Annotated in this window: 49 protein-coding genes and 2 tRNA genes (2 of these 51 cut by a window edge); 12 read left to right on the top strand and 39 right to left on the bottom strand. The window is 41.5% G+C overall.

What is annotated here, in order from left to right:
- A tRNA-Pro gene (locus HUS61_RS09265) sits at positions 1 to 63 on the bottom strand (it extends 14 nt beyond the left edge of the window).
- A gap of 341 nt (positions 64 to 404) precedes the next feature.
- Between HUS61_RS09265 and folD the strand changes: the two genes are divergently transcribed.
- Positions 405 to 1,259, top strand: a complete 855-nt coding sequence (folD, locus tag HUS61_RS09260; protein ID WP_054553151.1) for a bifunctional methylenetetrahydrofolate dehydrogenase/methenyltetrahydrofolate cyclohydrolase FolD — start codon at positions 405 to 407, stop codon at positions 1,257 to 1,259.
- 51 nt (positions 1,260 to 1,310) lie between these two features.
- On the opposite strand, the gene HUS61_RS09255 is transcribed toward folD, so the two are convergent.
- Positions 1,311 to 2,195: a DMT family transporter gene (locus tag HUS61_RS09255; protein ID WP_175082395.1), complete on the bottom strand. Its 885-nt coding sequence runs from the start codon at positions 2,193 to 2,195 to the stop codon at positions 1,311 to 1,313.
- 136 nt (positions 2,196 to 2,331) lie between these two features.
- Positions 2,332 to 3,711: a cysteine--tRNA ligase gene (gene cysS / locus HUS61_RS09250; protein WP_175078544.1), complete on the bottom strand. Its 1,380-nt coding sequence runs from the start codon at positions 3,709 to 3,711 to the stop codon at positions 2,332 to 2,334.
- 177 nt (positions 3,712 to 3,888) lie between these two features.
- On the opposite strand from cysS, the gene HUS61_RS09245 reads away from it, so the two are divergent.
- The 3 genes from HUS61_RS09245 to HUS61_RS09235 are packed head-to-tail and all read left to right on the top strand — an operon-like array spanning position 3,889 to position 6,017.
- Positions 3,889 to 4,380 carry a peptidylprolyl isomerase gene (locus tag HUS61_RS09245; RefSeq protein ID WP_175082394.1) on the top strand — a complete coding sequence of 164 codons (492 nt, stop codon included), beginning with the start codon at positions 3,889 to 3,891 and terminating at the stop codon, positions 4,378 to 4,380.
- 54 nt (positions 4,381 to 4,434) lie between these two features.
- Positions 4,435 to 5,169: a UDP-2,3-diacylglucosamine diphosphatase gene (locus HUS61_RS09240; RefSeq protein ID WP_175078546.1), complete on the top strand. Its 735-nt coding sequence runs from the start codon at positions 4,435 to 4,437 to the stop codon at positions 5,167 to 5,169.
- Positions 5,170 to 5,219: 50 nt separating this feature from the next.
- A complete protein-coding gene (locus HUS61_RS09235; RefSeq protein ID WP_175082393.1) occupies positions 5,220 to 6,017 on the top strand; it encodes a transporter substrate-binding domain-containing protein in 798 nt (265 codons plus the stop codon).
- Here HUS61_RS09235 and HUS61_RS09230 read toward each other — a convergent pair.
- From HUS61_RS09230 to miaE, 3 genes are all read right to left on the bottom strand, one after another.
- A complete protein-coding gene (locus HUS61_RS09230) occupies positions 6,010 to 7,911 on the bottom strand; it encodes a sensor histidine kinase (protein WP_175082392.1) in 1,902 nt (633 codons plus the stop codon). The genes HUS61_RS09235 and HUS61_RS09230 overlap by 8 nt on opposite strands.
- A gap of 5 nt (positions 7,912 to 7,916) precedes the next feature.
- Complete coding sequence (locus tag HUS61_RS09225; RefSeq protein ID WP_175082391.1) at positions 7,917 to 10,139, bottom strand: EAL domain-containing protein; 2,223 nt, start codon at positions 10,137 to 10,139, stop codon at positions 7,917 to 7,919.
- 219 nt (positions 10,140 to 10,358) lie between these two features.
- Positions 10,359 to 11,117, bottom strand: coding sequence for a tRNA isopentenyl-2-thiomethyl-A-37 hydroxylase MiaE (gene miaE, locus HUS61_RS09220; RefSeq protein WP_058586359.1), 759 nt, complete (start codon positions 11,115 to 11,117; stop codon positions 10,359 to 10,361).
- Between the two features lie 230 nt (positions 11,118 to 11,347).
- Here miaE and HUS61_RS09215 point away from each other — a divergent pair, with 230 nt between their 5' ends.
- A complete protein-coding gene (locus tag HUS61_RS09215; RefSeq protein ID WP_058586311.1) occupies positions 11,348 to 11,947 on the top strand; it encodes a Yip1 family protein in 600 nt (199 codons plus the stop codon).
- A gap of 82 nt (positions 11,948 to 12,029) precedes the next feature.
- Here HUS61_RS09215 and purF read toward each other — a convergent pair whose 3' ends face one another.
- The 22 genes from purF to HUS61_RS09105 form a co-directional block, all read right to left on the bottom strand.
- Complete coding sequence (gene purF / locus HUS61_RS09210; protein ID WP_054562087.1) at positions 12,030 to 13,556, bottom strand: amidophosphoribosyltransferase; 1,527 nt, start codon at positions 13,554 to 13,556, stop codon at positions 12,030 to 12,032.
- 18 nt (positions 13,557 to 13,574) lie between these two features.
- Positions 13,575 to 14,069, bottom strand: a complete 495-nt coding sequence (locus tag HUS61_RS09205) for a CvpA family protein (RefSeq protein ID WP_036969851.1) — start codon at positions 14,067 to 14,069, stop codon at positions 13,575 to 13,577.
- 313 nt (positions 14,070 to 14,382) lie between these two features.
- Positions 14,383 to 15,036 (bottom strand): SPOR domain-containing protein, encoded by a 654-nt coding sequence (locus HUS61_RS09200; protein WP_175082390.1) that lies wholly within the window; start codon positions 15,034 to 15,036, stop codon positions 14,383 to 14,385.
- A gap of 11 nt (positions 15,037 to 15,047) precedes the next feature.
- Positions 15,048 to 16,313, bottom strand: coding sequence for a bifunctional tetrahydrofolate synthase/dihydrofolate synthase (gene folC / locus HUS61_RS09195; protein ID WP_175082389.1), 1,266 nt, complete (start codon positions 16,311 to 16,313; stop codon positions 15,048 to 15,050).
- A gap of 25 nt (positions 16,314 to 16,338) precedes the next feature.
- Positions 16,339 to 17,214 carry an acetyl-CoA carboxylase, carboxyltransferase subunit beta gene (accD, locus tag HUS61_RS09190; RefSeq protein WP_055021719.1) on the bottom strand — a complete coding sequence of 292 codons (876 nt, stop codon included), beginning with the start codon at positions 17,212 to 17,214 and terminating at the stop codon, positions 16,339 to 16,341.
- A gap of 158 nt (positions 17,215 to 17,372) precedes the next feature.
- Positions 17,373 to 18,167, bottom strand: coding sequence for a tRNA pseudouridine(38-40) synthase TruA (gene truA, locus HUS61_RS09185; RefSeq protein ID WP_054553162.1), 795 nt, complete (start codon positions 18,165 to 18,167; stop codon positions 17,373 to 17,375).
- Between the two features lie 141 nt (positions 18,168 to 18,308).
- The gene (locus HUS61_RS09180; protein ID WP_175082388.1) at positions 18,309 to 18,641 is read right to left on the bottom strand and encodes a Na+/H+ antiporter subunit G; all 333 of its coding nucleotides are present in this window, start codon (positions 18,639 to 18,641) and stop codon (positions 18,309 to 18,311) included.
- Between the two features lie 8 nt (positions 18,642 to 18,649).
- Positions 18,650 to 18,919 (bottom strand): K+/H+ antiporter subunit F, encoded by a 270-nt coding sequence (locus tag HUS61_RS09175; RefSeq protein ID WP_054553164.1) that lies wholly within the window; start codon positions 18,917 to 18,919, stop codon positions 18,650 to 18,652.
- Positions 18,913 to 19,449 carry a Na+/H+ antiporter subunit E gene (locus HUS61_RS09170; protein WP_054553165.1) on the bottom strand — a complete coding sequence of 179 codons (537 nt, stop codon included), beginning with the start codon at positions 19,447 to 19,449 and terminating at the stop codon, positions 18,913 to 18,915. Before HUS61_RS09170 ends, HUS61_RS09175 begins: the two co-directional genes overlap by 7 nt.
- Positions 19,449 to 20,966, bottom strand: coding sequence for a monovalent cation/H+ antiporter subunit D (locus tag HUS61_RS09165; RefSeq protein ID WP_175082387.1), 1,518 nt, complete (start codon positions 20,964 to 20,966; stop codon positions 19,449 to 19,451). The genes HUS61_RS09170 and HUS61_RS09165 overlap by 1 nt, the downstream gene beginning before the upstream one ends.
- Positions 20,963 to 21,307, bottom strand: a complete 345-nt coding sequence (locus tag HUS61_RS09160; protein ID WP_054553167.1) for a Na+/H+ antiporter subunit C — start codon at positions 21,305 to 21,307, stop codon at positions 20,963 to 20,965. The genes HUS61_RS09165 and HUS61_RS09160 overlap by 4 nt, the downstream gene beginning before the upstream one ends.
- Positions 21,307 to 24,099: a monovalent cation/H+ antiporter subunit A gene (locus HUS61_RS09155; RefSeq protein ID WP_055021722.1), complete on the bottom strand. Its 2,793-nt coding sequence runs from the start codon at positions 24,097 to 24,099 to the stop codon at positions 21,307 to 21,309. Before HUS61_RS09155 ends, HUS61_RS09160 begins: the two co-directional genes overlap by 1 nt.
- A gap of 211 nt (positions 24,100 to 24,310) precedes the next feature.
- Positions 24,311 to 25,513: a hypothetical protein gene (locus HUS61_RS09150; protein ID WP_175082386.1), complete on the bottom strand. Its 1,203-nt coding sequence runs from the start codon at positions 25,511 to 25,513 to the stop codon at positions 24,311 to 24,313.
- Positions 25,497 to 26,375 carry a lipoprotein NlpI gene (nlpI, locus tag HUS61_RS09145; RefSeq protein WP_055021724.1) on the bottom strand — a complete coding sequence of 293 codons (879 nt, stop codon included), beginning with the start codon at positions 26,373 to 26,375 and terminating at the stop codon, positions 25,497 to 25,499. Before nlpI ends, HUS61_RS09150 begins: the two co-directional genes overlap by 17 nt.
- 128 nt (positions 26,376 to 26,503) lie before the next feature.
- Positions 26,504 to 28,633 (bottom strand): polyribonucleotide nucleotidyltransferase, encoded by a 2,130-nt coding sequence (gene pnp, locus HUS61_RS09140; RefSeq protein ID WP_175082385.1) that lies wholly within the window; start codon positions 28,631 to 28,633, stop codon positions 26,504 to 26,506.
- A 242-nt stretch (positions 28,634 to 28,875) separates the two neighbouring features.
- Entirely contained in the window at positions 28,876 to 29,145 is a 270-nt protein-coding gene (gene rpsO / locus HUS61_RS09135; protein WP_054553172.1) for a 30S ribosomal protein S15, read from the bottom strand.
- A gap of 110 nt (positions 29,146 to 29,255) precedes the next feature.
- Complete coding sequence (gene truB / locus HUS61_RS09130; protein ID WP_054553173.1) at positions 29,256 to 30,200, bottom strand: tRNA pseudouridine(55) synthase TruB; 945 nt, start codon at positions 30,198 to 30,200, stop codon at positions 29,256 to 29,258.
- Positions 30,200 to 30,604, bottom strand: a complete 405-nt coding sequence (gene rbfA / locus HUS61_RS09125) for a 30S ribosome-binding factor RbfA (RefSeq protein ID WP_054553174.1) — start codon at positions 30,602 to 30,604, stop codon at positions 30,200 to 30,202. The genes truB and rbfA overlap by 1 nt, the downstream gene beginning before the upstream one ends.
- 110 nt (positions 30,605 to 30,714) lie before the next feature.
- Positions 30,715 to 33,372 (bottom strand): translation initiation factor IF-2, encoded by a 2,658-nt coding sequence (gene infB, locus HUS61_RS09120; protein ID WP_130166697.1) that lies wholly within the window; start codon positions 33,370 to 33,372, stop codon positions 30,715 to 30,717.
- A gap of 25 nt (positions 33,373 to 33,397) precedes the next feature.
- Complete coding sequence (gene nusA, locus HUS61_RS09115) at positions 33,398 to 34,897, bottom strand: transcription termination factor NusA (protein WP_054553176.1); 1,500 nt, start codon at positions 34,895 to 34,897, stop codon at positions 33,398 to 33,400.
- A 38-nt stretch (positions 34,898 to 34,935) separates the two neighbouring features.
- Entirely contained in the window at positions 34,936 to 35,391 is a 456-nt protein-coding gene (gene rimP, locus HUS61_RS09110) for a ribosome maturation factor RimP (protein WP_054562099.1), read from the bottom strand.
- Between the two features lie 289 nt (positions 35,392 to 35,680).
- A tRNA-Met gene (locus HUS61_RS09105) sits at positions 35,681 to 35,757 on the bottom strand.
- A 243-nt stretch (positions 35,758 to 36,000) separates the two neighbouring features.
- Between HUS61_RS09105 and HUS61_RS09100 the strand changes: the two genes are divergently transcribed.
- A complete protein-coding gene (locus HUS61_RS09100; protein ID WP_058586320.1) occupies positions 36,001 to 36,462 on the top strand; it encodes a globin in 462 nt (153 codons plus the stop codon).
- On the opposite strand, the gene HUS61_RS09095 is transcribed toward HUS61_RS09100, so the two are convergent.
- Positions 36,457 to 37,230 (bottom strand): DUF4124 domain-containing protein, encoded by a 774-nt coding sequence (locus tag HUS61_RS09095; RefSeq protein WP_130166695.1) that lies wholly within the window; start codon positions 37,228 to 37,230, stop codon positions 36,457 to 36,459. The genes HUS61_RS09100 and HUS61_RS09095 overlap by 6 nt on opposite strands.
- Before the next feature lie 128 nt (positions 37,231 to 37,358).
- Between HUS61_RS09095 and HUS61_RS09090 the strand changes: the two genes are divergently transcribed.
- Entirely contained in the window at positions 37,359 to 38,909 is a 1,551-nt protein-coding gene (locus HUS61_RS09090) for a cryptochrome/photolyase family protein (RefSeq protein ID WP_282658869.1), read from the top strand.
- Between the two features lie 63 nt (positions 38,910 to 38,972).
- Here HUS61_RS09090 and HUS61_RS09085 read toward each other — a convergent pair whose 3' ends face one another.
- Positions 38,973 to 39,419, bottom strand: coding sequence for an Hsp20 family protein (locus tag HUS61_RS09085; protein WP_054562102.1), 447 nt, complete (start codon positions 39,417 to 39,419; stop codon positions 38,973 to 38,975).
- Positions 39,420 to 39,748: 329 nt separating this feature from the next.
- Here HUS61_RS09085 and HUS61_RS09080 point away from each other — a divergent pair, with 329 nt between their 5' ends.
- From HUS61_RS09080 to HUS61_RS09070, 3 genes are all read left to right on the top strand, one after another.
- Positions 39,749 to 40,207, top strand: coding sequence for a TlpA disulfide reductase family protein (locus HUS61_RS09080; RefSeq protein WP_248527758.1), 459 nt, complete (start codon positions 39,749 to 39,751; stop codon positions 40,205 to 40,207).
- Positions 40,208 to 40,317: 110 nt separating this feature from the next.
- Positions 40,318 to 40,581 carry a GrxA family glutaredoxin gene (locus tag HUS61_RS09075; RefSeq protein ID WP_054553185.1) on the top strand — a complete coding sequence of 88 codons (264 nt, stop codon included), beginning with the start codon at positions 40,318 to 40,320 and terminating at the stop codon, positions 40,579 to 40,581.
- Between the two features lie 147 nt (positions 40,582 to 40,728).
- Positions 40,729 to 42,534, top strand: a complete 1,806-nt coding sequence (locus HUS61_RS09070; protein ID WP_054562104.1) for a DEAD/DEAH box helicase — start codon at positions 40,729 to 40,731, stop codon at positions 42,532 to 42,534.
- A 164-nt stretch (positions 42,535 to 42,698) separates the two neighbouring features.
- On the opposite strand, the gene HUS61_RS09065 is transcribed toward HUS61_RS09070, so the two are convergent.
- The 8 genes from HUS61_RS09065 to HUS61_RS09030 form a co-directional block, all read right to left on the bottom strand.
- Positions 42,699 to 44,258 (bottom strand): AbgT family transporter, encoded by a 1,560-nt coding sequence (locus HUS61_RS09065; RefSeq protein WP_175082384.1) that lies wholly within the window; start codon positions 44,256 to 44,258, stop codon positions 42,699 to 42,701.
- Positions 44,259 to 44,406: 148 nt separating this feature from the next.
- The gene (locus HUS61_RS09060) at positions 44,407 to 44,685 is read right to left on the bottom strand and encodes a YfcL family protein (protein ID WP_054553188.1); all 279 of its coding nucleotides are present in this window, start codon (positions 44,683 to 44,685) and stop codon (positions 44,407 to 44,409) included.
- 2 nt (positions 44,686 to 44,687) lie between these two features.
- Complete coding sequence (locus HUS61_RS09055) at positions 44,688 to 45,830, bottom strand: ATP-NAD kinase family protein (RefSeq protein WP_175082383.1); 1,143 nt, start codon at positions 45,828 to 45,830, stop codon at positions 44,688 to 44,690.
- Positions 45,820 to 46,389, bottom strand: coding sequence for an elongation factor P hydroxylase (locus HUS61_RS09050; protein ID WP_282658884.1), 570 nt, complete (start codon positions 46,387 to 46,389; stop codon positions 45,820 to 45,822). Before HUS61_RS09050 ends, HUS61_RS09055 begins: the two co-directional genes overlap by 11 nt.
- Positions 46,390 to 46,479: 90 nt before the next feature.
- The gene (locus HUS61_RS09045) at positions 46,480 to 49,656 is read right to left on the bottom strand and encodes an HD domain-containing phosphohydrolase (protein ID WP_175082381.1); all 3,177 of its coding nucleotides are present in this window, start codon (positions 49,654 to 49,656) and stop codon (positions 46,480 to 46,482) included.
- A 122-nt stretch (positions 49,657 to 49,778) separates the two neighbouring features.
- A complete protein-coding gene (locus HUS61_RS09040) occupies positions 49,779 to 52,220 on the bottom strand; it encodes an HD-GYP domain-containing protein (RefSeq protein ID WP_175082380.1) in 2,442 nt (813 codons plus the stop codon).
- A gap of 95 nt (positions 52,221 to 52,315) precedes the next feature.
- Positions 52,316 to 53,479: a GGDEF domain-containing protein gene (locus HUS61_RS09035; protein ID WP_130166688.1), complete on the bottom strand. Its 1,164-nt coding sequence runs from the start codon at positions 53,477 to 53,479 to the stop codon at positions 52,316 to 52,318.
- 175 nt (positions 53,480 to 53,654) lie between these two features.
- Positions 53,655 to 54,305, bottom strand: coding sequence for a glutathione S-transferase family protein (locus HUS61_RS09030; protein ID WP_175082379.1), 651 nt, complete (start codon positions 54,303 to 54,305; stop codon positions 53,655 to 53,657).
- Between the two features lie 101 nt (positions 54,306 to 54,406).
- On the opposite strand from HUS61_RS09030, the gene HUS61_RS09025 reads away from it, so the two are divergent.
- Positions 54,407 to 55,246: a LysR family transcriptional regulator gene (locus HUS61_RS09025; protein WP_175082378.1), complete on the top strand. Its 840-nt coding sequence runs from the start codon at positions 54,407 to 54,409 to the stop codon at positions 55,244 to 55,246.
- Between the two features lie 13 nt (positions 55,247 to 55,259).
- On the opposite strand, the gene HUS61_RS09020 is transcribed toward HUS61_RS09025, so the two are convergent.
- The gene (locus HUS61_RS09020) at positions 55,260 to 57,260 is read right to left on the bottom strand and encodes a winged helix-turn-helix domain-containing protein (RefSeq protein ID WP_175082377.1); all 2,001 of its coding nucleotides are present in this window, start codon (positions 57,258 to 57,260) and stop codon (positions 55,260 to 55,262) included.
- Positions 57,261 to 57,389: 129 nt separating this feature from the next.
- Here HUS61_RS09020 and HUS61_RS09015 point away from each other — a divergent pair, with 129 nt between their 5' ends.
- Positions 57,390 to 57,671: the start of a fused MFS/spermidine synthase gene (locus HUS61_RS09015; protein WP_175082376.1), read on the top strand. It continues 1,725 nt past the right edge of the window; 282 of the gene's 2,007 nt are visible here — the first part of the coding sequence; it begins with the start codon at positions 57,390 to 57,392; the stop codon falls past the right edge of the window.

Genomic DNA, 57,671 nt, shown 5'->3' with positions numbered 1-57,671 from the left:
GGATTTGAACCTGCGACCCCTTGGACCCAAACCAAGTGCGCTACCAAACTGCGCTAATCGCCGATGCTTACCGTTGTTTGCGAGTGACCTCGTTAACAACGGGGTGCATAATAGTGATTTGACCGAGTCAGGTCAAACATTTTTTTAAGAAAATAATTCAATCGGTCACTTTTAGTTCATAATGGTTAAATATTGCAAATATAAGCTAAAATTTGAACTCTTTTTTATAAAGTAGCGCTTTATATAAGATTGCATCTTGGCGCTATGATGCTTTTCTGCGAAAATACGCAACATAAATAAATATGATCAAACAAACATGATTTGTGTATCCACGCCCCCTTTATTGGATAATCATATTTAGATGTATCAGTATCAAGTTAACTAACCCCAATTAAAGGTCACCCATGACGGCAAACATCATCGATGGTAAGGCAATAGCTAAACAAGTACGCAGCAATGTAGCAGAGCGAGTTGCAGAGCGTGTAGCGAATGGATTACGCGCTCCAGGACTAGCAGTTGTGTTAGTTGGTCAAGATCCAGCTAGCCAAGTGTATGTTGGTTCTAAACGTAAAGCATGTGAAGAAGTCGGCTTTGTATCTAAGTCTTACGATTTACCTGGCGACACAACTGAGCAAGATTTACTTGCATTAATAGATCAACTAAACGAAGACAAAGAAGTAGACGGAATTCTAGTACAGTTACCTTTACCTCAGGGTCTTGATGCTGAAAAAATTCTTGAACGCATCACACCACATAAAGATGTTGATGGTTTCCACCCTTATAACATTGGTCGTTTAGCTCAGCGTATGCCGGCACTTCGTCCTTGTACACCGAAGGGTATTATCACCCTACTCGACTCTACCGGTGTTCGCTACAAAGGTATGCACGCAGTTGTTGTTGGTGCGTCAAACATTGTTGGTCGTCCTATGTCACTTGAGCTTTTACTTGCAGGCTGTACAACAACGGTTTGTCATAAGTTTACTCAAGATTTAGAAACGCATGTTCGCCGCGCTGATTTATTAGTTGTTGCGGTTGGTAAACCTGAGTTTATTCCGGGTGATTGGGTTAAAGAAGGTGCTATCGTAATTGATGTAGGCATTAACCGCCTTGAATCTGGCAAGCTTGTTGGTGATGTTGAATACGATATCGCTGAACAAAAAGCACATTTCATTACACCAGTACCAGGTGGTGTTGGCCCAATGACTGTGGCAAGCTTAATCGAAAACACCCTTGAAGCTTGTGAAAAGTATCACAGCTAAGAAGAGCTAAATTATTGCAAAAGGCTGCCAATGGGCAGCCTTTTTTTGGTATTAAGAGCGCTGTAGTTTGAACTGCCTAAGCTTTAGCATCTGGGGGAGCACTGAAAACACAATCATCATAAACATTAATAGGTATTGCCAGTCTTGATATTGTTCGTTTATGAGTAAAACAGCGCATACGATTCCCGCGATTGGGTTAGCAATAGTGCCGAATGAAAACTCAGCCACAGTCATGCGTCCTAATAACCAAACATACAGAATATAGGCGATAGCGGTATTAGGCACGATTAACCAAAATAGCGCAGAATATTGCAGTGCTGAGATAGGCTTAAATATCACTTGGTATTGCTCTGGGTGAAGTAAACTGCCATCAATAAACGCAGCCAATAATAAAATAGTGCCGCCAATGATTAACTGCCAGGTAAGCACAACCCACCAATGAATATGCACCGACAAACTCTGTACTAAGGTGCTACCAATCACAATAGTCAGTAGGGCCCCAAATAAAGCAGTCACTCCCAATACATTTAATGACACGTGTGCTGGGTCAAACAACAACCACGCCAATACCACCAGCGCCATAGCACAGAATGCTTGAGTTTTTGCGGGGCGCTGCCCTTTAGTAAGCCAAGCATATAACAAAGCCACAACCGGCACAGACACCATCCCTACTCCTGCTATAGCTGCAGGAAGGTTTACCGCCATGATAAAAATAAAGGCAAAAAACAGCGCGATATTCACAGCACCTAGCGTTAACAAACTTGGCCACTGCGAACGGGTTGGCAAACTAGGTTTAATCAATAAAAGTAATAACCCTGCAGGTAATGCACGTAATGCGCCTAATAAAAGTGGCGGCCAATCAGGTGTGGCATATTTGGTCACTGCATAGGTGGTGCCCCATAAAAAGGCGGGGATCATGGCAAGTAAAATATTCAATGTCTGTCCTTGTTAATACGAAGAGATGGCAAGGTAAAAGCTCAAGTACAGTTGAGGTCAATAGCTATATTGATTAATAACAAAAAAGGTTGCCTCGTTGGCAACCTTTTTTAATGAATCATGATTCGATGAGTAGTTAGGCTTTACGCCATGTTGTTTTACCAGCCGAATCTTCAAGTACCACACCAAGCGCATTCAATGCATCGCGCGCTTCATCAGCTGCCGCCCAATCTTTACTTGCGCGGGCTTCGTTACGTTTTGCTATTAACGCTTCGATATGGGCTACTTCGTCGTCAGCTTGGCCACCTTGCAAAAAGGCTTCTGGGTCTTGTTGTGCAACGCCTAGTACCTCTGCAACACTGCGTAGTACATAAGCTAGCTTACCTGCTTGCTCTGTATCGCTGTCTTTAACACGGTTTAGCTCTTTTGCTAATTCAAATAATACTGGTAGTGCTTCAGGGGTGTTAAAGTCATCATCCATCGCTTTTCTGAATTTAGCCACATATTCATTGCTAGCTAAATCGCACTCGATTGGCGTTACGCCACGCAATGCAGTGTAAATACGTTCAAGTGACGAACGTGCTTGCTCAAGGTTTTCTTGCGAATAGTTAAGCTGGCTACGGTAGTGACCTGAAATTAAGAAATAACGAACTGATTCAGCATCATACTCTTTTAATACGTCACGTACGGTAAAGAAGTTGTTTAAAGACTTAGACATCTTCTCTTTATTAACCTGAACCATACCTGTGTGGATCCACGTATTAACGTACTTGCCGTTATTTGCACAGCATGACTGAGCAATTTCGTTTTCATGGTGCGGGAACTGTAAATCTGAACCACCACCGTGAATATCAAAGTGCTCACCTAAGTGCTTAGAACTCATTGCTGAACATTCAATATGCCAACCAGGGCGACCCTCACCCCATGGTGAAGACCATGACGGCTCTTCTGGCTTGGCTTTTTTCCAAAGCACGAAATCAAGTGGATCTTGCTTATCTTGTGCAACTTCAACACGAGAACCAGCCTGTAGCATGGTTAGGTCTTGTTGCGATAAAGCACCGTATTGCTCAAAGGTTGATACATCAAATAATACATCACCATCTGCAGCAACATACGCATGGCCTTTGGCAATTAAACGCTCAACCATAGCGATGATTTCATCCATGTGGTTTGTTACTGTAGGCTCAACATCAGGACGCAGCATATTTAAGCTGTCGAAATCTTCATGCATGGCTTTGGTCATACGAGTCGTTAGATCATTAATTGACTCACCATTTTCGTTAGCACGTTTAATGATTTTGTCGTCTACATCTGTGATGTTACGAACGTATTTTAAATCGTAACCGATGTGGCGTAGGTAACGAACAATGACGTCAAAACCAACAAAAGTACGAGCATGACCGATGTGACAGTAATCATAAATGGTGATACCACACACGTACATGTCGATTTTGCCATCAACAAGGGGTTTAAACTGCTCTTTTTGTCGCGTAAGTGTGTTGTAAATTTGTACCATTTATAAAATGTCCTTAACGGTGTTTCGAGATTCTCTATGGTAACACTTGCAAAGCCGCTGCTCTAGCGCTTTATCAATTGAATAAGCACTTTGTTAATCGTTTTAAACAAGCTCTTTGTTAATCAAAGACAACTACTATAAAATAGCCCCATTATTAAACCTGATATAGGAAACCTCATGGTTGTACTACACACAAACTTTGGTGACATCACTATCAAGATGCACGAAAGCGATGCACCAAACACAGTTAAAAACTTCTTAGAGTATGCGAATGCTGGCTTTTACAACGGTACTATCTTCCACCGTGTAATTGATGGTTTTATGGTACAAGGCGGTGGTTTTGAGCCGGGTATGGTTCAAAAAGAAGTAAACAACCCTATCGAAAACGAAGCAAATAATGGCCTTGCAAATAAAGTGGGCACATTAGCAATGGCACGTACGCCGGATCCACATTCAGCTACTGCGCAGTTCTTCATTAACGTTAACGACAATGACTTCTTAAACTTCAGCAGTGAAACATCACAAGGCTGGGGCTACTGCGTGTTCGCAGAAGTTGTTGAAGGTATGGACGTGGTAAACAAAATCAAAGGTGTTGCTACTGGCAGCGCTGGCTTCCACCAAGACGTACCTCTTGAAGATATAATCATCGAAAAAGTAACGGTTAGCTAATTTAATCGTTTAGTCTTTTTAAGCGGGCCTTTGCCCGCTTTTTTGCGAGTAACCATGAAACAAAGTTATTTTATTGCCGACCTCCATTTAACAGAAAACCGCCCAGACATCACTGCGGCATTTTTTGATTTTCTTGATAGCAAGATTATTAATGATGACGTTGATGCACTTTATATTTTGGGTGACTTTTTTGAAGTATGGGTAGGTGATGACTATCAAACTGACCTTTCAAAGAGTGTTGCCGCACGTTTAAGCCAAGTCAGTGAAAGTGGTACTGAGGTGTTTTTTATTCATGGTAATCGCGATTTCATTATGCGAGAAGACTATGCAAAAAGCGCAAGTATGACTTTACTACCTGAACAAGTTGTTATTGATTTATACGGTACTCCAACAGTTATCTTGCACGGTGATGAAATGTGCACTCAAGATATTGAATATCAAAAGTTTCGTAAAAAAAGTCGTGGTTGGTGGTGGCCAAAATTAATGCTTGCTATGCCGCTTTGGTATCGTAAAAAAATTGCCCGCAACGCCCGCGAAAAATCAAAACAAAGCCAAGCTGGCAAAGCATTAGAGATTTTAGATGTGACCGAAGATGCAGTGTTAGCCATGTTTGAAAAGCATCAGGTTACTAATATGATCCACGGTCATACTCACCGCCCTAATGTGCATCACTATAAACAAAATGGAAAAACACTAACCCGCACTGTACTGGGTGACTGGTATGAGCAAGGTTCATACTTAAGAGCTACTCCAGAGCAGCAAAAACTAGTCCACACGCCCTTTAAATAACCAATTTTTTAACTATGCTTTAACCAGTATTGTCAAAAAATGCATTATCTATGATGAGTCGGTTAAGCCTTTTATGTTGTTGTTTACTAATTAGCTTTTCAATCAATTGCCAAACTTGGCAATTGGTCACAGAGCCGTTTCCTCCTTATTTTATTGATGAGCCAAATAAGCCAGGCTGGCTGCACGAAGTCATCATCGCAGCACTGAAAACACAAAAACATCAAGCCACTATTGAATACACACATTGGGCTCGCGCGCTAAAGCTTGCCAAGCGCCATAAACGTGTCGCAGTGCTAGGTGCTTTTTATACAAAGCAAAGAGCGAGATATTTTACATATTCACCTTCATTAGCAACCGCACATACTGTGTTATTCAAACGTGTTGATAGCAAAATAACTTACACTGGCTCTTTGTATTCATTAAAGCCATATACAATCAGTAAAGGTGAAGACTATGTGGTAAGTGAGCAATTTGAGCACCACCCAAACCTTAGCGTGACAACCACAGGTAGCTTGATTGAGAGCTTGTTGCTATTAAAGCATGGTCGTGTTGATTTAGTTGCAGGCACAAAAGAGGTTGCCTTGTATTGGCTCGATAATAGCGAGCGCTTACAGCAAGCAAAGCAAACAGAATTAGAAATAGTTACCCCCTATCTTGCTACTCAACACTTATATGTGATTACTGATAAAAATCACCCTCAGGCTGAGCTTTTTCAGCAAAGTTTATCTTTAGGTCTTAAAGCAATTACGGCGTCAGGCAAGCTTTTAGAGATACTGAAGCATTATGAACTGAATGAAAAAGAAATTAGTCACATTACGCAACTATATGAAAAAACCTATGCTAACTAATTTTGTTCTTTTTCAAGCCTGGCAAGGTAATCTTAAACTGGGTTGCGATGCCTTCAGGTAGGTCTTCCTTTGCAACTAGCTGGATTTTTCCGTTAAGAACACTCGTAACCCACTCATGAACAAGGTACAAACCTAATCCTGTATGACCATGGTTTCTAGATGTAGTAACAAAAGGGTCAAATAGGTTGCTGCGTAGCGAGTCATCAATCCCACAACCATTATCAGAGACGCTAATACAAAGCTCACCTTGTTGATTTAAATAAACATGCAATTGAATAAGCTTGTTATCAAGTTCATCAAATGCGTGAGAAATTGCATTAACGATTAAGCTCTCGATAACCTGAGAGATAACTCCAGGGCGACCAATAATGTCTTCTTTGACATCGATTTTAGTTTCTATAGATACTTTTGAAGCTTTAAAGCGGGATTTTAAACCTAGTAGTAGATCATTGATGACTTTTTCGATATTAAAGCTAATGTATTGATCGTTTGAGCGATCATGGGCCATCTCCTTGAAGCTTTTTACATGATCAATTGCCTTTTCTAAGTTTACTTGAGAGAGCCTTAAATTATCGGTAACTTTTTCTACGCTTGATTCTAAAAATTGCTTAGTGAAGCCTTGGTCTATTTTATCTTTAAGTTGTTGATTAATTAATTGCGCATTTGATAATGAAATAGCCGCACCGCCCAATGGTGTATTCATTTCGTGGGCCACACCTGCCACCATTAAACCGAGTGATGACAACCTTTGTGCTTCAATAAGCTCACCCTGTAATTGATGCTGCTGTTTTATGTAACGTTGTAATTTAGTATTGGCTGCTAACAGCTCCTGCTGCTCGTGCTCTAAGTGTGCTCTGGCTTTAATAATCTGACGTTGGTCACGATAACTGCGTTTCAGATATAAGCCAGAAATTGATATCAAGCTTACAGCACATGCAAAAGCAATAAAAAAAGACCATAAAACAATCTCGTTTTGCACCGAATCATCAGCCTTTACCAGTACAATAATATCGTTTGCACCATTTGCGCTATTATTACCTAAGGTCATTTTTAAAAAGCTAGTTGCATGACTATGCGATGCAATAAGATCCTGAGATTTTGGCAGCTGGGTGATGACTTGCCATAATTGGCTATCTTCGTTACCGAGTGTCAGCATCGACTTTTCTCGCATAAACCCCCATTCTTTATCTTTCTGTGGGTGCAACAACCAATAGCCTTCACCATTAATTAATTGTATTTGTGCTTGCATGGTACTGAGTGACTTTATTTGCTGTAGAGTTTTCGACAGGTCAAAATTGACAACAATTAACCCGTTTAGAATAAAGCTATCGCTTATGGTTCGATAAGATGCTCTTAATGTTGGTTCATGTGGTGTAACAACTGCGCCGCGCTCGACATTTAAATCTATTGGCGTGATATAAACGTCCCCCTTACTGTACTCCATCCCCTCGGTAAAATAATAACGACTACTTTTATTTTGTAGCTGTTGTTTTGGTACTAGCTCTGCTTGTCCTGCCTTAAAGTTAACCCGATACCTTTCTTGGCCTTGACTATCTAGCCAACGTATTTGAGAGATGTTTTCTGCAGCTAAACCAAAGTTCACAAAATGGGTTTGTACTTGTTGCTCTAGCAATGCGCTATCATCACTTTGCTTTAATATGTCATCGGCCACCAGCAACTTAACTACTTTACGTACATCACCAAGCTCCCTGCTTAGGGTATTGTGGGCTGCAAGTAAGGTGTTATCTTGTAAAAGCGTGACATTACTTTTTTGTATTTGGTATTGCAGTAAATAAACCATAGCGCTTATAAATAAGCTGCCAATGACAATAACCACAAATTTTATAAGTAGCCTTTTCTTTAGTAACTCATATTGGTGATTTACTTCTACCATAATAGTTAGTTAGACCAACCCTTTAGCCACTGCAATGCATCATCATAAAACATGGGTTTAGCGTAATAGTAGCCCTGCCCTATGTTACACCCAGCTTCAATAAGCCAGTTGTGTTCGGCTTCTGTTTCAATGCCCTCTGCAGTTACTTCAAAGCCGAATTTTTCTGCCAGCAACATTATCATTTCGATAATGTGTTGGTTAGATTTTGACTCTTGAATATCGGTTACAAAGCAGCGATCTATTTTTATTATCTGCGCAGGAATTTCACTAATATGGGCAAGTGACGAATAGCCAGTACCAAAGTCATCGATACTAATTTTTATACCCAAGCCCGCAAAACGACATAAACATGTATTGATCTTTTCATAGTTAAAAATCGCTTGAGTCTCTGTTACTTCAAGCTCAAGTAACGAGGGTGAAATGCCATATTCCTCAATGCGTGCTGCAACCTCAACAAAGTAATCATCGGCTAACAAATCAAACGTCGATGCATTAAACGCGATTGGCAAACTAACGCCCTGCTCTGCAAATTGCTTAATCGTTTGCATTATTTTATCGAAAATAAGTTTATCTAACTCACTGATTAGCCCTGCAGTTTCGGCAAGTTCAATAAACTCATCGGGTCTGACAAATGTTCTATCATCTCTTTGCCATCGCGCCAGTGCTTCAAAGCCAATCACTTTATTTGTGGTTAAATTAACCTTGGGCTGTAGCGCTACTTGGAGCTCTTTGTTGCGTATTGCAGTGCGTAGCTCTTGCATCAATTCATAGCGCCGTGTAATAGCTTTGGTATTATCTAATGTATAATAGAGCAGCTCAGCTCTTTGTGTGTTTTCTTCGTTGAGTGTCGACTCTGCAAGGTTAAAAATTTGCTCAGCGCTATGTTCTTCAAAGGCGATTAGCTGCATGACTAAAATACGCACATCTAAAAACTGCCTTACTCCATCAATTTCGAAAGATTGTCGTTTCAAAGAGTCAACAATACTCTCATCTTCAAATGCATGGCTTGACACTAAAACGCCTAAACTATCACTTTTGAATACGGCGATACGGGGGTGATACGGCGCTAAGGTATGCAAAATATTCTCGCGCATTTTGAGATGTGTTTTTTTACAAAAGTCATGACCAAACCGAAAAGACTTTTCGTCAAACTGAAGTATCTCAAACACCACTAACTGAGTTTCAGCTTGTTCGTATTTGTTCATATTATCGATTTCGCGCTGGAGCCAGTTCCTGTTGGGCATGTTTAGCGTTATATCGGTGTAAGCAAGTTCAGTAAGCCGGTTCATCAGTGCAATATTCGAAAAGCCTGTACTGACATTTTCACTAAATACCTTTAGTAAAAATACATTATGCTCGTCGATGGGAACATCTGATTTAACAATCGTGATGTAATAGCTAACATCAACATCAGCGGTATCAAAATAAAAAACACTGTAATGCTCAGAAAACACATGCTCTTTTTTATCTCTGGCTAAAATATACGATTGCTGTGCTTCTTCACTGAGCACATCAGTGCTGAGCTCTTTACCATCAAGCCCTCTGTAACAACCGACACTAGTAAGAACTTTTGGGTGTTTATCAACATGCTTTTCATTGCCAACGCATAATACGCCGCCTCCCTTAGATAGATGCAAAATTTTACCTATTTCATCTAGCACCGCATGAGAAAATGCACGTATGTCGTGTTTACTATTAATGCTTCTTGCCGCATCAAGTACTAACTGCAGTCCTTGTTTGGCATTTGAGATTTGCGAAATATATTGATACGTACGAAGATGGCTACTAACGATAGATTTAAGTTTATCTACCGTCATGTCAGACTTATTCCAATATTCGTCAATATCCAGCGATTGCATTACTTGCGGTTCAGGGGCAAAGCTTGGCTGCCCTGTTAATAGCACTATGCGTATATCGTTGTTGCCTAATACGTGGCGAATAGTATTCACAAGTCGTAGGCCTGAATCATCTTCTTCCATTACCACATCAAGAAATACAATAGCGATGTCTTTGTGACGCGATAACACAGACGATGCCTCAGACACTGAATTTGCCGTTAATACCTCCAGTGACTCATTGTTATCTAGAGATATGGCATTAAAACTGTTTAGTAATGCTTGTTGGTAGTTTAAGTCATCTTCAACCGTTAAAACTTTCCATGTTTTTTGGGCATACGTTTGTTCAGAAGCATCTCCTTTAAACTCGAAAGGCACATTAGAATCACGCATGACTTCTCCTTTTAACAACTTATGATTCTATTTTACGAATGTTAATAGCAACCTAGGTCAAAGGTAGTGCAAGATTTTAAAAGGTACAAGTTATTCACTAAAGAGATAAATGAATAAGTATTAGAAAAATAATGGGAATTAGTTAAAATCTAACTAATAAAAGGCTAAGTTTGGCAAGATAAATAAACTAGAGCGCCAAACAGGCGCTCTTTGTGGTTTTTATGCTGGTACACCGCTGTGAAACTTAAAGTCTTCATCTGGGGTTGAAATAAGCTCAGCTTCAAGTTGACCAAAAAATTCAACACGCTCAGTAATATCAAACTCACTGATTTCTTGCGCAAGAGTTAAATAATCTTGGTAATGACGCGCTTCAGAGCGCAGTAGTGAGATATAAAAATCACCTAAGCGTTTATCAACATGCGGGGCTAATTTAGCAAAGCGCTCACATGAACGAGCTTCGATGTAAGCACCTATAATTAACTTATCTACCAAGGCATCTGGCTCGTAAGTTTTTACATGGCGCAGCATCCCTTTGGCATAACGGCATGGGGTAATGCTTTTATATTCAATACCGTATTCATCCATGATCTCAAGAACTTGATAAAAGTGATGTAACTCTTCTTTGATTAGCATCACCATTTTATCAATGAGATCTTGCCCATAAGGTGAATTCGATTTTGGGATCATTGATTTAGTCAGCTTGTTTTTATCTGCAAGCTCACGCCAATCCCCTTCACGCTTATAAATAAGTGTTTCAAATGGTTTTAACCACTCAAGCAACGCATCACTACTTTCTTTATCAACCGCGTACTTACGAATTAAAAACATAGCAGACTGAGCTGCTTTTAATTCACAGATAAGATGGTCGATTAAAACCACATCTAAGTTTTCTTTTTTGGTTGCCGCAGCAATCCACTCATCAGGCGTTTCGCACTTTAAAAAAGAATGAATGGGTGCTAACAAATCAGAATAAGGCACTGAATAACTTCTCATCAAAAATCTTAATTCGATTTTATCACATAAATTAGCCCGCATTCCATGACCCACATCAGTGCAAAGTAATTTTCTATATGCACTAAAGAGTTACATTTAATCGACTATTTCGATTATTTCAGCTTCTTGACAAGATTTAATTACTGAACCATAACTTAATCAAAGCTGTACAAAAATAAAACAGCTCATATTCCTTTTTTACAGGGGCAATGATTATGATTCTAAACCACTTATGGGGCTTATACGCTCACCCACTCGAAGAATGGCAGACAATTGATAACCGTCACGAAAGCTTGCGCTATAGCTTATCGCACATTTTATTAATAGCCTGTATTCCTTCAATAATGGGCTACTATTCATCTGTTTATTTGGGCTGGAGTATTGGCGCAGGTGAGGCAGTATATTTAACCCATGATAGTGCATTACTTATCGCGGTTGCGATGTACTTTGCACTAATTGCGGGCGTTTTCGCACTGGCATATTTAGCTCATTGGATGGCAGTGACCTTTGGTGCAAAACCCACCTTTACACAAACCCTAGAGCTTGCAGCTTATACAGCAACGCCAGTATTTATGTCTTCATTTGCGGCATTCTTACCTGAACTATGGTTTGTGGTGTGTGTAGGCCTTGTAGCACTGGCCTACTCAGTTTACTTACTCTACACAGGGGTGCCAATTTTAATGCACATTCCTGAAGAGCGAGGTTTTATCTATGCCAGTTCAGTAGTCACCTGTGGGCTGATCTTACTGGTAATTATTTTAGCTGCCACAGCTATTTTATGGACTAACGGAATTGTCCATCCTATGTTTACTTAAGTTCATTGTTATTTTCCTTTCTTTCCATAAACAAAAAAGGAGCTGTAAAGCTCCTTTTTTATACCAATCAAATCGAGGCTGATTAATCAGCGCTGTTTTCTTCTTGGTTATGTAACTCTAAACTTGCTGACATCGCATTTTCACGAGTTGATTTCGCCGAATCATTACGTAAACGGTCAATGTGGTTTAGGTAATCTTGGTCGATATCACCAGTGATGTATTGACCATCAAATACTGATGTTTCAAAACGGGTGATTTCTGGGTTTTCTTGGCTTACTGCTGAGATTAAGTCATCTAGCGATTGATAGATAAGACCATCGGCACCAATGCTTGCGTTGATATCTTCAACTTCACGGCCATGAGCAATTAGCTCAGCTGCCGATGGCATATCAATACCGTAAACGTTCGGAAAACGAATCTCTGGCGCTGCTGAAGCGAAATAAACGTTCTTCGCACCTGACTCACGAGCCATCTCAACGATTTGCGCTGACGTTGTACCACGCACAATAGAGTCATCAACAAGTAATACGTTTTTACCTTTGAACTCACGGTCAATGGCATTCAGTTTTTGACGAACTGACTTCTTACGCATTTCTTGACCTGGCATGATAAACGTACGGCCAATGTAGCGGTTTTTAACAAAACCTTGGCGGTATGGCAGGTTAAGGGCTGATGCAATCTCAAGTGCTACGTCACATGATGTTTCTGGGATTGGAATAACCACGTCGATGTCTTTGTCAGCCCATTCACGTGCAATTTTCTCACCTAACTTAGTACCCATGTTTACACGTGTTGCATAAACAGACATACGGTCAATTGTTGAATCTGGGCGCGCAAAGTAAACAAACTCAAAGATACACGGCGAGTAAGTTGCTTTTTCAGCACACGCTTGCGAGAAAAGTTGACCATCTTCAGTTACGTAAATTGCTTCACCAGGTGCAACGTCACGAACAAACTCAAAGCCATCTGTTTTTAAAGCAACGCTTTCTGATGCAAACATGTACTCAGTACCATTTGCAGTTTCACGCTTACCAAATACTAATGGGCGAATACCGTTCGGATCACGAAACGCAACAATACCGTGACCAATGATCATTGCAATTGTTGCATAACCACCGGTTACTTTATTATTCACTTCAGTTACCGCTGTGAAGATATCTTCAGCATCAAGTTTTAGCTTATTCGATTTACTTAATTCATGGGCCATGATGTTAAGTAAAATTTCAGAGTCAGATGTTGTATTAACATGACGGCGAGCTTCTGAAAATAATTGCTGCTTTAATGCTTCTGCGTTTGTTAAGTTACCATTGTGCGCAAGTGCGATACCAAATGGCGAGTTAACATAGAAAGGTTGCGCTTCAGACGAGCTAGAAGAACCAGCTGTCGGGTAGCGAACATGGCCAATACCAATTGTACCTTGCAGACGTTTCATATGGCGTGTATGAAATACATCTTTTACAAGGCCATTGGCTTTACGTAAGCTAAACGTGTTGTTTTCAATGGTAATGATGCCAGCTGCATCTTGACCGCGGTGTTGCAAAACAGTTAAGCCGTCATATAACGCCTGATTAACAGGAGAAGTTCCGACTATGCCAACGATACCACACATTAAATTTATCCTCGCCGATTAACGGTTTACAGAATTTAAAAAGCTCGAGTTGTTTTCGAGGTACGAGAAGAACCACTCAACAACAAAGCCAAATTCTGGAATCAAAATAGAGTTGCCCCACCAATGCGTATTAGGTGCACCGGTAAAAGCATCAAGAAAGAAGAGTAACGCGCTTACGACCAACACGCCACGAAGAGCACCAAACACTATGCCGAAAACACGGTCTGTGCCAGATAAACCAGTACGTTGTACAAGTTCACCTAAAATATAGTTTAGTAACCCACCCAACAGGAGTGTCGCAAAGAATAATATGGCTATTGCGGCTGCATTTCTTAAAAGGGGTTCTGAAATACTTGTTAGGAAGGATGCTAAATATTGGTAAAACAAACTAGAGATGATAAATGCGCCAGCCCATACAGCTAATGACATTGCTTCTTTTACAAAGCCACGTATTAAGCCGATGATAGTGGATAGTGCAATAATGCCAAGTATGGCGTAATCAACCCAGATCATAAGAACCAACTAGTCGTTAATTTGGGGCGCATTCTATACCCAAACCACCTGTGGATGCAAGAATTCAGCATGAGATAAAACGCATTTAGGCAAGGCATTGATTGTAGGGAATGGTGTCCCCTTGTCAAAATCAATAACGCAGAATAAATGCGTTTTAGCCATGCCCTTCGGGCGCTTCACAGGGCTTCCACTACTGTGTTATGGCAATTTGAAAGGTACCTACATTCCTGCATCGCCACGCCTTGTATTGAAAACCCTGTGATAGCGCTGAATCATGGATCTACAGGTGGTTTGGGTATTTGGAATTGCCAGATCATTTTGTAATTTCAAATTGAGTAACTTTGCCATTTAACTTGGTTAACTGCTTTAACTCAGGCAGCTTACTTTCTAACTCTTTCTTGCTAAGTGAAGGACCTACAAAGACTTTTGTCAGTGTGCCGTTCGGGGTTTTGATTGGGCGAGTGAAGGTTTTGAAACCATTCGCTTTTAATTTTTCTTGTAGTGATTTCACATTAGGTGCGTGAGAAAAACTGCCCAGTTGAATAACATAAGCCATTTGTGTGAGATTCTCTTCTGGCTTACGGGTTGGCTCAGGCGTTTTAGCAGCTGGCTTGGCAGGCTCTTGCACTGCAACTTTCGGCTCAGCTTTGTTAATTACCGGCTCATCAGTTGAAGCTTCAACCATTTGCGGTGTAGTATCAATTTGCTGGGTTTCATTTGCGACAAGATCAGCATCGTTTGATTGCGTATCTTCAACCGGGATTTGCGAAGGTTGCTCGGCAGAGGCGACTTTATTATCAATCACCTCTTGCAAGTCTATCGTAGTGAACTCAGGGCGTTCAGGAATAGCTTTAAAGCCTTCTTTATAATGAACCTTCTCACCATCCAAAATGTTTGGAATGAAGACAATAGCCGCCACAACCACAATCGTGGTGCCTACTAAGCGATTAATAAACCCTGCGTTCACCGATTTCCTCTCTATTTTTTAAAGTAATTGATGGCTGCAGCCACAGTTATAAACGAACCGAACACAATCACTAACGTGTTTTCATCAACATTTGGTAATAACGTATCTAGCGCAGTTTCAACACTCTCATAGTGCGTACTAGGCGCTGTTGATGTGGTTTCGGCTAGTGCTTTAGCAAGATTCTCAACTTTGTCGCCACGAAAACAATCTAAGCTTGCTAACGACCACTGGTCAACAACATTTGCCACGGCCGACATTGCAGCCACTTTATCTTTATCTGCAAGCATAGCGACTAATGCATGAATTTTAAACCCTTGATCTTTATACACGCTTAATTTGCGTGCCAAATATCTAGCTGACTCAGGATTATGTGCAACATCGGTAAAAACAAGCGGCAGTTGACTTAACTGCTGAAAGCGCCCTTCTACAGTTAGATTCGCCAAGCAATCACGCACTTGTTGCTCACTTGGCAATAGCTCAAGTTTTGCAAGTAGGGTCAACGCAGTTGCTGCATTTTGACAAGGGATAGCGGGCTTAGCTAAGCGCCAATCGTTACCTTGGTACTGCCAGTTAAAGCCTTCATTATCTTCTGTGAATATGAAGTCACGGCCTGATAGAACCATATCAGCGTTAATTTCATTACCATAATCAGTCACTGTATGCGGAATCGCTAAATCGCCAACAATAGCCGGTGTATTGGTACGGAAAATACCGGCTTTATCATACCCAACAAGTTCACGAGTATCACCTAGGTATTCTTTATGGTCTAAATCTATGGTGGTGATCACACAAGCATGTGGGTTCACGATATTAGTCGCATCAAAACGGCCACCCAGCCCCACTTCTAGCAGCACATAATCAACAGCGTGACGTTTGAAAATAGCCAGTGCGCCTAAGGTACCGTACTCAAAATAAGTAAGCTGCGTGTCACCACGGCCTTTTTCAAGCATATCGAAAGCATCAACATGGAATTGATCGTCAAGCTCTTGGCCATTAATACGTACGCGCTCGTTGTAACGAATAAGATGCGGCGAAGCATAAGTACCCACACTGTAACCCTGTGCAAGTAATAAACTTTCTAGGCAACGGGCTGTAGTCCCTTTACCGTTGGTGCCTGCAATTAGGATTATTTTGCTTGATGTATCGAGTAAGCCGACTTGGTTTGCCACGCGTTCTACGCGCTCTAAACCCATTTCGATATTAGCAGGATGGACACTTTCTAAATAACAAAGCCAATCATCAAGGCTTGATGATTGGCTAGGAAGGATTTCTGTCATAGCGTTTAATCAGTTAAGCTGAAATTTACGCTACTCTATGCTCTTGTTCAGTAGAAGGCAAGTTCATAAATTTCGCTAAGATACGTGCAAGGGTGTCACGCATTTCACGACGGTCTACAATCATGTCGATTGCACCATGCTCTAGCAAGAACTCACTGCGTTGGAAACCTTCAGGAAGCGTTTCACGAACTGTTTGCTCGATTACACGAGGACCCGCAAAACCGATAAGCGCTTTAGGTTCAGCAACGTTTACATCACCAAGCATTGCCAGTGATGCAGATACACCACCCATTGTTGGATCAGTTAATACTGAAATAAACGGTAAGCCTTTTTCGCTCATTTTTGCAAGTGCAGCACTTGTTTTAGCCATTTGCATTAATGACATAAGAGCTTCTTGCATACGTGCGCCGCCTGATGCAGAGAAACAAATAAGTGGCATGTCGTGCTCTAAACATTGATCTACAGCTTCAACAAAACGAGCACCTACTACTGACGCCATTGAACCACCCATAAACGAGAACTCAAAAGCAACAGCAGCAACAGGAATGCCTTTTAGGCGGCCCTTCATTGCTACAAGTGCGTCTTTCTCGCCACTTGCTTTTTGTGCTTGGGTAATACGGTCAGAGTATTTTTTAGAATCTTTAAACTTTAATACGTCTTTTGGTTCGTGCTCTGCACCAATTTCTTGGCGGTCAGCATCATCTAAAAAGTTTTCAAGACGTTTACGGCCACTTAAACGCATGTGGTGATCACACTTAGGACACACGTTGAGTGCTTTTTCTAGTTCTGCTTTATATAAAATTGAATCACAGTCTGTACACTTAGCCCAAACCCCTTCTGGGATTTCTTTACGACCTGATGATTTAGTCGTTTTAGGTAAGATTTTTTCTAACCAACTCATTTGCAACTCTCTTAATGCTGTTCTGTGTCGCAGTCTGTTTAATTGGAAACACTCGCTTGTGTTTCTGATAACAAATAAACAGACAGATTTTTTCAATTAAAACATGAATTACCCGCAGACGATATAAAAAACTGGTCTTAGTAGTAGTCTACTAAAGTCTAACTGTCTGAATCAGGTAAAAACAAAGGCCCTAATGGTGTTTTAGGAATGCCAAAATGTTCTGGGTAATCCACGTCAACTAAGTAAAGGCCAGCGGCTTTTGCTGTTGCACTTGCCTTAGCGCGCTCTTTTAAATCGAGTAATTCTTTTAACCACACAGGTTCATGCTTATGAAGACCAATGTCCATCAAACACCCGGTGATGTTTCGCACCATGTGATGTAAAAACGCATTGGCTTTAATATCAATGATCACATAATCACCTTGGCGTTTTACCGATAAATGGTGAATAGTACGATTTGCTGTATTTGCTTGGCAATGTAGTGCTCTAAACGAAGTAAAATCATGCTCACCTATTAAATACTGACAGGCTTCTTGCATTTTAGTTTCGTCTAATGGGTGATGAAAATGGGTCACCCCTTCACTCATAATAGCGCCGCGATAGGTGTAATTATAAATCACATAGCGATAGCGACGTGCTGTGGCACTAAAACGAGCGTGAAAGTCTTCGCTTACAGGCTTGGCAAAGCGAATAGCAATATCTTTTGGCAGTAAGGTATTCATACCCATCGTAAACGCGACCATTTCACGCTCAGCGTGAGTATCAAAATGGATCACCTGCCCGGTGCCATGTACACCCGCATCGGTGCGGCCTGCACAAACTATTTCGACTGGATGATTACAAATACGCGACAACGCCGTTTCTACTTCTTGTTGTACGCTATTGACGTGTGATTGACGTTGCCAACCACTGTAACGCGCGCCGTTGTACTCTACTCCAAGTGCTACTCGCATAATGCTCTATTTACCTACTGTACTAAATGACGGGGCATTTTATGCGATCTACGAGCGCAATAAAAGCCACTGTAGTAGATCACATTGTTCTGGTTACTCAGATATCACACCAATTCGCTTAACTATAGTTGCGAGCTGATATTAATCTTCTTCGATGTTATCGAGGCCCTTGGTGCCATCTTTAGCACGAAGCTTGTGGTGGATAGCTGATTTGATCAGCATATAGCCGCTAATAGGTGCGGTGATCAGTAAGAAAATCGAAATCAAAATTTCTTTCACACTGATGCTATCGTGGGTATAGCTAAAATACACCATGGCAGCAATTAACAATGATGCCATGCCAAGCGTTGTTGCTTTAGTTGGACCGTGCAGGCGCATAAAAAAGTCAGGCATTTTCACAAGTCCGATTGAACCTATAAGAATAAAGCAACCACCAATTAATAATAAGATTGATACAATCCACTCACTCATCATTCGTTACCTTATTCAATAATATCGCCGCGCAGCAGGTATTTACATACCGCTACAGTGCTCACAAAGCCAAGCATGGCGATTAATAATGCGGCTTCAAAATATAAATCGGTGCCCATGCTCATGCCATACAGAATAATTAAAGCAATGGTATTTATGAACATAGTATCTAAAGCCAATATACGATCAGGTACCGACGGCCCAACAATTAAACGCCATAGGTTTAACAATAAAGATATGGCTATCATTGCAAAAACAATTAGAAAAACGGTATCTAGCATCGAAAAATCTCCTTAAGCGGTGCTTCGTAGCGCTGCTTAATAGTATTAATTAACGCTTGTTCATCAGCTAAATCGAGTACATGAATCAATAAGTAGCGCTGCTGAATTTCTTCGCCTTCTTCTAGTGACTCAGGGATAGGATATACCTCTGCGCTCACAGTACCCGGTGTTAAAGATACTGTGCTTGCCAAAATAGTGATTGGCATTTCATGGCTTAAATCCAATGGTACTTTGATAAAACCTGGGCGTAACTTTTTCGTCGGTCCAAGGATCAACAGGGCTACTTGTAAGTTGGCAGTGACAATATCGTACAGCACTAACAATAAGTGCCTAAACGCAAGACCCGGCCTTACAATAAGAGGCTGTGGATCACGAAATGGGAAAGTGATCCACGGAATAGTAATAGCAAAAAATGCAGCTAAAAACAGGTGTCCTGGCGACACACTGTTATTTAACAACAGCCATACAATGAATAATAAAACACTGCGAAATGGTGTTGGCAACCAACGAAAGCGAGCTTCTAAACGCATTATTGGCCTCCTTGTAATACAGCGTTGATGCTAGTGTTGATATCAAACAACTGCTCTGACGTTGCTAACATATAGTCTGAAATAGGTCCTGCAAATACAACCATTAATGGTGAACACACAAGTAATGCAACTACAGCTATCACTTTAACAGGGTGTGCTTTGGTGCCTTCAATTGCTTCACTGTCTTTATGGGTGTGATCCCAAAATAAACTGGTACCGGCTCGTGAAACCGCCACTAATAACGCTAAACTCGAAACTAGGTAGATTGGCCAAAACAACATGGCTTTTTCGCTATCTAGCGTGCTCTTTAAAATCCATACTTTGCCGACAAAGCCAGATAACGGTGGCATACCAACAACAGCAAGCGCAGCCACTACAAAACAAGTACCAAGTAAATATGGCTGTGCAACGGCGCGCCCTGCGACTAATCGGTCGGCAACTTTACCACGTTGCTGAGCAATTAAATCAGCAATTAAAAACAGTGCTGCGCAAATAATGGTTGAATGCACTAAGTAGTAAAGTAATGCAGCTGTTGCAGCAACATTCTGAATCGCAACCAATGCCACTAAAGTACCCACAGATACAACCACCAGATTCGCAATAAGCTTTCTAAAATCTTGACTCGCTAATACACCAATACCACCCATCACTATGGTCGCTAGTGCTAAGCCCCATAACCAAGGCTGTGCCATGTGAGCGAGTTCGCCAGCATTATCACCAAATATTACGGTATACACGCGCAACATGGCATACACACCGACCTTGGTCATAATCGCGAATAATGCAGCAACTAATGGCATTGCACTGGCGTAGGTATTCGGTAGCCATAAATGTAACGGTAATAACGCGCCTTTTAACGCAAATACCACGATTAACAGCAAGCCACCAATTTTAGCAAGGTAAACATCATCACCCGTCAGCTGTGGTACTTTTTGCGCTAAATCAGCAATGTTCAATGTGCCTAACACTCCATAAAGTACACCCAGCGCAATTAAGAATACGCTTGAACCAATCAGGTTTAAAATGACGTACTGCAGTGCAGCTCGGGTACTATGTTTGTTGCCGGCATGCATCAATAATGAATACGAAGCAATCAACAGCACTTCAAAAAATACGAACAGGTTAAATACATCACCAGTTAAAAAGGCGCCATTTACACCTAACACTAAAAAGTGCACTAACGGATGGAAAAAGCTCCCTTTTTTATCATCGCCTGCACAGCTATAAAGCACCACAACTGCACCAAGGAAACTGGTAAGTAGCACCAGTAGCGTTGCTAGTCTATCGGCAACCAGCACAATACCAAATGGTGCAGACCAATCACCGATTGCGTAAACAAGCGGAGCGGTACTATTAACGTGGAATAATAAATAAGCACTGACCAAGAGTGTGACAATCGACAATATAACCGACGAAACACGACGGATATGTAAGTTTTTACCACATGGCGGCATGAGTAAAATAACGCCTGCCAACATCGGAATTAAAATTGGTAAAGAAGCTAAATGCTGAATCATTTTTGCTCCTTCGATGACTTAACAAGATGGCCGTCAACATGGTCATTACCCAAGTCAGCACGACCACGAATCGCTAAAATAACCACAAAAGCGGTCATCGCAAAGCCTATTACAATGGCTGTTAAAACCAGCGCTTGAGGGAGTGGATCGGCATACTCACTGCCTGTACCAAGTACAGCCGCTTTGTTAATAGTTAAACGACCTGAAGAGAATAAAAACAGGTTAACTGCATACGACAACATAGTCAGGCCGAGTACTACCGGGAAGGTACGAGCCCGTAATATTAAGTAAATTCCGCATGCAACCAGCACGCCGACGCATGATGCGTACAATACTTCCATTAAATATTTACCTCTTGCTTGGGTGTATCAGCAGTTAATTTACCTAAACTTGCTAAAATCATCAGCGTTGCACCTACAACAGTTAAATACACACCTAAATCAAATACGATAGCACTAGCAAGTTCTGTCTTGCCGACTAGCGGAATATCAAAATAATCAAACCAGGTTGTTAGGAATGGACGTTCGAAGAACCAACTTCCAATACCTGTAAACAATGCAATAGCAATACCTGACGCAATAATCTTACGATAATTCACGTCAAATCTGTCTGCAATCCAGTGCGAACCATTTGCCATATATTGCAAAATAAATGCAATCGCGGTAACCAGTCCTGCAATAAAGCCCCCACCTGGTAAGTTATGACCACGTAAGAAAATATACGCAGACACAAGTAATGCAAGTGGTAACAAGCTTTGTGAAATACTCGATAATAGAATTGGGTAACGCTCTCTTGCCCATGGGCGCCCTTCACTATCACTTGCTGGCATAAACAGCGGCAAGTTAATAAGAAGCTTATAAATACCTAACGCAGCAATACCCAATACGGTAATCTCACCTAGGGTATCAAAACCCCTAAAGTCAACGAGGATAACGTTTACAACGTTAGTACCACCACCGCCAGTTTTTGCATTGGCAACAAAGAAGTCAGAAATTGATTCAAGTGGTCTTGTTAGAAGCGCATAACAAATACTCGCCACAACCACACCAATTGCCGATGAGATACCCAAGTCTCGCAGAATACGCAATGAGCTTGACTCTTTCGGAGTACGCTGTGGTAAAAAGAACAGTGCAAGCATCAGTAGCATTACGGTGACAACTTCAACCGTTAACTGAGTCAGTGCTAAATCAGGCGCAGAGAATCGAGTGAAAGCAACAGATACCATCAGGCCTACGATTGAAATCATAATCAAAGATATCATTCGTGAGCGGTGCCAAATAACCGTTGCCAGCGCACCAATTATTAGTAAGCCAGCACCAATAGCATTATGGAAATCAATTGGGGTTAACTCACTTGCTCCTGCTAACTGGCGCATTTCAAATAAAGGCCAGCCCGCACACATAAGCACCACAGCAATCATCACAAAGGCATAGCGCTGTAACGAGCCATTTTCGATTCGTTTAATCTTTTCTTGTGACCACTTAATTAAGCTATATAAGCCACGCTCAAAGCCTTTCTTAGCATTCAAAGTTGGCAATGAAGCTTGGAAGTGGAACAGGTGCTTACGCTGCACATAAATCATCACGCCCACGCTTGTAGCAATAAAGCTCATTAACAGCGGTAAATTAAAGCCATGCCATACAGATAGCTTATAATCTGGGGCTGCATCGCCAAGCACTGCATAAGACGCCGAAGCTAAAATATCACTTACTGCAAAGTGCGGGAACATACCGACGAGTAAACACAGCACAACCAAAATTTCGATTGGTACACGCATATAGCGTGGTGGCTCATGAGGCTGTTTTGGCAAATCGATTGGGTCGCCGTTAAAAAACACGTCGTGAATAAAGCGTGCTGAATACGCGACAGAGAGTGCACCAGCAATAGTCGCTAACACTGGAATTAACCAAGACATAGAGCCAAGCACTTGCTGATGCAGTGTTTCGGCAAAGAACATCTCTTTCGACAAGAAACCATTTAACAGTGGCACGCCCGCCATGGCTGCCGCTGCTACCATAGCAAGTGTGGCGGTATACGGCATAAATCGCCACATACCATTAAGTTTACGCATATCACGGGTGCCAGTTTCATGGTCAATGATACCCGTTGCCATAAATAACGACGCTTTAAAGGTTGCGTGGTTAATGATGTGGAAGATAGCAGCCACTGTAGCAAGCTCAGTGTCTAAACCAAGCAGTAAGGTAATTAAACCTAAATGGCTGATTGTTGAATAAGCCAGCAAGCCTTTTAAATCATGCTTAAATAGCGCGATATAAGCGCCAACCAATAAAGTAGCCAGACCCGTCATCGCCACTAAGATAAACCAAGTATCTGTGCCTGATAGCGCTGGATAAAAACGCGCTAATAAAAAGATACCTGCTTTAACCATGGTTGCGGAGTGCAAGTAGGCACTGACTGGTGTCGGTGCTGCCATGGCATGTGGTAACCAAAAATGAAATGGAAATTGTGCAGATTTGGTAAATGCACCTAAAAGCACTAATACCAGCGCAGCTTCATAAAGTGCATGAGATTGAATAAGCGCTTTGCTTGCTAAAATCACATCAAGATTATAGCTACCAACAATATCACCAATTAGTAATAAACCTGCTAGTAACGCAAGACCACCGGCACCGGTAATAGCAAGTGCCATACGTGCGCCTTTGCGAGCTTCTGACTTATGCCACCAATAGCTAATCAATAAGAACGAGCTAATACTGGTGAGCTCCCAGAAAAACCACAGCTGGATGACATTATTCGACATCACGATGCCGACCATTGCGGTCATAAATAGCATTAAATAGCAGTACAGCTTTGGCATTGAGTCGCTACTACTCAAGTAATAACGCGCATAAAAAATCACCAGGGTACCGATACCCAAGATCATATATAGAAAAAGTAACGTTAAACCATCAAGTCGAAACGAGACTTGCATGTTTAAAAGAGGGATCCACTCAGCAGTGTAGCGAATTGTTTCACCAGAAAAGACTGCAGGGGTATACGAAAATACAATTCCAAGGGCAATCAAAGGCGCTAACATGGTCAAAGCAGTGCTTTGGTTACGTGTTAGTTTTGAAGTGCAGGATGAAATAACACTGCCGATTAAGGATAACAGGGGTATCCAGAGCAAAGTCATAATTAGGAGCCTTTTAGTGTCATAAGAATATCAATACCGCTCTAGTTTTAATTAGTTGCGTACTGTTCATTTGGATGGTTAAAAGTTGGCTTCAAAAAAAGCTTACAATGCGTATAGTTATACTGATCAGGTGCTATTTTGTCTATAGGAGACAAACCTATTTGCACAACATTTAACCACTTTGCATACTAAAATAGCAATAAATAGACGATTAGTCAGAAAATTTCTGCTCTTTGGAAGCTGTTGTAAACACTGGCTTTAAGCCTAAAAAGGCAAAATATTCAGAAAACCGAATCGGCTTTGTTAAGGGCTGGTTAATTTGTTTTTGCCAAAGCTCACGGTATTGCTCAGACAAGCTCATTGTTTGGTATTGCATAATTGACCAATTAGGGCTTGGTTTATAGGCTAACTGATTGCTACAGGCGATACTTTTTTGCCAGCCTTTTGGTGGGGAAACCTCATTTGCAATAAACAAATTTGGCGCAACCAGCCCCTGTTGCTTACACAGCCACTGTTGTTTTTGCTCTGCTAAAACATACTCATCTTCAAAGCCATTAAAATGCATTAGCTCATGTAAAAATACCGCATAAGATTGCGATGAATTGATATGCATAATCCCGCCAAGCACATTAGCAGCCCCTTGCTTTGACATCATCACAATAAAGTCAAAACCTTCAGGCCACGGATGCGCTGACGCATTTTGCCAGTTACACTTAAGCGCCCCACTACTATCATCACAGCTAAACTTATCAGCAACATAAACAATGTCAGTAAAACAAAAGCTGCCTTTTGCAGGCTCAGGCGCTTTACTGTATTGCTGCTTATACTGCTTTAAAGTATCAATGCCCTTGTAATGATCTGTCATCATTAAAACATTAAATTGGCACTGACTGCTTGCTTGTACACTTGATGTTGATAAAGCTAATTGCTGTTGCTGCGCATAAGCTGGGTCAATTTGAGCTGGCGGCATTTGTTGCTGCAACAGCCAAGCTTGCTTGGCATTTCCCTTAGGTAACTTGCCAGCTTTACCTAGGTAACTTATATCGAGCCACTGGTTTGCTTTGACTAGCTGCTCCGCTAAGGTTTGTTGCTGAGCTGAATTGAATTTAGCAAAGTAAGGCTGCCACCATAATTTTGCTGCAGTGTAATCTTGTTGCTGCAAAAATCTGAGCGCAAGCTGATACGCCGCATTACTATCATTAAGCGTTGCTAACTGGCGAAGCTGTGAGTTACTCAGCACTAAATGCTGCAAATTAATGGCACTGGGTGCCAAATGATAGATAGCCGTTGCTTGTGAAGGAGTAGTATTTGCGTAATAAGCGTAAGCAGGAATAAAACGAGATACTGAGCTTGAAACGAAACCCAAGCTCAGTAATAGAATAGCAGTAAAAGAAACCTTAGCTTGCGTTTTCACCAGCCATTAACTCAAGCTCTAAGCGGGCATATTTGTATTCAACAAACTCATGCACATTGGTGGCAAGGGCAAGTCTAAAGTAATCGGCAGCAAGATAGTTATCACCCGCCGCTTGATGCATCTTCGCTAGGTAGAAATAAGCTTCGCATAAGCGGTGCGCATACTCTTGCTCTGAAGTTACACCTTCAATAATGCCAGATAAAAACTCAAACTCACTAATGTCACCTAAATAAAGTGCCAACAGTTGGTAACCCCATTGAGACTCATCAACACCCTGCGAGTTAGCTTTTAAATCAATTAAAGCCTGTGCTTTATCAGCTTCTGATTGCGCTAAATAAAGCCATAGCACACGGTAAGGGTCGCTTGGCGAACGATTTAAAAACTGCTGTAAATCATCTTGTGCAAGTGATGGACGGTCACCATAGTAAAGGGCAATACCACGATTTAAATAGGCATACTCATGTTGCTCATTAAGCTCAAGTGCCGAATCAAAAAACTCATAAGCTTGTTCATACTGCTGCATTAGTGTGTGATGAATGCCTAAGAAGTTATACACTTCTGCTAGGTCTGGTTTGAGCTTAATCGCACGGTTAAAGTCAATACGTGCCAAGGTCGACATACCTAAGCTGTCAAATAATACACCGCGATCGTAATAAAGTTTGGCTTGTTGCTCGGCACTTAAATCAGCACGGTTTAGTAGTTCAGAATAGCGAGCAATCGTAATTTCGTTACGAAAATCAGGCGCTAATGGTGCGGTAAAAGGCACATTAACAATAGGGACTGACTCAGGTTGTGAAGTTGTTTGACATGCACTTAAAGAAAAAATAGCCACAGCGGTCAATGCTAAGTGTTTAAAAATCATTAAATTCCTTAATACCTGAATTCTCTGTAGACAAAGGCGAAGCGGATAGGTTTCATTAAAGCATAAAAAAAGGGGCTAAACAGCCCCTTTTTCTTATATCCAGCAAATAACTGGTTATTCAATCATCATTAAGCGTCTTTAGACTCTTCTGCTTTTTCTTCAGCAGCTGGTTCCATAGCTTCTTTGATGCTTAGACGTACACGACCTTGGCGATCTACTTCAAGAACTTTAACTTTAACTTCTTGGCCTTCGCTTAGGTGGTCAGTTACGTTGTTAACTCGCTCTGTGCTGATTTGTGAAATGTGCACTAGACCGTCTTTACCCGGAAGGATATTAACGAACGCACCAAAATCAACGATACGTACAACTTTACCAGTGTAGATAGTACCTACTTCTAGCTCAGCAGTTAATTGCTCGATACGCTTGATTGCATCGTTTGCGCTGATGCCATCAGTTGCAGCGATCTTGATTGTACCGTCATCTTCGATTTCGATCGTTGTGCCAGTTTCTTCAGTAAGTTGACGGATAGTTGCGCCACCTTTACCGATAACTTCAGCAATTTTCTTCGCAGGGATTTGCATTGTGTAGATGCGTGGTGCGAATTGAGATAACTCTTCAGAAGGTGCTGCAATCGCTTCGTCCATAACACCTAAGATGTGTAGACGTGCTGCTTTCGCTTGTTTAAGAGCGATTTGCATGATTTCTTTAGTGATACCTTCGATCTTGATATCCATTTGTAGTGCAGTGATACCGTTTGAAGTACCCGCTACTTTAAAGTCCATGTCACCTAAGTGATCTTCATCACCTAAGATATCTGAAAGAACAACGAAATCGTCGCCTTCTTTAACTAGACCCATCGCGATACCAGCAACAGATGCTTTAATTGGAACACCTGCATTCATAAGTGCTAGTGACGTACCACATACTGATGCCATAGACGATGAACCGTTTGATTCAGTGATTTCTGAAACAACACGGATTGAGTATGGGAAGTCAGTAAGTGTAGGTAGTACCGCAGCAATACCACGCTTAGCTAGGTTACCGTGACCAATTTCACGACGCTTAGGAGAGCCTACAAAACCTGTTTCACCTACGCAGAACGGAGGGAAGTTGTAGTGAAGCATGAAGTGATGCTTGTTAGTACCTGTTAAGTCGTCGATTAACTGTGAATCACGCTCAGTACCAAGCGTTGCAGTTACAAGTGCTTGCGTCTCACCACGCGTGAAGATTGCAGAACCGTGAGTACGAGGTAAAACACCCGTCATTACGTCTAGTGCACGAACCATATCTGGTTCACGACCATCGATACGTTTTTCACCAGCGATGATACGACCACGAACGATTTCTTTTTCTAAAGAACCGAATAGTTTGCCAACTTCTTGCGTATCTAGCTCTTCGCCTTCAGCAAGTTCAGCTGTTAATTTAGCAACAACTTCTTCTTTCGCTGCACCTAGTGCTTCTTTACGCGCTACTTTGTCAGTGATGCGGTATGCTTCACCTACTTTATCAGCAGCAATTGCAGAGATTTTCTCAGCAAGTGTTACGTTTTTCTCTGGTGCAGTCCAATCCCAAGCTGGTTTACCCGCTTCAGCTTTGAACTCGTTGATTGCGTTGATGATAGCTTGAGATTGCTCATGACCATAAACAACCGCACCTAACATTACGTCTTCAGATAGTGTTTCAGCTTCTGATTCAACCATAAGTACTGCGTTATCAGTACCAGCAACAACTAGGTCTAATTGGCTTTCTTCAAGCTCAGCTAGTGTTGGGTTAAGTACGTATTCACCGTTGATGAAACCAACACGTGATGCACCGATAGGACCATTGAATGGAATACCAGAGATAGCAAGTGCTGCTGAAGTACCAATCATAGCAACCATGTCAGGTTGGATTTCTGGGTTAACAGAAACAACTGTCGCGATTACTTGTACTTCGTTTACGAAACCATCTGGGAAAAGTGGACGGATTGGACGGTCGATTAGACGAGCGATAAGTGTTTCGCCATCGTTAGGACGACCTTCACGCTTAAGGAAACCACCAGGGATACGACCTGCAGCGTACATACGCTCTTGGTAGTTAACTGTTAGTGGGAAGAAGTCTTGACCTGGTTGTGCATCACGCTTACCAACAACAGTAACTAATACTGAAGTATCGCCAATGCTTGCTAGTACTGCGCCGTCAGCTTGACGAGCGATAGCACCTGTTTCTAGGGTCACAGTGTGTTGACCTAGTTGAAATTCTTTAATAATTGCTTGCACTTAAAAATGTCCTTTAAATGTAAAAGCAACTCAGAGCTGTGCTCCGAATTGGTAAAAAATAGTCCATCAAAGTACCAATTACAGTACTTAATTGTGCTTATGAAAACACGATTAAGTACTACAATTGGCAATGATGTTTTTTGATATCTAAGCAGTATCCACTACCTAGGTGTGCGCTAGTATACCTTTCATGCGCGCACAAAAAAAGGGGCTAAATAGCCCCTTTTCTCGTAATCTAGTTCTTAGCGACGTAGGCCAAGCTCTTGGATTAACGCAGTGTAACGTGCAATGTCTTTACCTTTAAGGTAGTCAAGCAGTTTACGGCGTTGGCTTACTTTGCGAAGAAGACCACGACGTGAGTGGAAGTCGTGCTTGTGGCTAGCAAAGTGACCTTGAAGCTTGTTGATATCGAAAGTTAGAAGTGCAACTTGTACTTCAGGTGAACCAGTGTCGCCTTCAGCGCGTGCAAATTTAGCGATGATTTCAACTTTTTCTTGATTGCTTAGTGACATAGTAACTCCAAAAATTAATTTAAATTGTGTTTTAGCCGATCACTAATTCAGCCAAAACGATTGAGCGGGGCGTATTCTACCCAGCTTTGCTAATAACTACAAGGTAATCTTTACTCAGGCAGTTGATTTGATAAGCCACGCTTTGATTTTAAGTGACCGTCTTTATGACGCTCACCGGTACCAATGAACACCCCATCAGCCATTACCTTTACCACACCATCTGGTACAGGCTTACCAATCACGACTGTTTGACCATGACTAAATGCCACGCCCTGCTCTTGAGTAATCTCAATCACAGGTAAATCAACCAAAGCAGTATCCATTGGCAATAGTAGCTCATCTAGGTAGCTTGAAGGCGCAACATCGTCTGCTTTTGCTTGCTGTAGCTTTTCTTCAAGTTGCTCAAGAGTGACCATTTTCTCACTTGGATAATGGCCAACTGCACTGCGATGTAACATGATGACATGCGCACCACAGCCAAGCTTTTCACCTAAGTCGTCAACAATAGTACGAATATAAGTGCCTTTAGACACATGTGCCGTCATTTGTACTTCGTTATTAGCTTCATCAAACTCATCAAGCGTTAAACTAAATACATTAATTTTTCGACACTTACGCGGCACTTCGATACCTTCGCGAGCATATTTATACAAAGGCTGACCTTGGTATTTTAGCGCAGAGTACATCGAAGGGTATTGATCCGACTCACCTAAGAAACTGGCAATTTGCTCAGCTAATTGTTCACGGGTGACCGATACGTCGCGCGTTTCAACCACTTCACCATCTGAATCAGAGGTCGTGGTTCGCTCACCAAGTTTGGCGCGTACAACATAGGTTTTGTCAGTATCAAGCAAGAACTGGGTAAACTTAGTCGCTTCACCAAAACAAATAGGCAGCATACCCGTCGCGAGCGGATCAAGCGCACCGGTGTGGCCTGCTTTTTGAGCAAAGTAAATTCCCTTTGCTTGCTGCAATGCTTTGTTTGATGAAATACCTTGCGGCTTATTAAGTAATAAGATGCCGTCAATAGCACGACCTTTACTGCGTCTAGCCATTAGTCTTTAGTGCCTTCTTCGCTGTCATCTTCGTCTACATGCTTGGCATTGTCTTCACGAATAACTGAGTCAACCAAGTTTGAAATACGCATACCTTCCATAAGCGAGTTATCGATCACAAAACGTAACTCAGGCATGATGCGCGCACGAATACGTTTACCTAATAAAGAACGAATATAACCCGTTGCTTCATTTAAGATTTTAGCGCTTTGCTTGGCTTTATCTTCATCATCAGTATTAAACACTGTGATAAATACTTTTGCGTAAGATAAGTCGCGAGATACCTCAACCGCAGACACTGTCACCATGCCTAAGCGTGGATCTTTGATTTCGCGTTGCAGAATAACAGCAATCTCTTTTTGAATTTGCTGTGCAACACGATCAGTGCGAGAAAATTCTCTCATTTCATTTCACTCTAAAATAATAACTTATTGATGTTAAAGAATAAGTTAATTTAATTACGAATACACAAATGGGGGCTAGGCCCCCATTTAAAGCAATAACTTAAACGAAATTAAAGTGAACGTTGTACTTCAACCGTCTCGAATACCTCGATTTGGTCGCCAACTTTAACATCGTTGTAGTTCTTAACGCCGATACCACATTCCATACCGTTACGTACTTCTTGAACGTCATCTTTAAAGCGACGTAGTGACTCAAGTTCACCTTCATAGATAACCACGTTATCACGAAGTACACGGATAGGCGCGCTACGCTTAACGATACCTTCAGTAACCATACAACCTGCGATTGCACCAATCTTAGGTGACTTGAACACGTCACGAACTTCAGCAAGACCAATGATCTCTTGCTTGAATTCTGGTGCAAGCATACCTGACATCGCTTGTTTAACTTCTTCAATCAGGCTGTAGATTACGCTGTAGTAACGTAAGTCTAGGTTTTCTGACTCAATTACTTTACGAGCTGATGCATCAGCACGTACGTTAAAGCCAACAACGATTGCGTTTGACGCCGCTGCAAGCGTTGCATCAGTTTCAGTGATACCACCTACACCTGAACCAACAATCTTCACTTTAACTTCATCGGTAGAAAGCTTAGTTAATGAATCAGCGATTGCTTCAATTGAACCTTGTACGTCAGCTTTAAGAACGATGTTAACTTCTGATACATCGCCTTCAGCCATGTTCGTAAACATGTTTTCAAGCTTCGCTTTTTGTTGACGAGCAAGCTTCACTTCACGGAACTTACCTTGACGGTAAAGTGCTACTTCACGCGCTTTACGCTCATCTTTAACTACTGTTGCTTCATCACCAGCAGCAGGGATACCAGACAGACCTAAAATCTCAACTGGGATAGATGGACCCGCAGACTTGATGTCTTTACCGTTCTCATCTTTCATCGCACGAACACGGCCATATTCAAGACCACACAGTACGATATCACCTTGGTTAAGCGTACCAGACTGAACTAGGATTGACGCAACTGGACCACGGCCTTTATCAAGACGCGATTCAATTACAACACCTGCAGCCATACCTTCAGCTGGTGCAGTTAGCTCTAGGATTTCAGCTTGCATTAGTACCGCTTCAAGTAGGTCATCAATACCTAAACCTGTTTTTGCTGAGATATGAACGAATTGCGTGTCACCACCCCACTCTTCTGGGATAACGTCTAATTGTGCTAGTTCGTTCTTAACGCGATCTGGGTCGATGCCTTCTTTATCCATCTTGTTTACTGCGATGATTAAAGGAACGCCTGCAGCACGGGCGTGCTGAACCGCTTCTTTAGTTTGTGGCATTACACCATCATCCGCAGCAACGACTAGGATTACGATATCCGTTGCTTTAGCACCACGTGCACGCATTGATGTAAACGCGGCGTGGCCCGGAGTATCTAAGAACGTGATCATGTGACCATTTGTTTCAACGTGGTATGCACCAATGTGCTGTGTAATACCACCTGCCTCACCTGAAGCAACTTTTGCTGAACGAATGTAGTCAAGTGTTGACGTTTTACCGTGGTCAACGTGACCCATTACTGTTACAACCGGCGCACGAGGAATGGCTTTACCTTCTTCGCTACGGTCGCTTAGTACTTTCTCTTCTAATTCGTTTTCTTTAACGATGATAACCTTGTGACCCATTTCTTCAGCTACAAGTTGTGCTGTTTCTTGGTCAATCACTTGGTTGATGGTAACCATGTCACCCATCTTCATCATCGTTTTAACAACTTCAGCACCTTTAACTGCCATACGTGATGCAAGCTCAGCAACAGTGATTGTTTCACTGATACGAACTTCGTTTTTCACGTCTGCTGTTGGTTTTTGGAAACCATGTTGTAAAGACGTTGGTGCTTTCAGCTTACCTTTCTTGCCTTTAGGACCAGTAGACTGTTTCTCTTTTTGAGGTCCTTTTTTCTTTTTCTTACGACGAGCGCTTTGCTCTTCACGTGCATCAGATTCATCTTCTGCTTCACGTGCGTAAGTAGAAGTCGTAAGGTGGTGATCAGCATTTTCTTCACGCTGCTTACGCTCTTCTTCTTCCTTTTTCCAGCGAGCTTCATTTTCTTCAGCTAGCTTTCTTGCCTCTTCTGCTTGACGTTTCGCTTCTTCTTCAGCTTTTCTCAATGCGGCCTCTTCTGCTTCTTTTTGCAGACGCTCAGCTTCGGCGCGATCTTGTTCAGACTTAGCACTTTGCTCTGGGGTCATCTGCTTCTGTTTCGCTTTACGCTCAGCTTCAGCTTTACGTTTAGCCTCTTCTTTGGCTTTACGCTCAGCTTCTTCTTTCGCTTTGCGCTCTGCCTCTTGTTTCGCTTTAAGCTCCTCAGCTTCTTGCTGGGCTTTAAGCTCTGCTGCTTTACGTGCAGCTTCTTCTGCAGCTAAACGCTCTTCTTCTTGCTGTTGCTCAATGGCGCTTTTCTTAACGTAAGTACGTGTTTTACGTACTTCAACTTGCACAGACTTCGCTTTACCTGTAGAGCCAGTTACGCTTAGCGTACTTTTGCTTTTACGTTGCAAAGTCATGCGAGCTGGGCCTTCTGAGCCCGTGCCGCCGTGCTGCTTGCTCAAGTGATCTAGTAACGTCGACTTTTCAGACTCAGTTATCATATCACCTGCTTTTTTAGAAATACCGGCTTGTTCTAGCTGCTGTAGTAGTTTATCAACAGTTGTACCAATATCTCCGGCTAGTTTTTCAACATTTACTTCTGCCATAGTGTGTAATACCTCCGTTAATAAATTACTCGTCTGCGAACCAACAAATGTTACGCGCAGCCATAATCAGCTTGCCAGCTTCTTCTTCTGAAAGTTCAGTGATGTCTACTAACTCATCAATGCCTTGCTCAGCTAAGTCTTCAAGTGTTACTACACCTTTACTTGCCATAACAAATGCAAGGTGACGCTCTAAGCCTTCAAGCGCTAGTAGGTCTTCTGCAGGTTCTGCACCTTCTAGGCTTTCTTCAGTTTTAAGCGCTTTCGTTGTTAATGCGTCTTTTGCACGTGAACGTAAGATATCAACTGTTTCTTCATCTAAACCGTCAATTTCTAAGAATTCTGACGCCGGTACGTAAGCCACTTCTTCAAGTGTTGAGAAACCTTCGTTGATAAGTAAAGTTGCAAACTCATCATCGATATCTAAGTATTCAGTGAATAAGTTGATTAGCTTATCTGATTCAGCTTCGTTCTTCGCACGCATGTCATCAACTGTCATTACGTTTAATTCCCAACCAGTTAACTGGCTAGCAAGACGAACGTTTTGACCATTACGACCGATTGCTTGTGCTAGGTTATCGGCTTCAACAGCGATATCCATTGAATGTGTATCTTCGTCCATTACGATTGACGCAACTTCTGCTGGCGCCATTGCATTGATAACGAATTGCGCAGGGTTGTCATCGTAAAGAACGATATCAACACGCTCACCACCAAGCTCAGTTGAAACTGCTTGTACACGTGCACCACGCATACCAACACACGCACCTACTGGGTCGATACGTTTGTCGTTAGATTTTACCGCGATTTTTGCACGAGAACCTGGATCACGTGCAGCTGCACGTAGTTCAATCATCTCTTCGCCAATCTCTGGCACCTCAATGCGGAAAAGTTCCATTAGCATTTCTGGCTTAGAACGCGTTACAAATAACTGCGCGCCACGTGCTTCTGGCTTAACTTCGTAAAGAAGACCACGGATACGGTCACCTGGACGGAAGTTTTCACGCGGTAACATATCATCACGGTAGATAACCGCTTCAGCATTGTTACCAAGGTCAAGTACGATTGCATCACGGGTTGCTTTTTTAACAACACCTGTTACTAATTCGCCTTGTTGATCTTTGTATTCTTCAACCACTAATGCACGCTCAGCTTCACGTACTTTTTGTACGATAACTTGCTTAGCCATTTGTGTTGTAATACGGTCAAACTTGATTGACTCAATTTGTTCTTCAACGTAATCACCTAATTGTAGGCTTTCGTCTTCAACCTGAGCCGCTTCAAGTGTGATTTCGCTGTAAGGATTTTCTAAAGAACCATCTTCAAGAACTTCAGCAATCTTCCAACGACGGAATGTGTCGTAATCACCTGTTTTACGGTCGATTGATACGCGAACTTCGATTTCGCCATCGTGTTTTTTCTTTGTTGCAGTCGCTAATGCGAACTCTAACGCTTCAAAAATTTTTTCTTTTGGAACCGCTTTCTCATTGGAGACGGCTTCAGCAACCAATAATATTTCTTTTGCCATGGGTTATGCCTCGCTTGCCCTATTCCTTCGCACTCGAATTAAAACTTTGCGATGATGTTCGCACGTTCAATGTTACTAAGCATAATCATATGCTCAGCGCCATCTGCTGAAAGTGTGATCATATCACTGCTAACTGATACTAAATCGCCTTTAAAGTTACGACGACCATCTTGCGGAAGCTTTGTACGCACGCGTACTTCTTCTCCTTGCGCCTTCTCGTAGTGATCTTGTTTGAATAATGGACGATCAACACCAGGAGACGAAACTTCCAAATCATATTCATTTGTAATTGGGTCTTCGACATCTAAAATTGCGCTAACTTGACGACTAACGTCGGCACAATTGTCAACCGTAATCCCTGCATCGTGATCGATATAAACACGTAATGTAGAGTGGCGACCAGCTTGCACAAACTCAAGACCATGTAACTCAAAGCCTAACATTTCAACGGCCGGTGAGAGCATGGCTACTAAATCTTGCTCAAGTTTTGTCACGAAAATCCTCCATACAAACAAAAAAAGGGCATATAGCCCTGAAATACTGAGTTTAATAATGATTTAAAATCACCGCCAAGCAGATACAACAACGCCCCGAACCAAGCGGGGCGTCACACCTAAAGCATAAAACTGTGTGGCCTAGGGCCAAGCTTGGTTGCGAGTCAGTCACCTGACTAAATTAAACTAGATAGCCTAAACGCAAAACGCGCATTACCAGAATGCGCGACTTCATACAGTAAAAATTACTGTGCATACTAAGTACACTTACAATGCCTTAGCATGTATTTGGTTGCGGGAGCCGGATTTGAACCGACGACCTTCGGGTTATGAGCCCGACGAGCTACCAGGCTGCTCCATCCCGCGCCAATAGATATTAAAAGTAACTTAATATCATTTAATCGAGTGCTAAACACCTCAATTCAATGGCGGCTATTATAAGCATGTAGCGCTCAATTAGCAACCTTCCTACATGAATTAGTTAGACTATTTTTTGCCTAAAATTTTTATGACAGCCTTGTCATAAAAATTCCCATAACTGAAAATTCTCGTCTATATTTAGTCATATAATAAGAACAACCTATAGCTTTGGCTATTAAGCGATTTACTATGAGTCTATCTTCATTTCAAAAAAGACTGTTACTACAAGATATTGAATTGCTAAAACCGGATTTTCATCAGTTTACAAGCGCATATCATCGCAGTCTTAGTGCTCGTCAATTAACCATGACAGTGCCTGAGCAAGAAAGCATAACTAAGCGCAGCTATATTCTTTACTGTGCGCTCAACAAAGTAGTAAGTCACCTCGATGACTTACAGCAAGTCACGCCGTTTATTCATTATTTAGCGAATAACTTGAGCTTTTTAAACGTGTCATTTGAGGATATCGATACCCTTTGCGAAGCCTTTATTGATACGCGCAAGTCGTATATTCATCACATTAGTACGCAATTACATCAAGCTTGGCTGCAAGCTACGAGAATATTTGCCAACATCGTAAAAAGTTACTTGTTTGCTTATTCAAATGTGGTGTCGTTTAGCGCTTATTGCCCAGCACGCTTAAGCTCATAGCTTGGTCAATTCGCTGTTGAGCCTATCTATTTGTTTTTGTTCTATGGCGATTAAGGTGTTAAAACGACTCGTTAAAGCTGTCATTTTGTCAGCTAGTGCGTTATCGCTATTCGCATCAGCTAAATTACGTGGGCGGCTACTTAGTTGTTGCTCAAGCTCTGACATTTGCATGTTTAACTCACTTTGATAAGTATCTATTTTATTTTCATGCTCTGAAATTTTACGCATAATTTGTTTTGAGCGAATAAAACTAGCAACCTCATTATTAGCAACCGTATTTGCAGCTGAAGTTAACGTGTATTTTTCAGCCGTGAGTCTATCAATACTGCGCTGCTCACTGTCGATAAGCACGCCGTAACGCTCAGATACCGCGGTCATTTGTTTGGCGATTGCAGCTTGTTTTTTAGCCCCCACTAAGTTACGTAGCTGAGCATCTGATTGCTCAGTTAAAGCCACTATTTCCCTGTCCATTTTGAGCTTGAACGTATCAATTTTATTGTTATGTTCTGCTATTTGCGCATCGATTTGCTTTAAGCGGATATAACGGTCGACCTCTGCGGTATCTCTACCTGCTGATGCTTGTACAGCATTATCTGACGCGCCCGAAAGGTGTGGATTTTGTTCTTTAATGGTAATCAACTTGGCATCTTTGCCACAGGGCTGTTGGCTAAATTCAGCAACACCGTTTTTCTCACAGTGATAAACAGTGCTGTGGGCCAAAGGGCAAACTAACAGGCTTATAAATAGTAAATGTAAGTTAATTTTCATCTCGACCCTTCCTTAGTAATGACTCATTAAAAATGTCACTCATGTACCTTTTATAGACTATATTTATCGATCTATCTTTGTGATTGCTTCGTAGTTACCTAGATTACTTGCTGCAAAGGCTATTTGAAGTGCAATACACCACCTTAAGATTTATTTTTGGCGATCAACTTAATGCAAGCCACAGCTGGTTTAAAGAAAAATCACAACCAGATACGCTGTATGTCATCGCTGAGTTAAAACAAGAAACAGACTACGTAAAGCACCACCTGCAAAAAGTGGTCGCCTTCTTTGCTGCAATGGAAAACTTTGCTAATGCACTGACAAAAGCGAATTTAAACTGCCTACATCTGACTCTTGATGACACACAAGATGATGACTCACTACCAGGGCTACTCACCCGGTTAGCTAAGCATTATCAGTGCCAAAATATTGAGTATCAATACCCAGACGAATACCGCCTTAAAAAGCAACTTGCAGACTTTTCACAGCAGAGCGAATTTAATGTCAATGCAGTTGATTCAGAACACTTTCTACTACCTTTTAATGATATTGACCAGCACTTTAAGCCAAATAAGCCGGTAAAAATGGAGTTTTTTTATCGTGCTATGCGCAAACGTTTTAATATTTTAATGGACGATGATAATCAACCTAGTGGTGGCAAATGGAATTTTGATCAGCAAAATAGAAACAAGTTAAAACCGAACGATCTTACAGAAATTCCAGAACCATTGTGTTTCGGTCACGATGTTAGCCACATCCTTAAACGAATAGAAAAGCACAAAGTAAACACCTTTGGTGAGTGCAGCGAAACGTTAATTTGGCCAACCACACGCGCTGAAGCAAAGCAGTTACTCGATTTTTTTTGCGACCATTTACTGGTTCATTTTGGTCAGTTTCAAGACGCCATGACATGCCAGTCCCAGTACCAATGGTCTTTGTATCACAGCCGTTTATCGTTTGCCCTTAATACTAAAATGCTGCACCCGATGCAGGTCATCGAGCAAGTGTTAACTAGCTTTGATAAGCAAACTATTGATATTGCACAAGTTGAAGGTTTTATTCGGCAAATTCTCGGTTGGCGCGAGTATGTACGTGGTATTTATTGGCAAAATATGCCTGATTACGCCAGCAAAAATGCCTTAAATGCAAAGCGTGCCCTACCCGATTATTTTTGGCATGGTAAAACAAACATGAATTGTATGCACCATGCCATTACACAAAGCCTGCAAACGGCTTATGCACACCACATACAACGCTTGATGATCACGGGTAACTTTTGCTTATTAACCGCTATTGAGCCAAGTGAAGTAGATGAATGGTATTTAGGTATTTATATCGACGCCATAGAATGGGTAGAAATGCCCAACACTCGGGGAATGAGCCAATTTGCTGACGGGGGATTAATTGCCACTAAGCCCTATGCAGCCAGTGGAAATTACATCAACAAAATGAGTGATTACTGCAAACATTGTAGCTACAACATTAAAGAAAAAGCCACTGAGGATGCTTGCCCATTCAACAGCCTATATTGGCATTTTATGTTAGAGCACGAACAACAGCTATCACAAAACCCACGTATCGGTATGATTTATAAAAACTGGTATAAACAGGATGAATCTGTACAGCAAGCCACTCTCAAACGGGCTAACTGGTGCTTGGATAATTTAGAAAAGCTTTAACAATAAAAAAGCCGCCTCAAATGAGGCGGCAAAACTAACTAGGGGAAACAATGCTGTTGGTAATTACTTGTTTTCGAGTAATTTACCATTACCGATTTCGATTTTACGTGGTTTTAAAGCTTCTGGAATTTCACGCTCTAAATCGATACTTAGTAAGCCATTTTCAAGGTCTGCACCAAGCACTTTAACGTGGTCACCTAATTGGAATTTACGCTCAAAGTTACGCTCAGCAATGCCTTGGTGAATGAACTTACGTTCAGCATTATCTTGTTTATCAGCTTTAGTACCGCTGACTTTCAATGTGTTGTTTTCTGACTCGATGGTCAATTCACTGTCACTAAAACCTGCTACAGCCATAGTGATACGATATTTGTCTTTATCGAGTGCTTCGATGTTGTACGGAGGAAAACTTGGCTGCTTGTCTGTGCGAGCTGCCGCATCCATTAATGATGCTAAATGATCGAAACCGATGAATGAACGATAAAGTGGTGATAAGTCTACTGTACGCATAATTATATCCTCATATTTAAGCGATATTTTGTTAGTACTCTTCTATTGAACCAGTGCTAACAAAGTTAAATTAATACTATATATTTCAATTACTTTAGTTTGTTTGGGACCCATCAGGCGTCCTCATTAAACTATCTATGGGCGGGTAAAATCTTTTCAAGATTTTTAGCAAAAAAAATTGCACTTTTTTTAAGTTAATTGAAATTTTAACACCCTCAAACTGGTCTGAATAAGTTGATTTTAAAGGGCTAACAACGTACAAAATAACAATGAAAAAAAATCCAACTTTTTTAAAAAAATTTATCAGTGTGCTAAAAAATGTCGTGTTAATGGCAGTCGTTGTGTATGCCGTAACCGCATTTCAGCAACGTAATTTACTCTCAACTGATAAAACTCCTGCCCCCTATTTTAATTTAGCTACGCTAAAAGACCCAACAGAGCGGATGACCATTGCACAATTACAAGGAAAGCAAACAGTGGTGTATTTCTTTGCACCTTGGTGCTCAATTTGTCGCTACAGTATGCCAAATTTAGAAAAGGCTCATCAGCAAGGTAAGTTAAATGCCATAGCAATTGCCCTCGATTACCAAAATATTGCTGAAGTTAAACAGTTTACTGATTCACTCGAATTAACAATGCCGGTGTTACTTGGCAGTAAAAGTACAGGTCAAGATTATAAAATCAGTGCCTACCCAACTTATTATGTTATTGATGAGCAGTTGGCCATTACTGCGCATTCTATGGGTTACTCAACAGAACTTGGCCTCAGGATGCGCACACTTGATTAGCTCAATCGCATTTAGTGAGAAAAAACAGAACAGTGCAATCGATTTTATGCGCTGTTTTTATTCATTTAATCCGTTAAGATGATAAACACATTCAAATCGAGGAGAGCGATATGTTAACTGTAATTTTTGGCCGTGAAGGCTGCCCATACTGTGTTCGTGCAAAAGACGTTGCTGAAAAACTAGCAAATGAGCGTGACGATTTTAAATACCGTTATATCGACATCATTAAAGAAGGCATCAGCAAAGCAGATTTAGAACAGTCTGCAGGTAAACCTTGCCCAACCGTACCACAGATTTTTATTGACCAAGCCCACATTGGTGGCTTCACTGAATTCGAAGCATACGCTAAAGAAAATTTAGGGTTATATCAATAAATTGTAAACGTGGTTGATTTTGGTAATTTTGAACTGATTAAATTATGACCAACATCAACCACATACAAATTAGTTGTAATTTATACAAGCAATTGCATTGTATTTCCTATACAATGCGCGCCTCTTTAAATTCGTTGAGGCGTATTAATGTCAGAACCAGTCACGTTTGAATCTCTAAATCTTTCTCCTGCAATCCTTAAAGCAGTTGAAGAGTTGGGTTACAAGACTCCATCTGAAATCCAAGCTCAATGTATACCGTTATTGCTAGAAAGAAAGGACGTACTGGGACTAGCGCAAACGGGTACAGGTAAAACAGCAGCATTTGCACTGCCGTTACTAAATAATATTGACCCGTCTGTGAAGCAGCCACAGATCCTTGTTTTAACGCCTACGCGTGAACTTGCGATCCAAGTAGCTGAGGCATTCGAACAATATGCTAAGCATACTCGTGGTGTTGAAGTTTTAGCCCTTTATGGTGGCCAAAGCTATAGCATCCAACTAAGTGCACTTCGTCGTGGCGCGCAAATCATTGTTGCAACGCCAGGTCGCTTAATTGACCACATTAACCGTGGCACAATCAAGTTTGAGAGCTTACAAGCCCTTGTTCTTGATGAAGCAGACGAAATGTTACGCATGGGCTTCATTGATGATGTAGAAAGCATCATGGAGAAAACGCCACGTGAAAAGCAAACATGTCTTTTCTCGGCGACCATGCCTAAGCAAATTCAAAATATCAGCAGCAAGTACATGAATGAGCCTGAGCAAGTTCATATTTCTGCGCGTAACTCAACTGTATCAACGGTTGAGCAAGTATTTTGGAATGCACACGTACACAAAAACAAAGCAATCGTTCGCTTCTTAGAAGCAGAACAATACGATGGTGCAATTGTTTTCGTACGTACACGTAACGACACGGTACAGTTAGCTGAATTACTTGAGCGCGAAGGTTTCTCTGCGGCACCACTTAATGGTGACATGAACCAACAAGCACGTGAACGTACAGTAGATCGTTTGAAAAACGGCCTAGTTGATATCGTTATTGCAACAGACGTTGCTGCACGTGGTCTTGATGTAGACCGTTTAAGCTTAGTAATTAACTACGATATTCCACAAGATTCAGAAGCCTACGTTCACCGTATTGGCCGTACTGGTCGTGCGGGTCGTCAAGGTAAAGCGATTCTTTTCGTAAAACATAACGAGCGTTATTTACTTAAAAATATCATTCGTCATACGAAATCTGATATCGCACAAGTTGATTTACCAACAGCTAAAGTTGTTGAAGAAAAGCGTATTAAAGCGCTTCAAGACAAGCTTACAATTGCTCTTGAAAACAAAGACATCACTTTCTTTAATCAAGTTGCTGCTAACATGGCAGAAAAACTTGAGCTAAGTACTGAAGATTTAGCAGGTGCATTACTTTGTTTAGCGCAGCAACAATCACCAATCAAGGTTGAAGAAGTTAAAGTTCAACCACGTGGCGAACGCAACGAGCGTCGTCGCAATGAGCGTGGTGATCGTGGCGACCGCCAAGGACGCGAGCGTAAACCTCGTGAGCCGCGTGAGCGCAACAGCCGTAACATGGGTCCTATGGATACTTACCGTATCGAAGTAGGTCGTGAGCACGGTGTACAAGTTAAAAATATCGTTGGTGCGATTGCTAACGAAGCTGATATCTCAAGCAAGTTCATTGGTGATATTCGCTTACATGACAATCACAGTACGGTACAGTTACCACAGAACATGCCAAAAGATGTGCTTGATCACTTCCAAAAGGTATTTATCTGTAAACGTCCGATGAATATGACGCTAACGCAAGACCAAGGTCCTGCGGCTCCTCGCTCTGAGCGCCCAAGTGGTGATCGTGGTGATAAGAAGCGTAACTTCAAAGACCGTGGCGAAAAACGTGGTGGCCCTCGTAAAGAGCGTCGTCCAGTGAGCTTCACTGCGAACTAAACGAAGCTGTAAGCTGTAAGCTGTAAGCTGTAAGCAATAAAAAACCTTGTCATGAGAGTGACAAGGTTTTTTTGTGTCTGTAGTAAAGCTGTCAGCCGTCAGCTATCAGCCTTCAGTTTTTTAAAGCCTCACACTGGATTGCTGAGGCTTTGTTAGTTTAATCCTTATGAGCCGATGGCTGGGTATGCGTAGCTTGATTGTAAGCCAAGAGGGATACCTAAGCCCCAGTATGCGAGTAAGAAGATACTCCAACCGATTAAGAAGGCGATTGAATACGGTAACATCATCGCGATTAAAGTGCCGATACCGGTGCCTTTTACATACTTTTGACAGTACACAACAACCAGTGGGAAGTATGGCATCAATGGCGTGATGATATTCGAGCTTGAGTCACCTACACGGTACGCTGCTTGTGTTAAATCAGGTGAAATACCCAGTTGCATCAGCATGGGTACAAAGATTGGCCCTAATAGCGCCCATTTTGCTGAGCTTGAGCCGACAAATAGGTTCACGAACGCCGTTAAGAAAATAATACCTACCACAGTGACTGAGCTTGGCAGAGCCATTGCTTTTAATAGTTGCGCCCCTTCAATTGCAAGTAATGCACCTAGGTTTGATTTACTAAATGCAGCAATAAATAACGCACAGAAGAACGCCATAACAATATAGTAAGCCATGCCGCTCATCGCTTTACTCATTGCATCTATCATATCTTTAGAGCTTTTGAAGGTACCCACGGCAAAACCGTAGACGGCACCAGGGATCCAAAACAGTAAGAAGATAAGTGGCACAATTGATTGCATTAATGGCGAGCGGAAATTAGTTAACGAGCCATCACTGCTACGCATTGCTGAGTCGGCTGGCGCTGAGATAAACCAAAGTAGAGCAAGGCCTGCAATCATCACAGTGCTTGCAATATAAAACGCACGCTTTTCATCACTGCGTGCTTCATCAAAGGCAGGTAGGTCTTCGGTATCTCCATCAAGTGGCGTGTTTTGTAAACGTGGCTCGATGATTTTATCTGTGATATACCAACCTAATAAGATAATAAATAAGCTCGAAGCTGAGGTGAAAAACCAGTTATTAAGCGGGTTAATCGCCATATCTGGGTTAATAATTTGCGCCGCACTTTGGGTAAAGCTTTGCAGTAACGGGTCAATCCCTGACGGAATAAAGTTTGCGCTAAAGCCACCACTTACCCCGGCAAACGCAGCTGCAATACCAGCTAGCGGATGGCGCCCCATCGCATAAAAGATAACTCCAGCAAGTGGAATAACTAGTACGTAACCGGCATCAGTTGCGGTATGACTAACAATCGCCACTAAAATAATAGACGGTGTTAAAAGTTGCTTAGGCGTTACTTTTAACATTAATTTAAGACCGGTATTGATAAAGCCAGAATGCTCAGCAACACCAACACCTAACATAGCAACCAGCACTACACCAAGCGGCGCAAAGCCAGTGAAGGTTTTAACCATCGAAGATAAGAAGGTGGCAAGGGAGTCCCCTGCTAATAGGTTGTTTACAACGATGGCTTCGCCGGTGCGCGGGTCGATTGCATCAAATGTAGTGCCCGAGAAAAGCCAAGATAAAAACCAAATAAGTAGCATTGCGACTAAAAAGATAATCGCCGGATCAGGCAGCTTGTTACCTACCCTTTCTATGGTATTTAGAAAACGTGCGATTGCACCACTTGGTGCCTGCACATCATTATTGTTATTCATTTTCAAATTCCCTGGAAAAATATCTCGTTAACCTTAACGTATCTAACTACTAAGGTAAATTTTAAGTTAATGGAATTACCTGATAAAGGTAAAGTGATAATGTAAAAAAAGCGACACAGGTCGCTTTACAGAATTTTATTTAATTAGATTAGGCTGCAAGAGCTTTAACTTCATCCCATAAGCGCACAACAAGCTCTTTATCTTCTTCGTTTAACTCACCGTTGCGATAAGCTTTAACTAGGCTAGATTCAACTTGATTATTTAACTCATCAATCGATAAGTTTAATTCTTCTACTTGTGCATAGCCTACAGCTAAGTCAAAGTGACCACGTAAATAGCCACCAGCAAATAGCTCGTCGTCAGTTGCTTTATCGACTAAATCATCAAAATATTGCTGCGCTGCATCAATATAACTTACTAAACTCATTGTTACTTCTCCTCTGGGTGCAGCCCATCTTGATGACCCACTGCATACATAATATGGTCATTGAAACCTGTGGTTACGCGAATGTAACCACTTAATTCATCGTCTAACTCACTATCACCCGTGTCGGCAATCAGTGGTCGGCCATTTAAGGCCTGTAATTTAGTTTTAGTAGCCACCACAATAATATTGTCGCGACCAATGGCACGAATAAGTGCAGGGCTTAATTGCTGATTACCTCGGCCGAAGATATGGCCTTGGCCACCAATTAAGGTGATCACCAATTTGGTTTCTTTACCTTGTGTAAGTTCAAGTAATTGCTGAGCAGTTAAATCCTGCGCGATAAGCTCTTGGTCTGCCACTAAGTCTACACCCAGCAAGGTATTTTCAAGACCCATTTCTTCCATAATTGCCGCGACTGTAGAACCACTGCCCATCACATATAAGCAGTCTTCATCCATTTCACTAACAACATAGGCAGCGATATCGGCAAGCACTAATTCATCGGTTTCTTTACCGCCATTTTTAACCGCCTGTACATAACGTACTTCACTCGGCACTTGCATTTCACCATAGCGCTTAGCTTTTACCGTGCCTTCGCGAAATGCTTCTTCGTCGATATCCATTACATCAGCATCACCAAGGCTGACAAGTTCACCTTTAACTAGCATCTCAACAACACGCCCAGCTGCTTTTGGGGTAATAGCATAAACCCCAGAATGAATTTTACAGCCTGCAGGAATACCTAATACAGGAGTGCTATCGCCAACCGCATGGCAAATATTACGGGCAGTACCATCGCCACCCGCAAATAAAATAAGGTCGACACCTTGCTCAACTAATAGCTTGGCAGCCTGCTCTGTGTCATCTGGAGTGGTGATATCGTTTGTTTGGTAAATAACTTGGCTTTGAAAGCCTAGTTGCTTTGCCGTTTGCTCGCCCATTTCAGCGTTTACAGTGTAAATGATTAAGTCATCTTGATGGGCAAGCAGCACTTCAAGTGCCGCTCGAGTGCGTAAGTTTGCTTTTGGCTCAGCACCAAGTTGCATTGCTTTTGCGGCGGTATCTGCGCCATCACTGCCCTTTAGTGCGACACTGCCACCTAAGCCGGCAACCGGATTTACAATCAAACCTAATTTAAACTGCATCAGATAAAGCTCCTGGGTTGCCATGAAAATCGCGCTGCCACGTAAACTGAGCAGCCGATAGTGGCCATGGGGTTTTATAGAAATCACTCAATGCTTTAAGAAGTGCTGTCGTGCGCTGATTAAAGCCAGATGCTAAAAAGCTCAACACTTGCTGGTGAACTCGCGCTTGAAAATCGAATCGACAGGTTTGCTCGCCATTTAAATTATCAACCGATACATTAAAATCAAAACCTGCTGCAGTACTGAGCGCCCATTCGATAGCTTGGGGCTTTACTTCAACTGCTTCAAATTCAGCTTGCTGGTGCTTATCACGACCATCTGGGCAATACCAATAGCCATAATCTTCTTTTAACCGACGTGCCTTACCTGCCACCAGCCAATGGGCAATTTCGTGTAAAGCACTGGCATAAAAACCGTGGGCAAACACAATTTGGTGATAAGGCGTTTGCTCATCAGCAGGCAGGTAAATAGGTTCATCATCACCTTTGATCAAACGCGTGTTATGGCTTTGATAAAAGGTGCTTTCAAAAATAGCGATTAAGTCAGCAATCTGATGCATACGGCTTGAATTCATCTCGTTAAAAGCGTCACTAAAAACGAGGCGAATTGTACGGACTTTTCACTCTAAAGTAAAAGCAACCACCCTCAGTTACAGGTATTTTGCGATATCAACATCATCGATTTGTTCTGGGTTTAAATAGCGTTTTGCATATTCAAGGTAAATACCTGAAGTTAAGAACAATTTAAACACATCTTCATCAACATGCTGATCGGCTACCATCTTGGCTAAAATATCAATGGCAACACTGAGTGGCTTGGCTTTTTTATAAGGTCTATCGGCTGCGGTTAATGCTTCAAAGATATCAGCTAGCACCAGCACACGCTCAGGTATCGATAAATCATCTGCAGATAACTTACGCGGATAGCCCGTGCCTTTTAGAGTTTCGTGATGGGTCGAGGCATAACGTGGCACCCGTGCTAACTCTTCAGGGAACGGCACATTATCGAGCATTCGAATAGTGCTGATAATATGCTCATTAATTTTAAAGCGGTCTTCGTTTGTTAACGTACCGCGCTGAATTTGCAAGTTATACAGCTCACCAAGATTATACTTGTATTCAGGAATGCTTACTTTAATGCCTAAGCGCTCGTCATACTCAATAGGTTTATCATGGGTGATCAGATGTTCAGGCTTATCTGAAAGTAGCTTTTCAGTAACAGGCAACTGCTCATCGCTGCTGTGAACTCGCAGCTCTTCAACTGGAGAAAGGCCTACCTTATCGTTAAAATGTCGCTGCCACGTTATGTTACTTAGCGCCTCTAAACGCTTAAGACTTGCTTCATCCATAAATTCGCCACCCACATTGCAAGCTGCGATAAACGAAAAATCACTGCGTAATTGTGCTTGGCGTTTGCCAAGCTCAGCCTCGAGCTCAGGTTGCTTTTCTGGTGAACTTTGCAATGCTTTTAAATAAGCGATTTCTGCATCTCGCCACAGTACTTCAAAACGTGTACGCACTTCATGAATACGGTTATAAATGGTTTCTAACTTAGTGCCTTTGTCGACGATATGCTCTGGGGTGGTGATTTTACCGCAGTCATGTAGCCAAGCCGCGAGGCTAAACTCTCTTAACTCGTCTTTATTTTTAAAGGCAAACTCTTTAAAAGCGTGTTCATTGGAACTTGAAGCCGCTTTGGCCAGCATAATGCCCAGCTCTGGTACCCGCTCGCAGTGCCCTGCTGTATAAGGCGATTTATCATCGATGGCCTGCGCAATAAGCTCAATAAATGATTCCATTAAGGCTTTTTGATTTTGCTCATGCTGCTGAATAGATTGACTCATTTGCACCATAGAGGTGGCCAGGTTATTGATTTCTTTAATATTGCTTTTTAACGTTGAAACTTGGTCAAACTGACGGCGCTTTATCTTTAAGTTTTCGCCCTCTAAGGTCTTAATAGGTGCAACAATGGGTGAGGCAAAAAACCACGACACCGGCAATACCATAATTAAGCATGCGGCAGTGATAAAAATAGAGAGCTTAATTTTCTCACGGGTAGAGCTTAGTACCCCCTCTTTCGGCACCACTATCGCTAAGTAATCGCTATTAATGCCCCCTTCTGAAAGCGGAGTGATATACACGTACTTTTCAATGCCATTTAGGGTCATCAAACGTAAATGGGCAAAGTTTGTTTCATCTGTAATTAAAGTTAGAAACTCAGGATATGGCACAGTGCCAATAACTTGTGTTTGCTGACTGGCATCGCTCCCTAACCATTTTCGCTCGAGTGCCGCAATGTACGAATTTGGCAACTGAGTGATTGCCATATCGATTAAGTCTTTAAGCGCTGCATCCTCTGGATGAAACAATAAATGCAGGGTATCGGGTAGTAGATCGTGGCTATAACTATCAAGCTGATTGTACTGAATACCATCAATAAAAAACTGCTTTTGGGTGTACTTGAATACCGCCTCGTTGTCTAAACCAGCATAGACGCGCCCTTGGCTTACTGCATCAAGCACCGCTTTAGTACTAGGTAGCTCAACAATATCGATGTCGGGAAAGTGCTCTTTGATCACGTTAATCACCGACCAGCCCTCGCCAATAGCCAACTGTTTGCCCGCTAACTGCTTCATAGTAACAACGGGTGTGGAACCTTTTGCTGTAATGATACTGAACGGTAAGGTCGCCATAGTTTGACTCATAAGACCAAGCGGCTCATTGGCAGGCGTTTTAAAAATAGGCTGAATAATGTCTATTTCATCTTTTGCAAATTGGCTTAAAAACTCAGCCCAGGTAAAGCCATTAATAAAAGTCACCTTAATTCCAAGTAACTCAGCCAAACCATTAATATAATCAATACTATAGCCTTTTGGGTTTCCGCCAACACTAAAGTCCATTGGTGGCCAATTGGTTTCGTTAGAAACACTTAAATAAGGGTACTTCGCCAATACACTTTGCTGATCTTCAGTAAGAGCTAGCTTTTCAAGCCTTGGCAATAGTAAGCTATTTTTTTGTTGGTTAGAGGCAACAATTTCACCTTCTTTGTTGTAAATATACAGCTCACTTAAATACTGGCTGCTCATTTTACTTTGCTGTTTACTTAAATACTCAGAGATGCTCGATAGGCTCACGTCTAACGCCAATACACTATTTTCTCTTGCCGACTTTATCGAATAGGTTTGCCCGGGAGCTTGCAAGTGAGTGAAAAAATACGGCTTGGTTTTATTGACTCGGGTCGAGTTTGCTTGCTTAAACCACAAACGCTCTCGCGGATCATAGCTGGTACTCTTTGTTTGAGAGATACGCAAATTAAATTGCTGATCAAAGTAATGAGTGTGCTGAATACGCTCTGCACCTTCACCGCTAATATGGATCACTACCCAACGATCCGCTTCAATGGCTTGCAACTGCTGGCGAACAATTTCACTACTTTCTAAATTAATTAACTCATAAAAGTCACCATTTTCATAGCCGACATATAAGGCATAAAACAATGGATTGAGCTGCATGATTTCGCTCATGACATCTCTCAGTTCACTTTTATCTACGCTGTCGGCGCTGATAAGGCTGCTGTTTTGTACCATCACACTTAATGTGTTTTCTGACTTTTCATTCACCCCAGTAAGGTAATCAGCAACGGAGCCGGTAGCTAAATTAAAGTTTTTAACACTGGCTTCTAAAGCCATTTTTTCACTGAAATAATATTGCAGGCTAATTGCAATCAGAGCTGTTAATGAGGTGGCTAATACGAACACCGCGACAACGGTAAGACGAATCGAAAAACGAATTTTTTGTTTAAGTTTTTGAAAAGCAGATACCAGCACTTATGCATCTCCTTGCAATGCTTTGTTCGTAAATAATATTAGCTTGTATAATCTTTATACACCAATAACTTTGTATTACAAACAAAAACACTGCAATATTAGCCTAAAGCATAAGCAAATAATTATCTTAGATATTTTTGAATATCGACCGAATCGATTTGCGACTCATGTAAAAACTGTTTTGCATATTTTAGGTATATATCTGAAGTTAAAAAGAGCTCAAATACGTCACGGTCAATGTGATCGTCATCGACCATTTTCGCTAAAATATCAATAGCAACACTCAGAGGTTTCGCTTTTTTATAAGGTCTATCTGCCGCGGTTAATGCTTCGAAGATGTCAGCAAGTACTAACACACGTTCAGGTATTGATAACTGCTCAGCGGTTAATTTTCGTGGATAACCGGTGCCTTTTAAGGTTTCGTGATGGGTTGACGCATAACGCGGAACTTTCGCTAATTCTTTAGGGAATGGCACACTACCAAGCATACGAATTGTGCTGATCACATGCTCATTGATCTTAAATCGATCTTCCGCTGTTAACGTGCCCCGCGCAACCGACAAGTTATACACTTCGCCAAGGTTATATTTATACTCAGGAATGACCATATTAATGCCCAAACTCTCTGGGTACTCAACGGCTTTTTCGTGTGGAATTAAATCACTTGGCTTATCGCTTAGCAGTGACTCTTCGACAGGTAAATGCTGACTCTTCAAATCAGCCATACGCATTTCTTCAAGGGGTGATAAACCTAAACTTGCGTCAAAATGGCGCTGCCACTTAATGCTAGCAACCTCATGTAAACGAGACAGCTGCGCTTCATCCATAAACTCACCACCAACATTACAGGCAGCAATAAAGCTAAAGTCTGCGTGTAACTTTTCAGTTTGTTGCTCAAGCTTTTGCTCAAGCACAGATTGCTGCTCTGGGTGCGCTAATAGTTGTTCATAGTAAGCAATTTTTGCATCACGCAGCAGCACTTCAAATCGGGTGCGTACTTCATGAATACGGTTATAAATGGTTTCGAGCTTAGTGCCTTTATCAACAATATGCTCTGGTGTGGTGATTTTACCGCAATCGTGCAACCAAGCTGCTAAACGAAACTCGCGTCGCTCATCAGGGGTTTTAAAGCTGAACTTAGAAAACGCCTCATCTGTTGAACCTGATGCTGCATCAGCAAGCCAAATACCCAGCTCTGGCACCCGCTCACAATGCCCTGCCGTATAGGGAGATTTATCATCAATGGCTTGCGCAATAAGCTCAACAAAGGATTCCATCAACGCTTTTTGTGAATTTTCATGTTGCTCAATGGAACGACTCATATCGACCATCGAACTAGCTAAATAATGAATTTCTAAAATATGGCTCGAAAGTGTTGAGACCTCATTGTAATCGCGCTGTTGAATTTTTTTGTTCTCACCCACTAGTTTAAGTATTGGGTTAACGATTGAAGAGGCAAAAAACCATGAAACGGGCAGCAGCAAAAGTAAAAATAAACCCGTGACTAAAATTGAAATGCGTATTTTTTCTTTAATTACCGCTAACACGTCATCTTTAGATACCAGTACGGTGAAATAATCCACTTCATCAGATTGCATATCGCTACTGAGCGGCAGAGGCAGCACAAACATGTACTTTTCTATGCCCTTTTCTTGCACGCTTAGCATTTTACCAAATTGATGCGCTTTATTAGCAAGCCCAGATTGCTGCTCATCTAATTTAACTAACTGGGATAAATCAGCAAAACTATGCTGATGGCTTTGATTTTTACTACTCGCAATAATCTCGCCATCACCCCGATAAACATACATTTCACTTTCAACCAAGTGCTTCATTTTAGTTTGTTGCGCGGTTAAAAAATGATTCAAACTTGCACTGGCAATATCAATCGCTAATACATCGCCTGTTTGCGCTGATTTAATTGCATAGGTATAACCTGGTACATCAAATACGTTAAACACATACTGCTCAGTTTTCGTCACCGAAGTACTGGTTGCATCCTGAAACCAAACACGGGTGCGCGGGTCGTAATCTGTCGCTTGCGTATCTCTTTTACGAACGTTGAGCGACTCGTCTAAATACGTGGTTACTTGCTTACGATCGCTGCCCTGCCCTGTAATTTGATACACCAGCCAATGATCGTCTTCATCAAGTTGAAACGATGAAGGAAGCTTGGCATAGCCTTTTAAATTAATAACCTGTAATAAGTCGCCATTAGCATGACCAAGAATAAGCGAATAAAAGTCTGGATGGCGCGTTAAAATTTCGAGCAATACATGCTGTAAAATCTCTTTATTATCTTGGCTATTCGAAAATAATCGCGTGTCGTGGATCATCACGCTTAAGGTATTGTCGGCACGATGGTTGATTCGAGTGATGTGATCGGCTATTTGCTGGCTAGTTTGTTTAAATTGTTCTGATTTAGTTTGCAGTATCAGCTTTTCACTAAAGTAATAATGCAAACTAATCGCCACCACGCCTGTGAGTAAACTTGCAAGGGCAAATACCAGCAAGACACTGGCTCTAATTGAAATTTTATACCCTTTATCGTGGCGTGTTAGCATTCGCGACTCCTTGCTTGCTAATATAAGAAAATAATATGATTAAAGATTATACCGAAATGACTTTAAGGTACATGTTTTAACGCATAATTAAGCTATTAAAGTTTAATAACTAATTGATTACGTCCTGCATCTTTAGCCTGATAAAGTGCAGCATCAGCTCTTGATATAACTGATTTTTGCTCCTCTTCTCTCATCACAGTTAAACCAAAACTGGCGCGAATTGGTAAAGATAACTCACCAACTTCGCACATTTCACTGTTCAACCTTGAGATCATACTATTAATAATAACCGTTGCATCTGGCACAGAGCATAGTGGTAGTACAATTACAAACTCCTCTCCGCCAAAGCGATACACATCATCAGAAGTACGTAGTGAGTGAGTTAAAAAAGCAGAAAAACGTTGTAATACAACATCCCCCACCTCGTGGCCATGGGTATCATTCACACGTTTAAAATAATCAATATCAGCCAAAATAACACAGACCTGTTTTGACTCACCTTGTTGCTGCTGAGTGAGCCTTTGGTACTCTGGGAAAGCATTATCAAAAGCGCGGCGGTTAGGCAGTTGAGTGAGTGAGTCTTTGAGTGCTTGGGTTTTCATTTCGTGAGCAAGTTGCGCAAGCTGAGTATTCCTTACAAACAGCTCCCTACGGATAATATGCTCATGAGCAGCCATAATCATGCCTGCTAAGTTGGCCGCAACATGCGCTAAAATAACCATATAAAGGGAGTGGCTAGAGATGTCTTTATTAAAATAGATAACAGAGATAGCAAGGGCACTATATGAAATACTTAAAAATACCGATAACTTAATTGATACTAGGGTCGAAAAATAAAATGTGATCAAAATGATCACATCAAAAAACATATGAAGAATGTAAAAACGTTCATAAGTAATAGCCATAAACTGCATATTCAAAAATAAGAAAAGCATAAATACAGATATTACCAATCGAAATAACTGGATTGTTTTAATATAACTCAGACCAAATGCACTCAAAACACATACTGAAACCATAATTGTTCGGCCTGTTAGAGCAATATCTGGCCAATATGAAGCTTGAATAATCATCTTATCGAAGAAGGTTACAAGCGTGGTAACTAATGCAATTATGCAGCACAAAAACTGCGCTATCTTTTTATCTTGCGCGAATTTACTTTGTAAAAATATTTGCTCTACCTGCAGCGACTTAAATTGACAGGCATAGCGCTCAATCGACATATCTTCGTTTAATAATTTTGCTGCAAAAGCGCCCATAAATAAATGCCTACTACGAAAGGAAGTGAGGGGTGTTCGATTAAAGAGCAACTACTCTAGTATAGAGTGTATGCTCACTAATTAAACTAGTATTTTTGTATAAAAATACGACAAAAAACCCCAAATAAAAGTATAGTAGACAATAATTTAAATAGGAAAATACTCTAAATTTCAGTTATTTAATTTCTTCACCTGCTTCATCACAGTCTACAATGTCGGTTTCTTTTAGGGCTTCGCAGATCCAACTTTGCATTACCGGGCAACTAAGTACGTGCTGGCAATAAACTTGTGCAGCATGCGAAAGCGTAACCTGATAGGTTTTAAAGCGCAGCACCACAGGTGCAAACATCGCATCAACAATAGAGAACTCTCCAAATAACCAGGTATTAGGGTAACTTTGCTGCTGAGTAGAGAATATCTCATCGATACGTGCAATGTCTTTTTTAGCTTGCTCTGATAATTCAACATGCCTTTTAGCGCGGATATTCATTGGCATTTCATTACGAAGTGCAGCAAAACCAGAGTGCATCTCAGCCGCTAGACTGCGCGCTCTTGCTCTTTGAGCTATTTCACTAGGCCAAGCAGCACCATTTAGATAAGCATCATTGATGTATTCACAAATAGCGAGTGAATCCCATACGGTTAACTCAGCATCAATAAGAGCCGGCACTTTTTGCACGGGAAACTTACTTTTTAATGCTTCATAAAATTCAGGCGTATCTAATATTAATTGTTGCTCTGTAAAAGAGATATTGAATTTACTCAGTAAATACCAGGCCCGCAATGACCAAGTTGAGTAATTTTTATTACCAATAAATAATTGCATTGTGCTTCCTTTAACGTTTAGATTAGGCTCACTATAAAACAGCAATTGGGTAATTACTCGCCAATTGTTTTTATGCTACCCATAAGAAAAGCTGATACATTATGGATATTGATGCCCTTAGAACTTTTTGTGCCTTTGTTGATACAGGCAGTTTCACCCGCGCTGCAGCACAAATTTGCAGAACCCAATCTGCGGTAAGTATGCAAATGAAAAAGCTTGAACAAGACCTCGCAAGCCCGCTATTTGAAAAGCAAGGTCGTCAACTGGTGCTAACCCATCAAGGCCACCAGCTAGCAAGCTATGCTAAGCAATTGATAACGCTTCATGATGAAGCCTTTAAGCAATTAAAAGCAGGCACTGGCAATTTACGTGTGCGCATTGGTTGTCCTGATGACTATGCCCACTCTTTACTGCCAGAGCTTGTTGATGCTTTACACCAACAGTTTAATGCACTGGATTTACAAATAAGCTGCGCCCCAAGTACTGAGCTTAGAGCCAAACTAGACCAAGGTATGCTCGATTTGGTGATTGCCACTCGCTCGCCAGACAGTGAAGAAGGCTACTTATTGCAATCAAGCCAAGGCGTGTGGGTGAAAAGCCCTGCTTTTGAGATTAACGATTCAACACCACTTCCTATCGCCTTGTTTCAACGAGACTGTAAGTTTCACCAAGCCAGTATTGAGGGTCTATTAAAAGCCGAGCGTCGTTTTAATATTATTGCCTGTTGTGGCTCAGCGGGAGCGTTACATGGCTTGATTAAACAAGGACTGGCAATTGGCACTATGGCGCGAATAAGCATGCAATCGGGTGTGGAAGAGGTGAGCGATAACTCACTTCCGGTACTGCCTGTCATTGATATCGTCCTGCTTTATGGTAATCATGCCCACAACCCTCTCAGTCATGAACAGCTTAAGCAGCTTGTGGAGTTGATTAAGACGTAAAAAACATATCAAGCTAAAGAAGTTTTACTAACTTACGAGTTCTATTAGGCTCTGTAAGGTATAAAAACTCTGTTAAATCATGGGCACTGTTAATCAGCATATGTTGCTTAGGTTGAGTTAATTGCCAACTTTCTGTTGCAGCGGTTGCCAAATCAATACGTTGGAAACTAATGGTATCAGCATGCTCCATAGTGACCGCTAATTGCTGATTACTTACAGATATACCAATGATGTCATTGTTAGCAGCTTGCCAAACAGTCTCAGTATCTCCTCGGCTATTAACTCGAAACACTTCGTTGCTATTTGAAAAATAGATCTGGTCTTGCTCATCTAAATCCATGCCATAGCAGCTTAAACGTTTCCCTGAGCCTATGAAAGGTGTCAAAGTTAGGCTTGTTAAATCGAATTTTGCTGGATGAAACGTCTGTCCATCCTCCGCTCGATATGAAACTAAAATCGCGTCTTGATTGTGATACATTTCTCGCAAGTAAAAAGAGTGATTTCCATGAGGAATTGTTTCATAAGTGCCACTGCTTAAATCAATTTTAAACAATGTATCTTTACTTGCGGTGTAAACCTGCCGTGCGTCTTGGCTCCAAACAATACCAAATAACTCAAGGTTATCAGGGTTAGCAAAAATGCGCGTTTGCTTACCATTATCGTATAAAAATAATTGCTTTAATCCAAAACGATGAGACTCAAAAACAAATTTAGTTGAGTCTGGCGAAAACACGGGTAGAAAGTCGATTGATGAGGTATCTACGAGTTTAGTCAGATTGTCAGGGTTAGCACGTGTTTGGCTAACAATATCTACATCAACATTCACTAGCTCCATCAAAATCGCTTCAGCGTCTGGTGTGTACTGGGCATCACGGATTATTTGATAATTATTAAATGAAATTAACTGCTGCTCACCATCAAGATCCAGATTAACAAGCTGATTTCGTTGGCTAATCAATAGTGCTTGATTATTCGGGTGCCAACTTAACCCTTGAATACCGTTTTCTATAATGGCAATAGTTTGTATTTTTTTACTGGCTAGGTCGAGTACATCAATACGGTATTTGTTTTGCCCCGCTTCAATCCCCATTGCGACTTTACGGCCGTCTTTCGATAACGCATTAACAAGTAACCAATCTTGCTGTGTGGCAGCTAGTAAATGTTCCTTTTGTTTAGATTCTAAGTTAAGTGAAACGAGTCGAGTATCGTTGTGTAGTTTATCTTTTTCTATGTAATAGAGCTTATCAGCATGCCAATCGATGTGGTGACTGGTTACAACGGTGTCATCAAAAACACTCACCGTCGCTTGTTCTAATGGCTGAAATTTAGATAAATCAATGCTTATCGTGTTTAGATGTTGTTTCTGCTCTGTACTTTTCACAAATGCAAGCGCATTATCGGAGGTCGACCACCCCAATGCATAGTAGCTTGCAGCATCTTCTGTCAGCCTCACTTCTCGCTCTGTCGCAAGCTCTTTAAGCCAAATCTGCTGACTTCCTTTATCACCTCTAACAAAAGCAAGGTACTTACCGCTATGTGAAAGTGACAAATTAGCTTCATTTAGTTCACTCGAAGTGAGTGGCATCAACTGGGTAAAGTGAGCAGTATCTTGCTGTTTAGGGATTAGTTGCCACGCAATAGCGATAAGGCTTACTAGTAAAAAAAACAGCAACCCAAGATTTTGCGCTTTTAGTTTTTTGCTCTGCCCCTGTGTTACTTTTTCAAGGCTATAACCGCGCTTAGGGTGTGTAATTATATACTGCGGATTTTTGGCATCTTCTTGGAGTGCTTTTCGTAGCAATGCGATACAACGCTGTACCGAACTTGGGTTATAGGTAGCATTAGGCCATACTTTTGCAAAGATTACTTCTTGGCTTACAACTTCACCTTTATTTAAATAAAGGGTATGTAATACATCCATGACCTTTGGCTCGACTATTTGCTCATAATCTTGCGATGAAATTAAACATCGACTCTCATCAATTACAAATTTACCGATTCGATAACGCGCCACTTACTTCTCCAATAAATATTTACGAATCAAAGATTAAGGTTTTCTTAAGAGAAACTCAAGGGTTACTCCATTGTCACTTTGCTCTGGCTATTGGATTGTTTTTGCTATTCAAAATAGGTAATAAAAACAATGTATAAATATTTATCAACGCTCACTATTTTCATCAGTGCTTTTTTAATTTTTCAAATTCAGCCGATGCTTTCAAAGCAACTTCTACCGCAATTTGGTGGTGGTGCCTCTATCTGGTCAGCAAGTTTAGTGTTTTATCAAGTCATGTTACTTATTGGCTATTTCTATGCACATAACATGGGTCGCTTTCATATTAAGTTGCAGGTAGTCACCCATATAGTTTTAGTCACCTTTGCCACACTCATTGTTGTGACAAAATTTGCAGCCCCAAATCTCACAAAT

It is taken from the genome of Pseudoalteromonas sp. 0802, assembly GCF_013350085.1.
In the GTDB taxonomy this organism is placed as follows: Bacteria; Pseudomonadota; Gammaproteobacteria; order Enterobacterales; family Alteromonadaceae; genus Pseudoalteromonas.
Note: the sequence above shows the minus strand (reverse complement) of the source record. Positions and strands in the feature narration are given on the sequence as shown.

Excerpts from the sequence above, each read along its gene's own strand:
- folD (WP_054553151.1), top strand. The coding sequence starts at position 405 with ATGACGGCAAACATCATCGATGGTAAGGCAATAGCTAAACAAGTACGC.
- cysS (WP_175078544.1), bottom strand. The coding sequence starts at position 3,711 with ATGGTACAAATTTACAACACACTTACGCGACAAAAAGAGCAGTTTAAA.
- HUS61_RS09245 (WP_175082394.1), top strand. The coding sequence starts at position 3,889 with ATGGTTGTACTACACACAAACTTTGGTGACATCACTATCAAGATGCAC.
- HUS61_RS09240 (WP_175078546.1), top strand. The coding sequence starts at position 4,435 with ATGAAACAAAGTTATTTTATTGCCGACCTCCATTTAACAGAAAACCGC.
- HUS61_RS09235 (WP_175082393.1), top strand. The coding sequence starts at position 5,220 with ATGATGAGTCGGTTAAGCCTTTTATGTTGTTGTTTACTAATTAGCTTT.
- HUS61_RS09230 (WP_175082392.1), bottom strand. The coding sequence starts at position 7,911 with ATGGTAGAAGTAAATCACCAATATGAGTTACTAAAGAAAAGGCTACTT.
- HUS61_RS09225 (WP_175082391.1), bottom strand. The coding sequence starts at position 10,139 with ATGCGTGATTCTAATGTGCCTTTCGAGTTTAAAGGAGATGCTTCTGAA.
- HUS61_RS09215 (WP_058586311.1), top strand. The coding sequence starts at position 11,348 with ATGATTCTAAACCACTTATGGGGCTTATACGCTCACCCACTCGAAGAA.
- purF (WP_054562087.1), bottom strand. The coding sequence starts at position 13,556 with ATGTGTGGTATCGTTGGCATAGTCGGAACTTCTCCTGTTAATCAGGCG.
- HUS61_RS09205 (WP_036969851.1), bottom strand. The coding sequence starts at position 14,069 with ATGATCTGGGTTGATTACGCCATACTTGGCATTATTGCACTATCCACT.
- folC (WP_175082389.1), bottom strand. The coding sequence starts at position 16,313 with ATGACAGAAATCCTTCCTAGCCAATCATCAAGCCTTGATGATTGGCTT.
- accD (WP_055021719.1), bottom strand. The coding sequence starts at position 17,214 with ATGAGTTGGTTAGAAAAAATCTTACCTAAAACGACTAAATCATCAGGT.
- truA (WP_054553162.1), bottom strand. The coding sequence starts at position 18,167 with ATGCGAGTAGCACTTGGAGTAGAGTACAACGGCGCGCGTTACAGTGGT.
- HUS61_RS09180 (WP_175082388.1), bottom strand. The coding sequence starts at position 18,641 with ATGATGAGTGAGTGGATTGTATCAATCTTATTATTAATTGGTGGTTGC.
- HUS61_RS09175 (WP_054553164.1), bottom strand. The coding sequence starts at position 18,919 with ATGCTAGATACCGTTTTTCTAATTGTTTTTGCAATGATAGCCATATCT.
- HUS61_RS09170 (WP_054553165.1), bottom strand. The coding sequence starts at position 19,449 with ATGCGTTTAGAAGCTCGCTTTCGTTGGTTGCCAACACCATTTCGCAGT.
- HUS61_RS09165 (WP_175082387.1), bottom strand. The coding sequence starts at position 20,966 with ATGATTCAGCATTTAGCTTCTTTACCAATTTTAATTCCGATGTTGGCA.
- HUS61_RS09160 (WP_054553167.1), bottom strand. The coding sequence starts at position 21,307 with ATGGAAGTATTGTACGCATCATGCGTCGGCGTGCTGGTTGCATGCGGA.
- HUS61_RS09155 (WP_055021722.1), bottom strand. The coding sequence starts at position 24,099 with ATGACTTTGCTCTGGATACCCCTGTTATCCTTAATCGGCAGTGTTATT.
- nlpI (WP_055021724.1), bottom strand. The coding sequence starts at position 26,375 with ATGATTTTTAAACACTTAGCATTGACCGCTGTGGCTATTTTTTCTTTA.
- rpsO (WP_054553172.1), bottom strand. The coding sequence starts at position 29,145 with ATGTCACTAAGCAATCAAGAAAAAGTTGAAATCATCGCTAAATTTGCA.
- truB (WP_054553173.1), bottom strand. The coding sequence starts at position 30,200 with ATGGCTAGACGCAGTAAAGGTCGTGCTATTGACGGCATCTTATTACTT.
- rbfA (WP_054553174.1), bottom strand. The coding sequence starts at position 30,604 with ATGAGAGAATTTTCTCGCACTGATCGTGTTGCACAGCAAATTCAAAAA.
- infB (WP_130166697.1), bottom strand. The coding sequence starts at position 33,372 with ATGGCAGAAGTAAATGTTGAAAAACTAGCCGGAGATATTGGTACAACT.
- nusA (WP_054553176.1), bottom strand. The coding sequence starts at position 34,897 with ATGGCAAAAGAAATATTATTGGTTGCTGAAGCCGTCTCCAATGAGAAA.
- HUS61_RS09100 (WP_058586320.1), top strand. The coding sequence starts at position 36,001 with ATGAGTCTATCTTCATTTCAAAAAAGACTGTTACTACAAGATATTGAA.
- HUS61_RS09095 (WP_130166695.1), bottom strand. The coding sequence starts at position 37,230 with ATGAAAATTAACTTACATTTACTATTTATAAGCCTGTTAGTTTGCCCT.
- HUS61_RS09085 (WP_054562102.1), bottom strand. The coding sequence starts at position 39,419 with ATGCGTACAGTAGACTTATCACCACTTTATCGTTCATTCATCGGTTTC.
- HUS61_RS09080 (WP_248527758.1), top strand. The coding sequence starts at position 39,749 with ATGGCAGTCGTTGTGTATGCCGTAACCGCATTTCAGCAACGTAATTTA.
- HUS61_RS09075 (WP_054553185.1), top strand. The coding sequence starts at position 40,318 with ATGTTAACTGTAATTTTTGGCCGTGAAGGCTGCCCATACTGTGTTCGT.
- HUS61_RS09070 (WP_054562104.1), top strand. The coding sequence starts at position 40,729 with ATGTCAGAACCAGTCACGTTTGAATCTCTAAATCTTTCTCCTGCAATC.
- HUS61_RS09065 (WP_175082384.1), bottom strand. The coding sequence starts at position 44,258 with ATGAATAACAATAATGATGTGCAGGCACCAAGTGGTGCAATCGCACGT.
- HUS61_RS09060 (WP_054553188.1), bottom strand. The coding sequence starts at position 44,685 with ATGAGTTTAGTAAGTTATATTGATGCAGCGCAGCAATATTTTGATGAT.
- HUS61_RS09055 (WP_175082383.1), bottom strand. The coding sequence starts at position 45,830 with ATGCAGTTTAAATTAGGTTTGATTGTAAATCCGGTTGCCGGCTTAGGT.
- HUS61_RS09050 (WP_282658884.1), bottom strand. The coding sequence starts at position 46,389 with ATGCATCAGATTGCTGACTTAATCGCTATTTTTGAAAGCACCTTTTAT.
- HUS61_RS09040 (WP_175082380.1), bottom strand. The coding sequence starts at position 52,220 with ATGCTAACACGCCACGATAAAGGGTATAAAATTTCAATTAGAGCCAGT.
- HUS61_RS09035 (WP_130166688.1), bottom strand. The coding sequence starts at position 53,479 with ATGGGCGCTTTTGCAGCAAAATTATTAAACGAAGATATGTCGATTGAG.
- HUS61_RS09030 (WP_175082379.1), bottom strand. The coding sequence starts at position 54,305 with ATGCAATTATTTATTGGTAATAAAAATTACTCAACTTGGTCATTGCGG.
- HUS61_RS09025 (WP_175082378.1), top strand. The coding sequence starts at position 54,407 with ATGGATATTGATGCCCTTAGAACTTTTTGTGCCTTTGTTGATACAGGC.